Below are 54,724 nucleotides of genomic sequence, written 5' to 3'. Positions count from 1 at the left end.
GGCGCGGGGGATCAGCCGTGAGCCGATCTCGGCGACGCGCCCGCCCTCTTTGCCGCCGATGGTGTCGATGAGCAGGTCGGTGGCACGGGTGGCCACCTCGTCGGCCGAGATCCTGATCGTGGTGAGCGACGGGGTGGAGGTGGCGGCGAGCAACGTGTCGTCTATGCCGATCACGCTCACCTGGCCGGGCACGCCGACCCCGAGCTTGGCGAGTTGGTGCAGCACCCCGAGCGCGACGAGGTCGTTGTGCGCCAGCACCGCCGTCGCCTGGGCGGCCGCGACCAGGGTCGCCGCGTGCACCCCGGTCTCGAAGCGGGGCTCGTACGGGCCGAGCTCGGTCAGGGACAGGTCGTGGGCCTCGAAAACCTCCCTGATGGACTTGCCGCGGCCGTGCTCGCCGTGCTCCGCGTTGACGAAGACGCAGCGCGTGTGCCCGTACGCCTTGAGGTGCTCGGCGGCCTGCGCGATGCCCGCCGACAGCGAGACGCGCAGCTCGGACATGCCCTCGACCTGCCGGTTGACCAGCACGGTCGGCATCTCGGCGCCGAGTTCCCGCAGGCGTTCCTCGGGGAGCGTGGAGGCCCACAGGATCAGGCCGTCGACCTGCTTGGACACCGCGGTGATGGTCTCGAGCTCGTCGTACTCGCGCTCGTCGGTGTCGGCGGCCAGCACGGTGTAGCCCAGCCGCCTGGCGCGGGCCTGCATCGCCTTGAAGATCGGCGGGAAGAACGGGTTGGCGATGTCGGGGATGATCAGGCCGAGCGACCCGGTCCGGCCGCCGCGCAGGGATCGTGCGGCCGGGTTGGGCGAGTAGCCGAGTTCGGCCGCCACCTCGCGGACGCGCCGCAGCGTCTGCGGCTGCACCTGCTCCGGTGCGGTGAATGCGCGGGAAACCGTCGAAACGGACACGCCCGCCGCACTCGCCACCTGCCTGATCGTCACCGCCACGTCGAGTCCTCTCGTCTGTCTGGTACGGAGGATGCTTGCAAACGTTCCCGGAAGGCGTCAAGAGTGTTACTCCCATGAAAAATATCCGCGCTGTCCTCCACCGCAGTGATCTGCCATGATGAAGCGCTGAATGAGTTGCGGGATCGTTTTCATAAAGGAGCAGGATGAAGATCACCGGCTGGGAACTGCTCACCCTGCCCGACCACGGCGACAGCATGATGCTGCTGGTCATCGACACCGACGAAGGGGTGCACGGCATCGGCGAGGTCGGCATCAGATCCCGGCAGAAGGCGGTGGCCGGCGGCATCGAGCACCTCGGGGAACTGCTGATCGGCGCGGACCCGGCCCGGATCGAGCACCTGTGGCAGGTGATGTTCCGGCGTGGCTTCTTCCCCGCCGACCGGTTCCTGTCCGCCGCGATCGCCGCCGTGGACGTGGCGCTGTGGGACATCCGCGGCAAGGTGCTCGGCGTGCCCGTCCACGACCTCTTCGGGGGGCGGGTGCGCGACCACGTCCAGGCGTACACCCATCTGGGGGACGACTACCACGACGTGGACGCCTTCCTCGACCGCGCCCGCGCGCTCGTCGCCGAAGGCTGGAGCCACCTGCGCTTCGCCGTGCCGCACACCCCGGACGGCGTGCTCGACCAGCGGGCCTCGATGCGCGCGGGGATCGAGTTGTTCCACCGGATGCGCGAGGCGGTGGGCGAGTCCGTGGAGCTGATCCTCGACGTGCACACGCGGCTGGACCCGCCCGAGGCCGTCACCCTGTGCAGGGAGATCGAGCCCGCCCGGCCGTACTTCGTGGAGGATCCGCTGCGCAGCGAGGGCCTGGACGCGTACCGCATGCTCAGGGCCCGCACCGCGGTGCCGCTGGCGGCCGGGGAGCAGTTCGGCTCGAAGTGGGAGTTCCAGCGCCTCGTGGAGCCGGACCTGATCGACTACGCCCGCGTGGACGTGGGCGTGGCCGCCGGTCTCACGGAGGCCAGGAAGATCGCGGCCATGTGCGAGGCCCACTACATCAAGCTCGCCACCCACAACCCGCTCGGCCCGGTGACCGCGGCCTCCTCCCTCCACCTCAACCTGGCCAGCCCGAACGTCTCCGTCCAGGAGCACCAGGCGCAGCCGGAGCCCGCGATCGACGCCCTGTTCACCGCGCGTCCCGAGATCAGGGCGGGCCGGATCGAGCCCAACGGCCTGCCGGGGCTCGGCGTGGACCTCGACCGCGCCGAGGCCCGCCGCTACCAGGCGGTGGCCGCCGAGCGTCCGCACCTGCGCACCCCGGACGGCGCCTTCACCAACTGGTGAGCGCGACGGCGGCCGGGACGCCCCGCGCTACCCGTCGCGCGGCGGGGTGCGACCGGCCAGCCAGCCGCGGTAGCGCCGCAGCAGCCGGGCGCGGCGGCGCGCGTCCAGGCGCAGCGCGGCGTCGGGGTCGGTGCTCTCGGGAGCGGCCCCCCGGGCGGCGGTGCGCCGCAGGATCCAGCGGACCGCGGCCTGCTTCGCGGCGGAGACCGTGGCCTTGTCGGACGCCGCCGAGGCGGGCAGCGGCCCGGGACCGGGACGCCCGAGGGACCACTCGCGCGGCAGGGTGGGGCACTGCGCGAGGGCGGTGGCGACCCCGACGACGGCCACCCCGGCGCGCAGGACCTCGCGGGCCCCTGCCGCGGTCCTGATGCCGCCGGTCAGCATGATCGGGATCGGCGAGGCCGCGACGACGTCACGGGCGAGGTCGAGGAAGTACGCCTCCCGCGCCCGGGTCCGGTCGTCCGCGCCGTCCAGGACGCCGTGCATGGCCGGTCGTTCGGCGCTGCCGCCCGACAGTTCCACCAGGTCCACCGGGTGTTCGGCCAGCAGTTCGACCACCCGGAGCGCGTCCTCCTGCCGGAAGCCGCCGCGCTGGAAGTCCGCCGTGTTGAGCTTGACGCCGAGCGCGGCGCCGGCGGGCATGGCCGCCCGTACGGCCCGCACGACCTCGATCAGCAGCCGGGCCCGCCGCTCGATGGGGCCGCCCCAGCGGTCGGTACGCCGGTTGGCCAGCGGGGACAGGAACTGCGAGAGCAGGTAACCGTGCGCGGCGTGGATCTGCACGCCGGTGAAGCCGGCCTCGATCGCGCGGGCCGCGCCGGAGGCGAACATCGCGGTCACGGCCCGGATGTCGGCCTCGTCCATGGCGACCGGCCGGGCGAAACCGCCGGCTCCGGAGATCGGGACGGCCGACGGCGACCAGGCGACGCCGCCGAGGTCGGCACGTACCTGACGGCCGGGGTGGTTGAGCTGCATCCACGCGGCGGCCCCGCCGGAGCGCGCGGCGGCGGCCCAGGCCGCGAACGGTTCGAGCGGCGCCCGCGCGTCGAGGACGACCCCGGCCGGACCGGTCATCGCGCGGGCGTCCACCATGACGTTGCCGGTGATGAGCAGGCCCGCGCCGCCGGCGCCCCAGATGCGGTAGAGCCTGCGCAGGCGATGGTCGGGAATCTGGCCCTCCGCCGCGAGGTTCTCCTCCATCGAGGCTTTGGCGATCCGGTTGCGTAGCACCGCGCCGCCGGGAAGGGACAATGGGGAGAACAGCACTTCAGCCTGGTCCGAGCCTTGCACGTGTTGCATCCTAAGCAACCGATTGGGCAGTATGCAATACATGGAAAAGCAGGGGATCACTCCGGCCACCGGCGCCGAACCCGCTCCGATCGTGCTCGGCGGCAACGTGTTCGGCTGGACCGCCGACCGCGACGCCTCGTTCGCGGTCCTGGACGCCTTCGTGGCGGCGGGCGGCACGCTCATCGACACCGCCGACTCCTACTCACAATGGGCCCCGGGCAATTCCGGCGGCGAGTCGGAGACGATCATCGGCGCCTGGCTCGCCGGACGCGGCGACGGCCCGCCGGTGTCGATCGCCGGCAAGGTGGGCCAGTCGAAGCACCGCCCGGGGCTCGCCGCCGGCAACATCCGCGCCGCGGTCGCCGACTCCCTCGACCGGCTCGGCCGTTCGTCCATCGACCTCTACTACGCCCATTTCGACGACGAGGACCGTCCCATCGAGGAGATCGCGCGGGCCTTCTCCCGGCTGCGGGACGAGAAGCTGATCACCGAGATCGGCGTGTCGAACTTCAGCGTGGCCCGGATCACCGCGTGGCTCGACGTGGCGGAGCGCGAGGGGCTGCACGGCCCGACCGTGATCCAGAAGCAGTACAGCCTCATGGAGCGGGGCATCGAGGACGACGTCCTCCCCCTGGCGCGCGAGCGCGGCCTGACCGTCATGACGTACTACTCGCTGGCCCACGGCTTCCTCACCGGCAAATACCGGGACGGCGCGACGGTGGACAGCCCCCGGGCCCGGTCCGCGGCGGCCTACCTGAACGAGCGCGGCCACGCGGTGCTCGGCGCGCTCGACGAGGTCGCCGCCCGCCACCGGGCCGCCCCGGCGGCGGTCGCCCTGGCGTGGCTGGCCGTCCGGCCCGCGGTCAGCGGCGTCATCGCCTCGGCCCGTGACACCGCCCAGTTGCGCGACCTGCTCGACGCCGCGCGGGTGCGGCTCGGCGAGCAGGACGTCGCGCGGCTCGACGCCGCCTCGGCGGGCCGATGACCCGACCCGACGGACGACCGCGAACCGCCGCACCGGCGTGCCAGAGCGCGATCGCGGCCGACTAGGATCGGGCCATGGGCGATGGGACCCCACCAGCCGCCGGAGGAGACCGGCAATCCGGGCAGAGCGTGATCGTCGCGCTCCGTCGCGGCCTGGGCATCCTCGACATGTTCAGCGTCGAGCGGCGGGTGGTCGGCATCACCGACATCGCCCTCGAACTCGGCATCCACAAGTCCAGCGCGTCCCGGCTGGCGGCGACCCTGGCCTCGGCCGGCTACCTCGTGGCGGCCTCGGCCGGCAACTACACGCTCGGGCCGCGGCTGGCCGTGCTCGGCTCGCTGCTGGCCGCCCGGCAGGATCTCGCCTCGGTGGTCGCGCCGTTCCTGCGCGAGCTGGTCGAGCGCACCGGCGAGACCGGGCACCTGGCCGTGCTCGACGGCACCGTGGCCAAGACCGTGCAGGTGGTCGACGGCTGGCACACCGTGCGCATGCACTCGTGGGCCGGCAAGCTGTCGCCGGCGCACTGCAGCTCGATGGGCAAGGCGCTGCTGGCGGGCCTGCCCGACGCCGAGATCGGCAAGCGCTACCCCGACACGGAGCTGCCGGTCCGGACCGTGCACACCGTCGGCACGGTCGAGCGGCTGCACACCGAACTGGCGCGCATCCGCCGCACCGGCTACAGCCTCGACAACGAGGAGCTGGAGGCGGGGCTGCGCTGCGTGGCCGCGCCGATCTTCTCGCCCGAAGGGGTCGTGGACGCCAGCATCAGCATCTCCGGCCCCACCCAGCGGCTGACCCGCGACCGCATGGCGGTGCTGGCCCGGCTGGTCCGCTGGTACGCGTGGCGGGCGAGCATGGCGCGCGGCGTGCTCACCGTGCCGCCGGGCTGGCCGTCGGCGCCTGCGGACGAGCCACCGGCCCCCGACTGGATCGACCGGCCGGGAGCGGCCGGCCACTCCGGCGCCTGAACGATCAGGCCCGAGGCAGCCGATCACCCCGGCACCTGAGCTGGCCCGAAGCGGCCGGCCACCCCGGACGAACCGGCCCGAAGCGGCCGGCCACCCCGAACGAACCGGCCCGAAGCGGCCGGCCACCCCGGACGAACCGGCCCGAAGCGGCCGGCCACCCTGAACGTAAGGCCCGGGGTTCGTCGCCCCCGGGCCTTGGTCGTTCAGCGGGCGGCGTCCAGGCCCGCGAGGTAGGCGAAGGTCATGCCCACGGCGAGGGTCGCCCCGGGCCCCGGGTAGCCGTCGCCGGTCCAGAAGGCCGCGGCGTTGCCGACCGCGTACAGGCCGGGCAGGGGTGAGCCGTCGCGGGTGAGGGCGTGCCCGGCGGTGTCGGTGACGGGCCCGCCCTTCGACCCGATCACCCCGGAGTACACGCGCATCGCGTAGTACGGCGCCCGGTCGATCGGGCCGAGGCAGCGGTTGCCCGCCTGCCCGGGGTCGCCGTAGTAGGCGTCGTAGGCGTCGCCGCCACGCCGGAAGTCGTGGTCCACGCCCTCGGCGCAGAAGCCGTTCCAGCGCTCGACGGTCGCGGCGAGCCCGTCCGGGTCCACGCCGATGCGGCCGGCGAGCGTGGCCAGGTCCTCACCGGCGACGATGTGGGCCGGCAGCGGGCCGTCCGGCGTCAGGCCGGGCAGCGGGTAGCGCGCGCGGAAACCCTCGTCGAAGATCAGGTGGGCCTCGTCGCCGGGTTCGAGCCGGTGCATGGCCTTGCCGAACTCGTTGTACGGCACCGCCTCGTCCACGAAGCGCCGGCCCTGCCGGTTGACCACGATCTGCCGGGGCACCCCGCGCTCGCGCACCAGCCCGCGCGGGTACGGCACGCCGTCCACGACGTCGCCCTCGGGCCGCGCCATCGGCATCCACCAGCCTTCGGGCAGGTTGTCGACGGGCAGGCCGAGGTCGTCGGCGACGGTGAGGGCGATCCCGGTGTCGCTGGGCGCGGAGGCGGACACGCCGAGCCCGGCCGGCAGCAGCCGGTGGCGCAACTCGTCCGTCGCGTCGAACGCGCCGGTGGCCAGCACGACCGCGGACGCCTGGATGGTCCGCTCGCCGTCGCCGGTGCGCACCCGCACGCCGGTGACGCCGGCGTCGCCGGTGCGCACGCCGGTCAGCGCGGTGCCCGTCCGGACCGTGACGCCGGCCCGGACGGCCCCGTCGAGCAGCGCGGCGACCAGGCCGAGGCCGCCGGTGCGGATCCCCCGGGCCATCCGGTCGGCGAGCAGGTCGTGGTCGATCTCGGCCGGGTAGCGCCACTTCTCCCACTCGGCGTGGGTGATCGGGCTGTAGCCCGGCGGCTGCCGGATCGAGCGCGCCTGGGGGACGAGTTCGCCGAGGTCGACCGGGGCCACGTCGAAGCAGCGCCCGCCGCGGGTCGCCCCGGCGTGGTCCTGGTGGTAGTCGGGGTAGTTCGGGCAGACGACGAACCGGTGCGGGGAGTGCTTCTCCACGAAGGCGGCCATCACGCGGGCCTCCCGCACGAAGGTGCGGATCATCGCCTCGTAGCGGGTGTCGAAGATCTGGTCGAGGTAGCGGTTCGCCAGTTCGTCGGAGTCGCCCGCGTTCTCGGGCGTGCCGTTGGCGGGCAGCCACACCCGTCCGCCCGACAGCGCGCTGGTGCCGCCGATCTCGCTCGCCGACTCGATCACCAGGGTGCGCGCGCCGTTCACGGCCGCGGCCAGGGCGGCCGTGAGGCCCGCCGCGCCGCTCCCGGCCACGACGACGTCGTACGTCTCGCTCATGGATTCGCCTCTCATTCCGGCCGGCGCAGGTTCAGCACGACGATCCGCGGATCGGTCATGTCGTGGACCGCGTACCGGGGCCCCTCGACGCCGTGCCCGCTGTCCTTGACCCCGCCGTACGGCATGGCGTCGGCGTGGTAGCTGGAGGTGTCGTTGATCATGACGCCGCCGACGCGCAGGGTGCGGGCGGCGTGGAAGGCGCGGTCGAGGTCCTGGGTGAAGACGCCGGCCTGCAACCCGTACGGGCCCGCGTTGACCCGGGCGATCGCGTCGTCGAGGTCGCGCACCGGGACGACGGAGACGACCGGCGCGAAGATCTCCTCGGTCAGCACCTGGCTCTCCTCGGGCGGCCCGGCCAGCAGCGCCGGGGTGAGCACGCTGCCGGAGCGTTCGCCTCCGACCCGCAGCCGCGCGGCCCGGCCGGCCGTCTCGACCCAGGTCGCGGCGCGCCGGGAGGCGGCCTCGGAGATGAGCGGGCCCACGTCGGTGCCCGCCGCGCGCGGGTCTCCGGCCTTGAGCCCGGCGACCCGGTCGGCCAGTGCGGCGGTCAGCTCGTCGAACCGGGTCTGCTCGACCAGGATCCGCTGCACGCTGGTGCACACCTGGCCGGCCTTGCGGAAGCCCGCCGTGGCCACCAGCCGCACCACGTCGTCGAGCCGGGCGTCGCGGTCGACGATCGAGACGCTGTTGGAGCCCAGTTCGAGATGGGTCCTGGCCAGGCCGGCGCCGGCCGAGATGAGGCGCCCGACCGCGGTCGAGCCGGTGAAGGTGTAGAAGCGCACGCGGTCGTCGCCGAGCAGCGCGGGGCCGATCACGTCGCCCGGCGCGCACACCAGTTGCAGCAGGCCGGGCGGCAGTCCGGCGTCGATGAAGGCCCGTACGACGTTGATCGCGCTCAGCGGCGTCTTCTCGGCGGGCTTGAGCACGACCGCGTTGCCCGCCGCGATGGCCGGGCCGACCTTGTGCGCGACCGTGGACAGGGGGGCGTTGAACGGTGAGATCGCGACGACCACGCCGACGGGCACGCGCGTGGTGAAGGCCAGGCGGTTCGCGCTCCCGGGGGTCGCGGCGAGCGGGACCTGCTCGCCCGCGACGCGCAGCGCCTCCTCGGCGCTCAGCCGGTAGATGCCCACGGCCCGCCGCAGTTCGCCCCGCGCGTCGGCCTCCAGGAAGCCGGTCTCGCCCACGTAGTCGTCGACGAGCCGATCCGCCCGTTCCTCCATCAGGTCGGCGACCCGGAGCAGGATGCGGGCGCGCTCGCCCTCGTCCAGCGGGTGCTCCGAGACGCGGTACGCGCCGGCGATCGCGTCCTCGGCGTCGGCCGGGGTGGCCTCGGCGACGTCGGCGAGCACGTCGCCGGAGTACTTGTCCAGAACGTCGATCCGGCGGGCCGCATCCCGCCACTCACCGTCGATGTAGAGGCCGCTCTCGCGTGCCGCTGTACTCATTCAGGTCTCCTTCACCTGCACGACCCGTTGACGTGCGAGTCAGACACTACCTACGATCTCACATCATGCAAGGCGTTGTGTGTGATGCAACGCAACAGAGATCGCTGTGCTCCTACCAGCGGAATCAATAATGGAGGTCGCCCTGTGAGCCTCACCGGCGCACAGATCATCACCGAATACCTGATCCGCGAGAACGTGCCCTACGCCGTCGGTCTCTGCGGCCACGGGGACCTCGGTCTGCTGGACGCGCTCGTGGAACGGCAGGACGACATCGCGACGATCTCGGTCCACCACGAGTCGCTGGCGGGGTTCATCGCGGACGCCTACTACCGGATCAGGCACCAGCCGCTGGCGACCTTCACCTCGTGTGGTCCCGGGTCGGCCAACCTGCCCATCGCCCTCGGCTCCGCGCTGATGGACGACTCCGCCTTCCTGGCGATCACCGGCAACGTGGCGACGAGCCAGTTCAACCGCGGACCGTTCCAGGAGACGGGCCGGCACTTCCAGGCCGACTTCCCCAGCGTGCTCCGGCCGTACGTGAAGCGCAGCTACCAGGCCACCCGCGCCGAGCAGCTCCCGCTCATGCTGCGGCAGGCGTTCGCGCAGATGCGCGGCGGACGCCCCGGACCGGTCCACCTGGACGTCCCGCTGGACGTGTTCGTCGACCGCACGGACGAGCCGGTCCCCGACCCCGCGGCCTGGGGCACCGGCCGGGTCTGCGCCCCTGGCGCCGGGCGCGCCGAACTCGACGCGGCCTGCGCGCTCATCCGCGACGCCGCGCGCGTCGTGATCGTGGCCGGGTCCGGGGTCGAGGGCGCGCAGGCCGAGGCGGAGCTGCTGGCCTTCGCCAGGGCCAACGGCTTCCCGGTCGCGACCTCGCCGCTGGGCAAGTCGGGCTTCCCGAGCAGCGACCCGCTGGCCCTGGGCGCGACCGGCCGCAACGGCACCTACCAGGCCAACCACGCGACCAGGAACGCCGACCTGGTGCTCGCGTTCGGCACCCGCTTCGACGACCGGTCGACCAGTTCGTGGCTGCCGGGCTACACCTACTCCTTCCCGCCCGCCAAGCTCGTCCACGTCCACGTGGACGCGCAGGAGCTGGGCCGCAACTTCCCGGCCGAGCTGGGCATCTGCGCCTCGCCGCGCGAGGTCCTCGCCCAGTTGGGCGAGCGCCTGCCCGGCTTCCCGCCGGACGACGCGGTCACCGAGGGACGCCGCCGCTGGCTGGACGAACTCGGCCGGGTGGCGGCGGAGTGGGCCGCGCACACCGAGCCGCACGACCGCTCCGACGCCTCCCCCATCCGTCCCGAGCGGGTGCTCGCCGAACTGCGCGGCGCGCTGCCCGCGGACGGCATCCTGCTCAGCGACGTGGGCGTGCACCACAACTGGATCGTGCAGAACTGGCGCACCGACGCGCCCCGGACCCTGCTGCAGAGCTGGGGTTACGCCTCGATGGGCTTCGGCGTCGGCGGCGTGCTCGGCGCGCACCTCGCCGCTCCGGACCGGACCTCCGTCGCGGTCGTCGGCGACGGCGGGTTCCTGATGTTCCCCGGCGCCGTGGCGACCGCCGTCGAGTACGACATCCCCGCCGTCTGGGTCGTCTGGAACAACGGCGGCTACATCTCCATCCGCGACCAGCAGAAGCTCTACTTCGGCGCGGACCGGCAGCTCGCCACGAGCTTCGAGCACGTCGCCAGCCGCACGCCGTACTCGGCGGACTTCGCCGCGCTCGCCCGCTCGATGGGCGGCGCGGGCCTCACCGTCACCGACGCGTCCGACCTCGGGTCGGCGTTCAAGACGGCGATCGACATGCGCCGTCCCGTCGTGGTGGACGTCCGCGTGGACGACGCGGTCGGCCTGCCGGCCGCGGCCACCTGGGAGCTGCCGCCGCTCCCCCACCCCGAGCCGTCCTTCGGCTGGCCGCCGGCCCAGGAGGGAACGCGATGAAGGCGCTGCTCAAAACCGCCCCCGGTCCGGGCGGGCTGGAGTGGGCCGACGTCCCCGAGCCCCGGCCGGCCGAGGGGGAGGTGCTCCTCGAACTGGTGGGCGCCGGTCTGTGCCACACCGACCTCGGCATGATCCACGGCGACTACGGCCCCGGCAGCGGGTACGCCCCGAGCTTCCCCCTCGTGCTCGGCCACGAGTACACCGGCCGCGTGGTGGAAGCCGGCCCCGGCACCGCCGTCCCCGTCGGCAGCCGCGTCGTCGGCAGCGCGCACCTCACGTGCGGCGCCTGCGTCTGGTGCCGCCGGGGCCGGTCCATGCTGTGCGAGAGCCGCAAGGTCCTCGGGCTCGACGTGGACGGGGTGTTCGCCGAGCGCTTCGCCGTGCCGGAGCGCAACCTCGCGATCCTGCCCCCGGAGCTGCCCGACCGGCTGGCCGTCCTGGCCGAGCCCTTCGCCGTCGCGGCGCACGCCGTGGACGCCGCCCGCCTCGACCCCGCCGACGACGTCTGCGTCATCGGCCCCGGGACCATCGGCCTGCTCACCCTCGGAGCCCTCACCGGCAGGCGGGTCACCGTGGTCGGCAGAGCCGAGGACACCCCACAGGTGGCGCGGGCGAAGGAGCTGGGCGCGACCGAGATCGCCACCACCCCGGAGGAGGTCGAGGACCTGCACGGGCGCTTCGACGTGGTGTTCGAGACGGCCGGCAGCGCCGCCGCGGTGACCACCGCGGCCAGGCTGCTCGGCCGCGGCGGGCGGCTGGTCTGCGTCGGGCTGCCGGCCGAGCAGGCCCGCTTCTCCTCCGCCCAGCTCTCCTGGAACGAGCAGACGATCATCGGCTCCCGCGCCTACGACGTCTCCACCTGGGCCTCCGTGCCCGCCCGGCTCGGGGCCGCCCCCGGGCTGGAATCCATCGTCACGCACACCGTGCACCTGTCCGACCACCGGCGCGCGCTGGAGCTGGTCGAGTCCCGGCAGGCCACCAAGGTGCTGCTGCATCCCTGAACCCCACGCGAAAGGTGGAGACGTTGAGCGGACAATCGCCCGGCCGGGCGGACGTCGTCGTCGTAGGCGGCGGCAACGCCGGTTTCTCCGCGGCCCACGCGGCCGCCGAACGCGGACGCCAGGTGGTCCTGCTGGAACGCGCCCCGCGCGAGCTGGCGGGCGGAAACAGCTACTACACGGCGGGCGCGACCCGCATCGTGCACGGCGGCCTGGACGACCTGCTGGACTTCGTCGAACCCGACGAGCGGCACCCGCGCACCGTGGTGCCCGCCTACTCGGCGGACGAGTTCGCCGCCGACCTGGTCAAGGTGACCGGCGGGCGCAACGACGCCCGGATGACCGAACTGCTGATCGGCGACAGCGCGGACACGATCCGCTGGCTGGCCGCCAAGGGCGTCCGGTACCGGCTCATGTACGAGCGCCAGGCGTACGAGCGCGAGGACGGCGGCTTCCTGTTCTGGGGCGGCCTGCACGTCGGCAACGTCGGCGGCGGCGTCGGCCTCGTGGCCGACCACACCCGCGTCGCCGAGGCCGAGGGCGTCGCCGTCCGCTACGGCCACCGGGTGACGGGCTTCCTCACCGGCGACGACGGGAGCGTGCACGGCGTCCGGTACGAGAGCGCCGACGGCGCCACCGGCGAACTGCGGGCCGACTCGGTGATCGTGACCTCCGGCGGGTTCGAGGCCAGCCCCGAGCTGCGCGAGGAGCACCTCGGGGCCGGCTGGGCGCGGGCGAAGGTGCGCGGCACGCCGTACAACACCGGCGAGCTGCTGCTGCGCGCGCTCGAACTCGGGGCCGCCCGCGGCGGCGACTGGACGACCTGCCACAGCGTGGCGTGGGACGCCCTCGCCGAGCACAACGAGAGCAACCGCGAGCTGACCAACCGCCTCACCCGGCAGAGCTATCCGCTCGGCATCGTCGTGAACGCCGAAGGCCGGCGCTTCCTCGACGAGGGCGCCGACTTCCGCAACTACACCTACGCCAAGTACGGCCGGGAGATCCTGCGCCAGCCCGGCTCGATCGCCTACCAGATCTACGACGCCAGGCTCCGGCCGCTGCTCCGCACCGAGGAGTACGACATGCCGGGCATCAGCGTCGTGGCGGCCGGCAGCATCGAGGAACTCGCCGGCGGCCTCGGCATCGACGCCGCGGCGCTCGGCGCCACGGTCAAGGAGTTCAACGCGTCGATCGAGACGGAGCACCCGTTCGACCCCACCGTCAAGGACGGCCGGCGCGCCCGCACGACGCCGCCGAAGAGCAACTGGGCCGCGCGGATCGACGCCCCGCCCTTCTACGCCTACCCGGTGACCTGCGGCATCACCTTCACCTTCGGCGGTCTGAAGGGTGACGACCACGGGCGCGTGCTGCGCGAGGACGGCACCGCCGTCCCCGGGCTGTTCGCGGCGGGCGAGGCCCTGGGCGGCCTGTTCAGCGGCAATTACCCCGGCGGCACGGGCCTGACCGCCGGAATGGTGTTCGGCCGGCGGGCCGGCTCCGTGGCCTGACCATCCCCGGCGGCTCACCGGAACCGCCGGCTCTTCGACCCCCCTGTGAACCGGAGACCATCATGACCACCGATCCAACTCCGACCGAGACAGCACCCGACCCCAAAGACGTCCGCACCGCCGTCAGCTCCGGCGTCATCGGCACCGCCGTGGAGTACTACGACTTCTTCGTGTACGGCACGGCGGCGGCGCTCGTCCTCAACGAACTGTTCTTCCCGACCTTCTCCCCCGCGCTGGGCACGCTCGCGGCGTTCGCGACCTTCGCCGTGGGCTTCGTGGTCCGGCCGATCGGGGCGATCGTCCTCGGGCACATCGGTGACCGGGTCGGGCGCAAGAAGGCCCTGGTCTTCTCGCTCGTGCTGATGGGCGTGGCCACGTTCGCCATCGGCCTGCTGCCGACCTACTCCACCGCGGGCGTCCTCGCGCCGATCCTGCTGGTGGTGCTGCGGCTGGTCCAGGGGCTGGCCCTCGGCGGCGAGTGGGGCGGCGCCACGGTGCTCGCCTCCGAGTACGCCGGGCGGGGCAACCGCGGGTTCCTCGCCTCCTTCGTGCAGCTCGGCTCCCCGCTCGGGCTGCTCATGTCCAGCGGCGCGTTCGCCCTGGTCGGCCTCGGGTCGGACGAGTTCGTCCAGAGCTGGGGCTGGCGGATCCCGTTCCTCGCCAGCGCGCTCCTGGTCGGGATCGGCCTGTACATCCGGGTCCGGATCATGGAGTCCCCCGAGTTCAGGCGGGCCACCGCGGCCGGCGAGATGTCCACCCGCATCCCGGTCGTCGAGGTGTTCCGGTACTCGTGGCGGCAGGTGCTGATCGCCATCGGCATCCGCTTCGTGCCCGACATCGGGTTCTACATGGCCGCGACCTTCCTGGTCAGCTACGCGACGACGACGATGGACTATCCACGCGGAGCCATCCTGACCTGCGTGATGATCGCCGCGGCCATCGAGCTGTTCACCATCCCGCTGTTCGGCCGGCTGTCCGACCGGATCGGCCGCAAGAAGGTCTACCTCTTCGGGGTCGTGTTCCTCACCCTGCTCGCCTTCCCGCTGTTCGCCCTGGTCTCCAGCGGCTCGATCGTGCTGACCGGGATCGGCGTGGTGCTGGCCCTGGCCGTCGGGCACGCCGCCACCTGGGGGCTGAGCGCGGCGATCAACTCGGAGCTGTTCCCGACCCGGTACCGGACGACGGGCGCCGGCCTCGGCCTCAACGTCTCCAACATCGTCGGTGGCGGCCCCGCGCCGCTCATCGCGTCCTCCCTGGTGATCGCCGCCGGCGGCGGGTCGTGGCTGGTGTCGCTGTACATCGTCGCGGCCGGTGTGCTCAGCCTGATCGCGATCCTGGCCATGGCCGAGACCTCCGGCCGGGACCTGGCCGTGGACTACAGCCGGCGCACGGCCCCCTCCGCCGAGGTGGGAGGGCAGGCCCGGTGACCGTGCTCGTCACCGGCGGCGCGGGATTCCTCGGCCACCCGCTCGTGCGCAGGCTCGCCGGTCTCGGCGAGCGGGTGGTCAGCTTCGACCGGCTCACCCGGGGATCGCTGCCGCCGTCCGTGACGGAGGTCGTCGGCGACATCACCGACGGCGCCCGGCTCGAACACGTGCTGCGGACGTACGGGGTGACGGAGGTGGTGCACGCCGCGGCGGTCGTCGGCGTCACCGCCAGCGTGGCCGGCCTGCCCACCGCCGTGCACGTCAACGTGGACGGCGCGGTCGCCCTGTTCGAGGCGGTCTGCCGCGTCGGCGGGGTGCGCCGCGTCGTCGATCTCTCCTCCGAGGAGACCTACGGCCACTTCGCCGGGGATCCGATCGGGGAGGACGACCCGGCCCTGCCCGTCTCCCCCTACGGCATCACGAAGTACGCGGTCGAGCGGCTCGGCGCGTACTACGCCGACCAGCACGGGCTGCCCTACGCCGCCGTCCGGCTGTGCTGGGTGTACGGGCCGGGCTTCCCCCGCCGGCGGCTGCCCCACCCCTGGCTCCAGGACGCCGCGGCCGGCCGCGCGAGCCGGCTCGCCCAGGGCGGCGACCAGCGCATCGACTTCACCTACGTGGACGACGCCATCGACGGCATCCTCCTCGTGGCGCAGGCGGAGCGGCTCGGCCACCGCGCCTACAACGTCGCCACCGGCCACGCCGTCGACATGCGCGAACTCGCCGCCGAGATCACGAAGCTCCGCCCGGACTGGCGGGTGGACCTCGGCGACGGGCCGATCGAGATGGCCCCGGGCGTCGCCGCGGCCCGCAAGGGCGCGCTCGACATCACGCGGGCCCGTGCGCTCGGTTACACCCCCCGCGTCCCGCTGTCCGAGGGGCTCGCCCGCATCCTGGCCGACCTCGAAGCCCGCCACCCGCTCACGCAAGGAAGCAACCCGTGACCTCATCCGCTCTCGCCCTCGGCGGCACCACCTATAGCTGGCTGCACCAGGCCCCGTTCCACGACGCGCTGCGCGGCCTGGCCGCGACCGGGTTCCGGCAGATCGAGATCACCACGGCGGCGCCCCATCTGCAGGCGAGCGGCTTCGGCGCGTACGAACGCCACGAGTTGCGCCGCGAGCTCGCCGCCCTCGGGCTGAGCGTCACCTCCGTCAACCCCGGCTTCCTGGACATCAACCTGATCAGCCCGAGCAACGACTTCCGGCGGGTCAGCCTCGACGCCGTCCTCGGCGAGATCGAGCTCGCCCACGACCTCGAGGCCCCGATCGTCATCCTGATCCCGGGCCGCCGGCACGCGCTGTCCCCCGCGCCCGCCGACGCCTGCCGCTGGTGGCTCGACCAGGCGCTGCGCGTCCTGCTGGACCGGGCCGAGAAGCTGGGGGTGACGATCGCCCTGGAGACCAGCCCGTACGGCTACCTCGGCGACGCCCGCCAGCTCTCGGACGTCGTGGACGAGATCGCCGCCCCGAACCTCGGCATCGCCTACGACGTCGCCAACACCATCAACCAGGAGGACCCGCTGGACGGCGTCCGCACGGCCGGGCACCGGATCCGGATCGCCCACATGAGCGACACCTGGCGCGGCCGGTGGGCCCACACCTCACCGGGACGCGGCGAGGTCGACTTCGCCCGCTACGCCGAAGCCCTGCGCTCCATCGGCTTCGACGGCGTCACCGTCTACGAGCTCATCGACCTCGAACCGCCGCTGCCCCGCCTGCACGACGACCTGGCCGCCTTCGAGGCGCTGGGCTGGAGCCGGGAACGGACCGGCACGGTGCCGTGGCGACCGGCCGGGACGTCCCCGTCGCGGGCCTGAGCCCTCCGACGGGGACGCCCGACCGTCAGGAGATGCGGCGCAGCCGGACGGCGTCGGCGACGACGTACCCGTCCGCCGCGTTGCTCAGGCCGATCGTGGTCAGGCCCGCGCTCATGCGGTACCTGCCGAGCGGCACCCAGGAGCCGCCGCGTGGCTCCGTCACCCCGGCCTTGCGCTGGTCGACCCGCACCACCTTGGTCCCGCCCACGTAGGTGACGGTGAAGGGCGCGTCGCTCGCGCGGTTCTCGTGCGCGGTGTGCGAGACCTGCACCTCGTAGACCCCGTCGCACGGCACCGGCAGACGCCACCGGACGGCACTCCCGCCCGTGCCGGCGGGCGCCGTGCGGTAGTTGCCGCCCCGGTAGCCGGCCACGCCCGTCGCCGCCGACCAGGTGCCGGTGACGACCTGGTAGCCGAGTTCGTCGTTGTCGACCACCACGTCGCCGGGCACGTCGGCCCGCGACGGGGCGTCGATCAGGCTCAGCGTGTCCAGCGAGACCAGCCGGCCGCCCCCGCGACCGGTCCCGGAGGCGGTGCAGCGGAGCCGGTGCGGGCCGGCCGTCAGGTGGACCTCGCCGAGGTGGGCGACGTCGTAGCCGTCGGCCCGGTCCGCCGTGGTGTCCAGCACCGCCGTCGTCGGGGGGCGCTTGCCGTCCACGGTGACGGTGACCAGGCCGCCGTCGGCGGAGCGGAAGTAGCGCAGCAGCAGCTCGTAGCTCCCCGTCGCCGCGACGTCCACGGTGTACTCGAGGAAGGCCCCGGTCTGGGACGAGGTGAACAGCGCCCTGTTCCCCCCGCGGGCCACCGGGTCGGCGACGGTGGACAGGGTGCCCTGGTCCGCCTGCGCGCCGGTGGACAGGTCGATCACGTGTTCGCGGTAGCCGGGGCCGCCCTGCGGGCTGTCCCTGCCGTCGGTCAGCCATTGGAGGGAGAAGCGGCAGGCGACCACCCGGCGCGGGAAGCTCGGGTTGTCCCCGTCGCGGCCGTACACCAGCACGATCGTGCCGTCGGAGAGCCTGGCCAGCTCGGAGTAGTACGAGCGGCCGGTGTTGATCACCCGGCTGTAGCGGAAGGAGTAGGCGTCGTCGTAGCTCACTGAGACGGTCATGTTGGTACGCACCGGCGAGTCGGGCCGGCTGAACAGCACCCGGCTGACCTCCGGCGTGCCCGGGCGGCCGCTGTAGCGCAACAGACTGGCGTCCACGGCGTTGAACGTGCCGGTGGACCCGTCCAGCCGCGGCGGCGACCAGGTGAGCCCGCGGTCGGAGCTGACCGACACGATCCGCTGCCGGTTCCCGCCCGCCGCGGCGCGGCCGTTGAGCAGCACCGTGCCGTCCGTGCGCTGGATCAGCCTGGCCTCGTTGATCGGGTAGGCGACGGAGACCGGCACCTCGGCGGTGGCCTGCCAGCTCTGGCCGTGGTCGTCGCTGTAGATCGACGCCACGCCGTAGAAGCGCTGTTCGACGGTGTTGCCGACGATCACCCGGCGGTGGGAGCAGTTGAGCAGCAGCCGGCCGTTGTCGAGCTGGATGCCGTGGCCGGGCCCCGGGCCGTGCAACGCCCAGTCGTACGGGAAGTGGTCGAACAGACCGGACATCTCGCGCGGCTCGCTCCAGGTGCGGCCGCCGTCCGCGCTGGAGATCAGGTAGAGGTCGCCCTTGTCGCCGGAGCAACCGGTGTTCTCCGGCAGCCGCACGGAGAGCATGTAGAACAGGAAGACGCCGCCCGTGCTCCGGTCGACGACGAACGCCGGGTTGCCCCACGACCGGCCCTCGACCGAGGTGACCAGCGTCTGCGTCGCCTCCCAGCTCTCGCCGCCGCGCGGGCCGCGGCGCAGCACCAGGTCCCGGGGGCCGGCGTCGCACACCTCGTGCCGGCCCTCGGTGACGACGAGGACGGTGTCGTCCGGCAGCACCGTCAGGCCGTGCACGTGGTAGCTCTCCAGGGGGTCCACGGTGTTGTCCCACAGCGTGGTCTCGTCGAAGGAGACCGGCGCCCGCCGGGACGGCGTCGCGCTCGCGGGTAAGGCGGGGCCGAGCGCGGCGGCCAGCGACGCCGCGGCCAGGCCCTTGCCGAACGTCCTGCGGCCGATGCCGGTGTGCCAGGAATGTGACGGTGCCACGTGCTACCTCCGGAGTAAGAGATGGGCTTCTTCGTCGGCGAGCAGGGCGATCAGGTCGCGCCGCTCGGCCTGGCTGCACGGCATGAGCGGCGCGGCCACGTGTGGGGGGCACAGCCCGCGGTCGTCGAGCACCGCCTTGATCGCGGGCACTCCCGGCCGTACGGAGTGCACGGCGAGCAGCCTGGTGAGCAGGCTCTGCGCGTCCTCCGCGGCGCCGTCCCGGCCGGCCTCGTGGGCCGCGACGAGTTCGGCGGCCGGCCCGGGGGCCAGGTTCGCGATGCCGGGGACGATGCCGTCCGCGCCGAGGCGCAGCGCCGCGAGCAGGTGGGTCTCCGCGCCCTGGCTCACGCCGAAGTCCGGTCGGCGCCGGGCGGCCGAGACGATGTGCCGCAGCAGGTCCAGGTCGCCCGAGCTGTCCTTGACGCCCACCACGTGCGGCATGGCCACCAGCCGGTCGATCAGGTCGGGGCCGAGCGGGTTGCTGTAGCGGGGCGCGTTGTAGGCGACCAGCGGCATGCCGAGGTCGGCCAGGGCCTCGTAGTGGGCGGCGATCTCGTCGTCGCGGTGCCGGAAGTAGATGGGCGGGCTGAGCACGAGCGCGTCGGGCCGGGCCGCCGCGACCGCCGCCGCGCGCCGGCGCGCCTCCGCGGTCCCGGCCGCCGTGACGTTGCACAACACCGGCCCGCCGGTGAGCCGGCGCCACTGCCCGGCCACGTGGACGGCGAACTCCGTGAGCGCGTCGACCGGCAGCAGCGGGCCCTCGCCGTTGCTGCCGAACAGCATCAGGCTGCGCGCGCCCGCCGCGGCGAGCCCTTCGAGCAGCGCCCGCGCCGCCTGCCCCGAGGGCACGCCCGGCTCGCTCATCGGCGTGACGAGCGGGATCATCAGACCGCCGAGCAGCCGGCGGCCGTCCGTCGGCATCAGTACCCCCTGATCTCGGGCCAGGCGAGCTCCACGCCGTCGGCGACCAGTTCGCTCTGGAAGGCCCGCAGCCGGTCGCCGTCGGCGTGCACCTGCTCGGGTTCCAGCCCGTGGTCGAGGCAGTGCGCGGCCAGCGCCCCGGCCGCCTCGCCGATGTTCCACTCCACCGGGTGCAGGCGGTAGCAGCCGTTGGTGATGTGCGTGGTGCCGATGTTCTTGCCCGCGGGGAGCAGGTTGCGCAGCCGGACCGGGAGGAGCGCGCCGAGCGGGATCTGGAACGGCGAGCTGGCGACGTCGACGTAGGTGTCGCCGCCGGTCGAGGGGTGCAGGTCGATGCGGTACATGCCGATCCCGACGGAGTCGGGGTAGACGACCGCGCCGGCGGCACCGCGGACGGCCAGCGACAGGTCCTGTTCGACGATCCGGTAGCGGGCGGCGATCCGCCGGGCCTCGCGGATGTAGGGGGCCTTGGCCAGCCCGTCGGCGGTGCCCATCACGTCGCCGCGCAGCCGCAGGCCGGGCCATCCGGTGCCGCCGTCGGCGCGCGGCGCCTCGGTCTGGAGCCAGTAGAGCATGCTCATGCTCAGCTCGCGGGCGCCGGCCAGGTGCTTGTCGCGCTCCTCGTCGCTGACGCCGATCAGCGGGCCCGGCAGGTAGTCGATCATCGGCCAGTTGACGATGGTGACGTCGCTGAGGGCGAATCCCGGCCGGTACAGGTTGCGCGACAGCACCCGGCGGAACGCCCACAGCTCCTTGTCGCCCGGGTCGGTGCGCTGGTCGGCGACCACCGGGGACGGTTCCGGGTTCGGCACGAAGGCGCGACGCACCGTCTCCAGCGTCCTCGGGTCGGGCGCGCTCAGGCTGAGCAGCGGGTTCGGCCACTTCGGCGGCTGGTAGCGCACCCAGTCCGCGTAGCCGGCGGGCCGGTCGATGGTGTGGTCCTGACCGGCCCGGTGCTCGATCGCGAACACCCAGGAGAACGCCTGCATGTTCGCCGGCTGGGCCTCGTCGGGGGCGCTCGGCTCCCCGGTGTCGTGCCGGGACTCGAAGCCGGTGACGTGCTCGGCGCCGGTGAGCGGCAGCAGGTCGCCGAGTTCCGTGGCGTCCAGCACGTACGGGGCCGTCACCTCCAGCCGGTGCCCGTCGGCCGCCTCGACGGTGACGGCGTGCACCCGGTCGCCGTCCACGGTGGCGGCGACGACCTTGTGGCCGTACAGGATGCGCAGCCGGCCCGCCGACACGTACGGCGCCACCATGGCGTCGAGCACGGCGGCGGCTGCTTTGGGCTCGTGGCACAGCCGCGAGACCCGCCCCTCGCCGGGGTTGAGGTCGGGACGGGCGCGGGCCTCGGCGGTCAGCGGGTACCAGGTCCGGTAGTACTCCCGGATCGCGTCGCGCAGCCCGCGGTAGCTGCGGGTGCAGCCGAACTGCTCGATCCAGGTGTGCTCGTCCGGTGGCACGCCCTGGCTGGTGAGCTGCCCGCCGATCCAGTCGGTCTCCTCGACGAGAAGCACGGACCGGCCCCTGCGCAGTGCGGCCAGCGCGGCGGCGACGCCACCGAGCCCGCCGCCGGCCACGAGGATGTCGGCCGTTGTCTCGGATTCCCTTGTCACGCGGGCATTCCCCCATCGTTGTCGTGGTGATCGTTTCGAGTCATCCGGAAGGGCACCGGCTGCGCGGAGACCGTCAGCCGGATCGGGGCGCCCGGTCCCGGCGGGGTGACGTGCAGGTCGCCGCTGCCGTGGGCGATCCCGGCCACCTCGGCGGCGCTGCGCCGGTAGGCGGTGATGACGACGCCCGGTGCGGCGTCGAGCAGCGGGCGTCCGTCGAGCGTCACGGTGAGCCGGTCGCCGGCGGTCACGGTGAGCCGGCCGTCGCCGAGCGGCAGGCCGGCCAGTTCCGCGGGCTCGCCGGGGTGCGCGAAGCGCCAGCCGTCCTCGCGGGCGTCGGCGAGTTCGCCGTAGGCGAGGTAGGCGAGCAGGCCGCCCCAGGCCATCAGCCCGTCGGAGCGGGCCTTGAACGCCCGCACGTCCTCGCCGTGGGTGGCCGGGTAGTTCTCGCGGACGTGGCTGTGCTGCTCCCATTCGGCCTGGAACAGCCGCAGCAGCGCGGCGACCAGCGGGCGGGCGGTCTCGGTCAGGTCGTAGCGGCGCAGGCCCTCGATCGCGAGGTAGGCCATGGGCGCCCAGACGCGTCCGCGCCAGTAGGTGGCCGCGTAGCCGGGGTCGTCGCGGGCGACGCTGGGCAGCGGCGGGTCGCCGCCGAGCGTCTGCGGTCGCAGCAGCCGCGCGGCCAGATCGGCGGCCCGCCCGGCGTCCGGCAGGCCGGCCAGCAGCGGGTAGAGCAGGGTCGGCGAGACGTGCGGGTCGTGGGTGCCGTCGGCCCGCAGGTTCCGGTAGCCGCCGCGCTCGTCGTCCCACAGCAGGGGGTCGGCGAGCGCCCGCGCCCGCTCGGCCTCGTCCCGGAGCCGCTGCGCGACGCCGCTCTCGCCCAGCGTGCCGGCGATCGCGGCGAGCGCCTCGGCGTCGGCGATGTGCAGCGCGACCAGCCCGGCGTCGGCCAGGTTCATCGTGTGCGTGTCCGGGTCGTAGGCGACCTCGTCGTACATGGGCGAGTCGTCCAGGCCGGACTCCCGTTTGGTCCGGTCGAGGGTGGCCGAGCCGGGGTCGCCGTCCACCGGGTCCGAGCCCCAGGCGAGCAGGCCGTACGGGCCGCGCCGGGCGCGGGGCCACCAGTCGTGCCAGGCCAGCAGGGCCGGGAACGTTCCGGTGAGCAGCGCCCGGTCGCGGGTCTCGTCCGACAGCCCGCCGGCCAGGTACGCCTTGCGCACGGTCAGCCCGCCCACCGGGGGCTGCGAGCGGTCGGCGGTGACGCCCTTGTCGTCGGACACCCGGTTGGGGATCATGCCCGAGGCGTCGGCGAAGGGCAGGATCTGGCCGAAGATCTCCCGGGCGTGGTCGCGGTCGACGGTGGAGGCGACCAGGCCGGTGAAGAACGTGTCCCACGCGTGCAGCGCCCAGGTGCCGTAGAAGCCCCTGCGCCGCTCGGAGACGAAGTCCCGCGAGGTCGGCGTGAGCACGCGGCCGAGGTCGGGGGCGTAGATCCGGTTCCAGGTGACGGCCCGGGTCGCGGCGTCGGCGGCGTCGCCGAGCCAGCCTCCCGAACGGGGGGCGGCGCGCTCGGCGTCGGCTCGGCGGCCGGCCAGCACGGCTTCGACCAGCGGGCGCACGCCGTCCGGGCCGCCGGGCGTGCCGCGCGGAGCCACGTGCAGGTCGACCCGGCCACCGAACTCCAGCAGGCAGCCGCCGGCCGGGCAGAGTTCCGTGCCCTGGCGGTCCGGCTCGCCGGTGGCGTGCCAGTCGGCCCGCCAGGCGGTGACGTCGGTGTCGGGGCCGCCGTCCACCGCCACGAGCACGCCCGCGCTGCCCTCGGCCCGTACGTACAGGTCGTCCGCGGGCCCGCCGGCCATCACCAGGTGCAGCCGGCCGCCGCCCGCCTCGACGACGACCTCCGCGTACTCGCCGCCCACGGTGTGGTGGCCGAGCCGGACCAGGCCGTCGCGCCAGGTGAACCCGTCGAGGGGGGCGCCGGGCACGCCGAAGCGGATCCGCAGCCCCGACGGCAGGTGCGTCATGCCGGTGTGGGTGGTGACGTCCCACGTGTTCCATCCGCGGGTCATTCGTCAACTCCGAGGTCCAGGGCCGCGTCGAGCAGGGCTTGGGTGTATTCGTGCCGGGGCGCGCCGAGCACCTCGCCGGCCGGTCCTTCCTCGACGACGGCGCCGCCGCGCATCACCGCCACCCGGTCGGCGATCTGGTGGACCACGCCCAGGTCGTGCGTGATGAACAGCAGTGCGAGCCGGTGGGTGCGCCGCAGGTCCACGAGCAGCCGCAGGATCTGCGCCTGCACGGACACGTCGAGGGCCGAGACCGCCTCGTCGCACACCAGCAGCCGGGGCCCGACCGCCAGCGCGCGGGCGATGCTGACCCGCTGGCACTGGCCGCCGGACAGGTCGCCGGCGCGCCGGCCGGTCACGTCGGCGTCGAGACCGACGTCGGCCAGCAGCCGGTGCAGCGCCTCGGTCCGGTCACCCGGCGGCGCCGCGGCCGGATGCGTCCGCCATGCCTCGCCGATGAGATCGGCGACCGGCATCCGCGGGTTGAGCGACGAGCGCGGATCCTGGAACACCATCTGGATGGCGCGCTGCAACTCCGGCGGGCGGCGGCCGACCGGGCCGAGCGGCTGCCCGTCGAAGGTCAGCGTCCCGGAGTCGGGTCGTTGCAGCCCGACCACGCAGCGGGCGACGGTGGTCTTGCCGGAGCCCGACTCCCCCACGACGGCGAGCGTCTCCTCGGGCGCGACCCGCAGGCTGACACCGTCGGCCGCGACCAGCCCGCCCCGGAAGGTGACGCGCAGGTCGGTCACCTCGAGCGTGTCGTTCACGGGGTGAGCACCTCCTCGGCGAAGTGGCAGGCGCTCCACCGGCCCGGCGCGACCTCGCGCGCCGGCGGCACCTCGGCGCGGCACCGGTCCCGGGCCAGCGGGCACCTCGGGTGGAACGCGCATCCGGACGGCCGGTGCGCCGGCGTCGCGGGCGTCCCGGGCAGCGGGTCGGCCAGCGCCGTCCTGGTCCGCACCGCGGGCACGCTCGCCACCAGGGCCCTGGTGTAGGGGTGCGCGGGACGGCGCAGCACCTCGGCGGCGGGGCCGCGTTCGGCGACGCGTCCCGCGTACATGACCACGACCTGGTCGGCGACGTGGGCGATCACCCGCAGGTCGTGGCTGACCAGCAGCATCGACAGTCCCTCCTGCTGGATCGAGCGGAGCAGCCGCAGGATCCTGGCCTGGACGGTGACGTCGAGCGCGGTGGTCGGCTCGTCCGCGAGCAGCAGCGCCGGGTTGCCGGCCAGGGCCAGGGCGATCATGGCGCGCTGGCGCAGCCCGCCGGAGAACTCGTAGGGATAGTCGCCCATCCGCCGTTCCGGGTCCGGCACCCCGGCCCGGTCGAGCAGGTCGATCACCGCGCGCCGGACCTCGGCCCGCGGCCGTCCGGCCCGCCGCAGGATCTCGCCCACCTGCCTGCCGATGGTCAGGCTCGGGTTCAGCGCGGCGAGCGGATCCTGGAAGATCATCGAGATCTGGTGGCCCCGGACGCGCCGCCAGTCGGTCTCCGGCCGCAGGAGGTCCGCCCCGCGCCAGAGCAGCCGGCCGCCGGTGGCCGCGCGGTCGGGCAGCAGGCCGATGACCGCGAGCGCGGTCATCGTCTTGCCGCTGCCCGACTCGCCGATCAGGCCGACCGTGGTGCCCGCGGGCACGTCGAACGACACCCCGTCGACCACGCGGACGACGTCCCCCTGCGGGTCGGGCAGGTCGATGACGAGGTCCTCGACCTGCAGCAGAGGCGTGCCGGGCGGCGGGTTCACCGCTCCCGTTCCGTCCGGACGCTGCGCTGTCACCCGGCCGCCCATCACGCGCCCGCGAGCCGGACGCGGGAGAAGTCGGGCAGTCCGCTCGGATCCGGGGTGAATCCGGTGACGCGCGCCCGCCAGGAGTAGGCCAGTTGCACCGTCATCGGGTACATGCCGACCGCGTCGTCCCAGATGATCTTCCCGGCCTGGCCGTAGAGGTCGGCGCGCTCGGCCTCGTCCGTGCTCGCGCCGGCCTCGGCCAGCAGCTTGTCCAGATCCTTGTCGCAGTAGCCGGTACGGCCCGCCGCGCACGTGTAGAGCCGGCCCAGGTTGCTCGCCGCGTCGTAGGTGGGCGTGGCGAGCTGCTGGAAGTTGACGTCCCAGTTGAGCGCGAGCAGGTCCTCGGTGAAGACCGCCTTCTCCTTCTCCAGCACGTCCACCTTGACGCCGATCTCGGCCAGGTCGGAGGCCACGGCCTGCACGAACGGGCGGAACTCGGCGTCGGAGAACTGCAGCCGCAGCTTCTTGCCGAAGTCGAAGCCGGCGGCCTCCAGCGCGGCCTTGGCGGCGGCCGGATCGTGGGCGACCGGGCTCTGCTTGGCGTAGCCGAGCACCGCGGGCGCCACCAGGCCGTCGGCCAGGGCGCCGGTCTGCGGGTAGAGCTGCTTGATGATGGTGTCGAAACCGACTCCCTGCCACAGGGCGCGGCGCACCTCGGGCTTCTTGAGTCCCGGGGTCGAGGAGTTGAACCACATGGTGAACACCGCGGTGCTCGGCACGGTCTTGACGGTCAGGCCGTCCGATCCGTTCAGGGTGGGCAACTGGTCGTCGGGGATGCCCCAGAGCACGTCGAGCTCGCCGGTCCGTAGCGCGGTCAGCCGCGCCGACAGGTCCGGGATGGTACGGATGTCCAGGTGGCCGAGCTGCGGCGGGCCGCCCCAGTGCTTCGCGTTCGCGCTCAGCGCCAGCACCTCGCCGGGCGCGAACCGGTCCACGGCGAACGGTCCGGAGCCGACGGGACGCTCGAAGAACGCGGTGTCCTGGGCCGTGACCGTGCGCGGCAGGACGTAGAACAGGCCGAGCTTGCGCGGGATCGACGCGTCCGGGGCCGGGGCCGTCAGCTTGACCTCGGTGTCGGCGGGGGCGGTCATCTTGTAGTCGGGGAAGTTGGCGGCGTTCGGGCCGTCCAGGGTCATCATCCGCTCGAAGGAGGCGACCACGTCGGCGGCGGCCAGCGGCTTGCCGTCGGAGAAGGTGACGCCGTTCCTGAGGTGGAACGTCCACTCCGCCGCGGTGGCGCCGGGCTCCCACGTCTCGGCCAGGTCGCCGACGACCTTGCCGTCGGCGCCGGGGCGCACGAGCCTGCTGAAGATCGCCTGGGCGGCCAGTTGGGTGCCGGTCGAGGCGCCCTGGGCCCCGTGCGGGTCGAGGCTCTCGATCGGGTACGTGCCCGCGGCCGTCAGCTTCTCGCCGGCCGGATCGCCGCCGCCCCCGCCACCGCTGGTCGTGGAGCAGCCGGCGAGCAGCAGGACGGCCGCCGCCACGATCGCCGTTGTCTTGCAGAACCCAGTCATCGAGTTCTCCTGTCAGGAAGGAAGGGGGGTCAGGAACGGGGACGGCGCTGCCCGTGGCGCGCGGTGAGCTGGTCGCCGAGGATGCCGATGTTGATGATCAGCAGGGACAGGGCGATGCCGGGCAACGTGGAGATCCACCAGGCGGTCTCCAGATACTGCTGGCCGTTCGCGATGGTCTGCCCCCACGACACGGCCCCGGTCGGCAGCCCGATGCCGAGGAAGCTCAGGCCCGCCTCGGCCAGCACGACGAGGGCGAACTCCAGCGTGGCCAGCGCGACGACCGGCCCCACGGTGAAGGGCACCACGTGCCGGACGATGATCGACCTGACGGGCACGCCCATCACCCGGGCCGCGTCCACCCAGGCCCGCTCGCGCAGGGACAGCGCGACGCCCCGGGTGACCCTGGCGAAGGAGATCCAGGCCGTCACCGACAGCGAGAGCACCACCACGGGGACGCTGCGGGCGAACACGCCGGCGATCACGATCGCGAGCAGGATCGCCGGGAACGCCTGCAGCACGTCGGTGATCCGGGCCAGCACCGCGTCCAGCCGGCCGCGGCTGTAGCCGGCCACGACGCCGATCGTGACGCCGACCACGCACGCCACCAGCACGGTCGCCAGCCCGATGCCGAGCGAGGTGCGCGCACCGTAGACGATCTGGGCGAGGATGTCCCGGCCGAGCGCGTCGGTGCCGAGCCAGGCGATCTCGCCGGAGGCGATCCGCGACCCGGGGGCGAGCAGCCGGTCGGGCAGCGGGGTGCGCACCGGGTCGTAGTCGATGACCAGCGGCCCGATCAGGGCCACCAGCACGTACAGCGCGATCACCGCGTACGGCACGCGGGCCAGCGCGCCGCTGCGCCACCGGCGCGTGGCCACCTGCTGGGGCAGCACCGCGGCCTGGCTCATGACGCGACCTCCGTCCGGATGCGCGGGTCCAGCCGGACGTAGAGCACGTCGGCGACGATGTTGAGCACCATCACCACGCCGGCGATCAGCAGCGTCACCGCCTGCACGACCGCGTAGTCGCGGTTGGCGACCGCGTCCACGACCAGGGAACCGAGGCCGGGCCAGGCGAAGACGTTCTCCACGATCACCGCGCCTCCCATGAGGGCCCCCATCTGCAGGCCGACGATGGTCACGACCGGGATGAGCGAGTTGCGCAGCGCGTGTCCCAGCAGGACCTGCCGCTCGCTGAGCCCCTTGGAGCGCGCCGTCTGCACGTACGGCTCGCGCATCGCCTCCGCGACGCTGCTCCTGGTGAGCCGGGCGACGATCGCGGTGAACGGGAAGGCCAGCGTCACCGCGGGCAGCACCAGGTGCGCGGGCGTGCCGACCCCGGCGCTGGGCAGCAGCCGCAGGCCGAGCGCGAAGGTCAGGACCAGCATGATCCCCACCCAGAACGTCGGGAAGGACTGCAGGGCGATCGTCACCGCGGACACCACCCGGTCCACCGCGCCGCCGGGCCGGCTGCCCGCGACGAGCCCGAGTGCCAGGCCGACGGCGACGGCGACGGCCGTCGCGGTGAGGGTGAGGTCGATCGTGGCGGGCAGCCGTTCGAACACCGCCTCCATGGCCGGGCGGCCGAGCCGGTACGACTCGCCGAAGTCCAGCCTGAGCACGTCGCCGAGGTAGCGGACGTACTGCTCGAACAGCGGTTTGTCGAGACCGAGCGCGGCGGTGAGCCGGGCGATCTGCTCCTTGTCGGCGTCCGGGCCGAGGAAGACGGCCGCCGGGTCGCCGGGGGCGGCGCGGACGATGACGAAGATGACCGAGGCCGCGCCCCACATCACGAACACGCCGATCAGCAGCCGGCGCACCACCATGCGGGTCACCGCGACCACGTCCGTTCCGGGGCGGGGCCGATGGAGTCGCCGGGCACGAAGCTGCACGGCACGGTGAGCTGCGGGGCCGCGCCGTCGGGGCCGTCCAGCAGGCTGATGAGGAGTTGCACGGCCGTGCGGGCCATCTCGGCCCGGGGCAGCGAGTAGCGGGTCCAGTTGCGCAGTTCGGGCGTCCACGACGGCGGGTCGCCGAGCAGCGCGATCGAGCAGTCGGCGGGGAAGCGCACCCCGCCGTCCGCGCTGGTCACGTCCAGCGCGGTGGTCAGCCGGTTGTCCTCGCTCGGCTCGACGAGGATCGCGGTGACGCCGGCCGTGTCCGTCCAGTGCCTGATGAACGCGGGGGTCAGGTCGGCGGGGTCGGCCAGGGTGCGGATCAGCGACTCGTCCACGGCGATCCCGGCCGCGGCCAGTCCCCGCCGGTAGCCGCTCTCGCGATCGCGGGTCGGCTCGCTGTCCCCGGTCGCGCGCAGGTGCAGGATCCGGCGATGCCCTCGCCGGACCAGTTCCCCGACGAGGTCGCTCGTGGCGTTGACGTAGTCGGCCGCGACGTACGACAGCTCCGCGCCGTCGAGTTCGCGGCGGCCGATGAAGACGATCGGGAAGTCCTCCCGGACCAGCTCCGCCAGCTCCTCGCGACGCACGTTGCGGCCCAGCAGCACGCAGCCGTCCGCGAGCTTGAGCCGGTTCACCCCTCCGGTGTAGATCTCCCGCTCCCCGGAGCCGATCGAGGTGAACAGCAGCAGGTCGTAGCCCTGCCGCGCGGCCTCCTCCTCCACGCCCATCAGGAAGGGGTAGTAGAAGTCGCGCTGGTCGGTCGGGAAGACGGGCTCGAACGTGTACAGACCCAGCAGGTACGTGCGGCCGCCCTTGAGGCTCTTGGCGGCGATGTTGGCCGAGTAGCCCAGCTCCCCCGCCGCCGCGAGGACCGCTTGCCGGGTGGGCTCGGCGATCTGGGTGCTGGCCGGGCCGCCGCTGAGGACGAGCGACACGGTCGCCTGTGACACACCGGCGCGTCTGGCGATGTCGAGCTGGGTCGCTCGCCGCTGCCGTGGAGGGGCCATGCCGACTCCCATCGAGGCGGTTAATACGTATTAGAAGTGGCTCGGATGTTAATAGGACATTTCCGGACACGTCAATAGGTGACATTTTTCGCCATCCGGATGCATCATCGGTCCATGGCTGCCGGCACACCCCCATGGCGATGATGGGGCGATGACGAACTCCGACCTGAAGACCTCGTTCGAGCGCGACGGCTTCCTCGTCCTCGACCACGCCCTCACCCCCGGCGAGGTCGCCAAGCTGCTCGAAGAGGCCGTCGGCATCTGCCGGGGCGAGCTCGGCGACATCCGCGGCGCGCTGCCCGCCGAGGCCGCCGACACCGACGACGACGTGCTGCGCAGGTTCCTGTGCGTGCACTACCCGCACAAGCTCTCCGCCCTGCTGCTCGCCACGATGCGCCATCCGGCGATTGTTTCGGCGCTCACCTCGCTGATCGGCCCGAACGTCAAGGCGATGCAGTCGATGCTGTTCATCAAGTCCGAGGGCGAACCGGGTCAGGCCTGGCACCAGGACGAGCTGTTCATCCCGACCCGCGACCGCTCCCTCACGGCGGCCTGGATCGCGCTCGACGACGCCACCGTGGCGAACGGCTGCCTCTGGGTGCTGCCGGGATCGCACCGGCGCGGCGTGCTCTACCCGAACCGCGAGCACGACGACCCCCGCTACGACTGCACGGTGGAGTCCTACGGTTTCCCCTTCGAGGACTCCGACGCCGTGCCCGTCGAGGTCGAGGCGGGCAGCGTGGTGCTGTTCAACGGCTACCTGCTGCACAGGTCGCTGCCCAACACCGCCCGGCACGGCTACCGGCGGGCGCTGGTCAACCACTACATGAGCGCCGAGTCCCTGCTGCCCTGGGCCGTCCCGGCGCAGGGCGTGGGCATGGCGCAGGCGGACTTCCGGGACATCGTCCTGGTCGCCGGCTCCGACCCGTACGCGTACAAGGGGCTCGACGACGTGCGTGAGCCCCGGGTCCGCCCCAACCGCGACGGCGGCTGTGACAGATGACGATCTCCGTCGACCTGGTCGCCCGGCTCGGGCCGAGCGTGGCGGACTATCCCCCCGGCTCGGCCTTCGGCCCGCGGGTGGCCAGGTCGTACCAGTTCGTCTGGCTCCTCGAAGGCAGCGCGACCTGGCTGTGGGACGACCTCGCCCTCCCGCTGGCCCCGGGTGAGCTGCTGCTCATCCGGCCGGGCATGCGCGACACGTTCCGCTGGGACCCCCGTACGCCCACCCGGCACGCGTACGTGCACTTCACGCTCACCGGCCAGGCGCCGGCCGGCTGGCCGCTGACCCGGGGCCTGACCGGACGGCACGACCCGATGGGCGCCCTGTGCCAATACCTGCTCTGGCTGGGCGCCGAGTGCCCGCCGGGCTGGCGGGCCCAGGCGGGCGAGACGCTGCGCCTGCTGGTGCTGACGTTCCTGGCCCATCCCCCGCCGGCGCACCGCGCGCCGGCGACCCTGCCCGCACCCCTGGCGGCGATGATGGGCGCGGTGCGCGCGTACTGGTCCGACGGGGTGGCCCGGCCGATCCCGATGCGGGAGCTCGCCTCGGCCGCCCGCGTCTCGCCGAGCACGCTGTACCGGACGTTCCGCCGCACGTTCGGCGTCGGCCCGGTCGCCGCCATCGAGTTGCTCCGGCTGACCAGGGCCGAGCCGCTCCTGTGGCAGAGCAACCTGTCCATGCAGGCGGTCGCCGTGCAGTGCGGCTTCACGGACGCGTACCACTTCTCCCGCCGGTTCCGCGCGATCTACGGGATGGCGCCGACCACGTTCCGCACCACCCCGCCGGAGGCCGCCCCGCCCTCACCGGCCGAGTCCCACGGCCTCACCCTGCTGCGGCCCCTCCTCCAGCCCCGCTGACGAAACGATCAGGACCCACGCTGCCGTCGCGGCACACGACCCTGGAGTTGCCGCCGGGTACGGTTCCGCGCGTCGTCGAAGTGGGGAGTCGTCGCGACGTACGTCCCCCACTCCCAGGGAATCCAGGGCTGGCAGGCGGCCTCGGCAGGCGTGCGGCTCCCGTCCCACCGATCGGATCCGGCCAGGTCGAGGGGGCGACGGAGGTGGGGTTCAGCCGGCGCAGGCCGTGCGGACCTCGGCGATCAGCCCGGACGCCGCGTCGATGGTGCGGCCGATCTCCCGGGGAGTCGTCCCGACCGCGGCGAGCAGCGCCTGTGCCCGTTCCCGGAAGCCCTCGGGGGCCGACGGCAGCCGGGCGGCCGAGGCGACCATACCCTTCTCGTTGATCAGCCACGCCCCGTCGGCGGCGTGCAGCGCGTGGCAGGCCACGCCGATCGCCCGGAACAGCGCCCCGGCCGCGTACGCCGGGTCGTTCCCGGCGGCCCCGTAGCGGGCGGTCGTCAGGGCGAAGTCGCACTCCCACAACCCGGCGACGAGAGCCTCGCGCAGGGCCGGAGGGTAGTGCGCGGTCCGCTCCCGCAGGGCGGTGAGCTCGCCGGACGGGTCGTCGAGCACCTGGCACAGCGCGACCTCGCCGGCGTAGGCGTGGGAGTAGAAGCCCAGCGGGTGGCCGGGCTGCGCGCCGATCTCGTAGTGTCCGGCCTGGCAGTCTCGCCAGATCCGGTGCACGCGGTCGAGGTCGCGGTAGATCCAGTCCACCCGCCGGCCGCCGACGGTGAGCCAGCCGCCGCCGTCCACCCATGGCCCCCAGCCGCCGGGCTCGGTGACGGCGGTGTCCTCGCCCGTCAGCTCGCGTGCGAGCGCGCGCAGTTCCGCGACGCCGGGCCGTCCCCGGTAGTAGAGGCCGAGGTCGATGTCGCTGTCCGGGCGGTGGGTGCCGCGCGCGCGGCTGCCGCCCAGCGCGACGGCCACCACGCCCGGCACCGCGGCCAGCCGCCCGGCGATGGCAGGAAGATCCGGATCGCGCACGGCACGAGCCTAGCGCCGCGCGACGGGGTCCACGCGCCGGGTGGACGTGGTCCGTCCGGCGCCGATCACGGCTTGACAATGATTTTTTTCGGTGCCATCGTTTCCCCATGTACGAAGTGGCGGTGATCGAGGACGCCGCGGCAGCCGAGGCGTCGCTCGACCCCATGCGGTCGAAACTGCTGGCCGAGCTGGTGGAACCCGGCTCGGCGACGTCCCTGGCGGCCAAGGTGGGCCTGGCCAGGCAGAAGGTCAACTACCACCTGCGCACCCTCGAACGCCACGGCCTGGTGGAGCTGGTCGAGGAGCGCAGGAAGGGCAACGTCACCGAGCGGGTGATGCAGGCCACGGCGGCCTCGTTCGTGATCTCCCCCACCGCGCTGTCCTCCGTGCAGCCCGACCCCGCGAGGTCGCCCGACCGGCTGTCGGCCCGCTGGTTGCTGGCGCTGGCGGCGCAGCTCGTACGGGATGTCGGCACCCTGGTCACCGGGGCGGCCAAGGCGCAGAAGCGGGTGGCGACGTTCGCCGTGGACGGCGAGGTGCGCTTCGCGTCGGCGGCCGACCGGGCGGCGTTCGCGGAGGAGCTGACGCAGTGCGTGACCTCGCTGATCAGCAAATATCATGACGAGTCCGCCGAGGGCGGGCGCGAGCACCGGCTGATCGTGGCGGTCCACCCCTCCGTGACCGCCGCGCAGCAGGAGCACTGAGGTGGGCCAGGATTTCGAGGTGCCGCTGGAGGCCACGGTCGGGGCCGCCCCGGAGGAGGTCTGGGAGGCCATCTCGACCGGGCCCGGCATCGACTCGTGGTTCCTGGGGCGCAGCGAGGTGGCCGACGGCGTCGTGCGCACCGCGTTCGGCCCGTTCGACATGCCGCCCTCCCACGTCACCGCCGCCGAGCCGGGGCGGCACCTGGCCCACTCCAGCGACAAGGCCGACGACGGCCGTTTCGTCGCCTACGAGTTCATGATCGAGGGCCGCGACCGGGGCAGCACCCTCGTCCGCATGGTGACCAGCGGTTTCCTGCCCGGCGACGACTGGCAGGACGAGTTCGAGGCCATGTCCAGGGGCCTGGAGCTGTACTTCGCGACGCTGGTGGAGTACCTCGGGCACTTCGCGGGCCGGGTGGCGACACCGCTCACGGAGTTCGGGCCGCCGGTCGCGGACTGGGCGCCGGCGTGGGACCGCCTGTACGCGACGCTCGGCGGCGAGCCCGCCGTGGGCGACCGGGTCGCCGTCAACGGCGTCGAGGGGGTCGTCTACTTCCGCAACGCCCAGACGCTCGGCATCCGCTCCGGCGCGGCCATGTACCGCCTCATGCAGGGCTTCGGCGGGTCGCTGATCGCCTCGCACCTGCTGTTCGAGGGCGGGGACGACCAGGGGCCGCGATGGCGGTCCTGGCTGGCGGAACTACCCGCCGGCTGATCGCGCCCGGGATGTCACCTCGGCACCTCGTCGTACGTCGGCACCTGGTTGGCGTCGATCGAGGCCCGCTCGTCCGCCGCCAGACCGGCCGCGGCGAGGATCTCCTGCACCATCGCGTTCTTGCCCCGCCCGTAGGCGAAGATGTCGGCGGCGCTCGCGCCGACGCGCTTCTTCACGGCGGCGTACCGCTCGCGCAGGACGGGGTCGGCCCGCAGGACGTCCCGGACGGCGAGGTGGTTGCGCAGCGACAGCGAGCCCTCGACGATGACGTAGGTGTTGGTGCCGGCCAGCCGCTCGGGCTCCTTGAAGGCCCACCGCTGGGGGATGCCCAGCTCGCCGACCGGGGAGAAGCCCAGCCCGGCCAGGACGTCCGAGGCGGCCTCGACGTGCCGGGCGGCCACCACGATGTCGCAGTCGATGACCGGCTTGGCGGCCAGGCCGGGGACCGACGTGCTGCCGACGTGCTCGATCGAGATCACCGGCACCTCGGCGGCGGCCAGCGCCCCGGCGTACTCCGCACGGAGTACGTCGAAGCGGGCGGGCCACGCGGGGTCGTAGTCGACAACCGTGATCATTGACGCAGCCTACAGCCCAGGTCGATCCCGTCACTCCTTGACGACGTCGGCGCGCGACCTGCCCAGCTCGGCCACGAGTTCCTCCATGACCTCGGCGTAACCGAGGTAGCTGTAGCGTTCGGCCGCGTGCCAGGGGTAGAGCTGGCCGGCTCTGACGGCGGGCAGCCTGGCCCAGGTCGGCTTCGCGGCCGTCTCCTCGATCTTCATCGACTGGGAGCGGGCGTCCACGAGGATCACGCCGGCCTGGTACCTGTCGGCGTTCTCCCAGCTCAGCACCTCCCAGAAACCGCCTTCGCGCTCCGTCGGCCGTTCGGGCGAGACGATGTTCAGGCCCAGTTCGCCTCAGTACGCGATGTCGGGGTGGTCCGGCAGGTAGGCGACGTACAGCGACTCCGGCGTGCCGGTGACGATCATGACGCTGAGGTCGGGACGCTCGGCGGCGAGCTTCCGGAGCGCGGCCCCGGCGGCCTCGAAGCGGGCCTCGGCCTCGGGCCGCTTGGGCAGGGAGACGTTCTTGCCACGGTCGTCGGTCCAGGTCCAGGGGCAGTGCGCGGTCGCCTGCCCGGCGGGGAGGCGGCGGGCGCGGACGTCCCGCCACAGGCGCTGACGCCGAGCAGGGCGACGACGAGGGCGACGACGGCGCGTCGCGGGGCATGGCTTCTCCCCAGGGGGACCGGCACTACCGTCGGCTTAGCCTTACCTGACATAGAACCCCTCTTGGGGTAGTACCCACCCCCTCCCGTACGACCGGCGGCGTAGCCGAGACGGCGACGGACGTCCGACGCCCGCCCGCCCCGGCGGCAAGATCCTGGGTGCTTAAGGGCGCCGGTAAGGCGATGGGAATCCGACCGTAAGCGCCCGCGAGCACAGTGATCTCGGATCACAGGAGCACAGAAGGGGCCGACGGAGATGAGCCAGCCGCACACCATTCAGGACGAGATCCGCCTGCCCGGCTTCACCGGGCGGACGCACCTGCCGGGCGAGACGGACTACGACGAGGCACGCCGCTCGCACAACCCGGCCGTGGACTCCCGCCCGGCGCTGATCGCCGAGGCGTACGGGGTCGGCGACCTGCGGGCCGCGCTGCTGACGGCGCGCTCCACCGGGCGTCCGTTCGCGGTGCAGGCCACGGGGCACGGCACGCACGCCGCGTGCGACGGCGGCATCCTGGTCAGGACCGGCTCGATGGCGTCGGTGCTGGTGGACCCGGCCCGCCGGATCGCCCGCGTGGGGCCGGGGGCGCGCTGGAGCCAGGTGCTCGCCGCCGCCGCGCGGTTCGGCCTGGCACCGCTGTCGGGCTCGGCGCCGTCGGTCGGCGTCACCGGCTACACGCTCGGCGGCGGGCTCGGGTGGCTGGCCCGCCGGCACGGGTTCGCGGCCGACAGCGTGGTGCGCGCCGAGGTGCTGCTGGCCGACGGCCGGCACGTGACCGCGAGCCCCACCGAGCATCCCGAGCTGTTCTGGGCGCTGCGGGGCGGCGGCCCCGGCTTCGGCGTGGTGACCGCGCTGGAGTTCCGGCTCCACCCGGTGCACGAGGTGTACGCGGGGTTCGTGTCCTTCCCGATCGAGGCGGCGGCGCGGACGCTGGAGGCGTACCGGACGTGGATCGACGGCGCCCCCGACGACCTCAGCACCGCACTCATGCTCAGGCGGATGCCGGACGACGAGCAGACGCCGGCGGCGCTGCGCGGCCGGCGCGTCGCGCAACTGAAGGTGCTGCACGCCGGGACGGCCGCGCAGGCCCGCCGGCAACTCGCGCCGCTGCTGCGCGCGGCGGGCCCGGCACTGCTGGACGAGACCGGCACCACCACGTACGGGGCCGCGTCCATGGGCGGCACGCCGAACCGGCACATGGACATGTTCGACACCGTCCCCGACGAGGTGATCGGCGCGCTGCTGCGGGCCTCCGAGCAGGCGCGGACGATCGAGATCCGGCACTGGGGCGGCGCCATGAGCCGTCCCGGGACGGACGCCGGGCCGGTCAGCCACCGCTCCACCAGGCTGACCGTGATCCTGGACACCGTGGTGCCGGGCCTGGCGGAGGAACTGCGCCCGCACGCGAACGGCGGCACGTTCCTGAACTTCCTGGCCGACCCGTCGCGGACGGCGGCGGCCTGGACGGGAGCCGACCTCGGGCGGCTGCGCGCGGTCCGGCGCGCCTACGACCCGGACGGGTTCTTCCGCGTCGGCCATGTCGTCCCGGCGTGAGCCCGGGGAACGGGCGGGCGCGCCCGTTCCCCAGGCCGTGCGGATCAGCCGGCGACGCCGCTCAGCTCGTTCGGCGGCTGCGGCAGCGACGTGCTCCCGGTGACCTTCCCGGAGGCGAGGTCCACCGCGTGCAGCCGCCTGCCGTCCGGGTCGCTCACGTACCCGACCTGGCCGCGGACGAAGAGGTTCGGCCGGGGCCGCTGCCAGTCCAGGGGCTCCTTCCACGCGCCGAGCACCTCGACGGTCCTGACGACCTTGCCCGCCACCGGGTCGATGACGTGCACGGCCCCGTCGGTGCCGAGGACGAGCGCCTCACCCCGCGGCCCGCGCGCCAGCGACCGGAAGGTGTAGCTGGTGCCGAGGTCCACCAGCTTGAGCGTGCCCTTCGCGGTGTCGATGAGGGAGACCTGGGTGGGACGTTCCAGTTCGGCGTCCGGGTCCTTCTTGTAGTCGCCGAGCACGACCGGGGACAGGTCCGAGCCGGCCTGGTTGCCGATCCGGCCGTACTCGTCCGGGCTGTCGATCTTGCTGATCTCGCCGTCCTTGTAGAGGATGACGCCGTCCTCGCAGCCGAGTACGACGGCCTCGCCCTGAGCGGCGGCCTCCCCGTGCACGCCGGGGCACTGCTCGCTGCGGGTGATCTCCTTGCGCTCCTTGTCCAGGACGGCGATGCCGGTGCGCTTCTCCTCGGTGCCGAGGGTGATGACGAGTTCGCCGTCCGCCAGCTCGATCGCGACGCCGTGGTGGGCGGTGGCGGCCCGGTACACCTCGCCCTCGGGCAGGCCGGCGGCCAACTCGCGGGGGTCGAAGAGGGTGACCTCGCCGGTCCCGTCGGCGAACAGCACCGTCCGGCCGGCGTGCCGGACCACGTGGCCCGGTTTGACGCCCTTGAACTCGTCGTCCTTCAGCGTGGCGGAGGCGGCGTCGAGGACGCGGAAGCCGGTCGAGGTGGACACGAGGACGTGCCGGTCGTCCCCGGCCGGGTTGACGCGGTTGTACCCCGCGAGGGGGATGTCCTCGACCAGCTTGAGGCTCCGGCCGTCGACGACGTACAGGCCGCCGTCGTAGGTGAGCACGAGGGGATCGGTCACCGCCGGCCGGGAGGCGGTCGCGGCGGGCTGGGCGGCGGCGTTCGTCGCGGGCTCCGGCGCGGTCCCGCAGGCGGTGAGCAGGAGTGCTCCGGCGAGCAGCGCCGCCGGGGCGGCGGCCTGGATGGTGGGCCGGGTCATGGAGGTGGTGCACCTTTCTCTCTGAGGGGACGTCAGCGGCCGTTGAGGCCGTCGACCATGGCTTTCGTGTTGCTGCGGACCATTTCGAGGTACGTGGCGGCCCCCGGCGACCGGCGGCTCAGCGACTCCGAGAACAGGGGGACGACCTTGACGTCCACGCCGGCCTCGGAGGCGAGCACCCGGGCGAGCCGGTCGGGCTGCGCGGAGTCGGCGAAGATCGCCTTGACGCCGGTCCTGCGGATCGCGTCGCTGAGCGACTTCAGGTCCGAGGCGCTGGGCGAGGCCAGCGTGGTGCCGCTGGGGATCACCGCGCCGACGACCTCGAAGCCGTACCGCCGGGCGAAGTAGCCGAAGACGTGGTGGTTGGTCACCAGGCGCCGGGCCTCGGGCGGGACGGTGGCGACCTGCCCGCCGACCCAGGCGTCCAGCCGCTCGACCTCCCGGCGGTAGGCGGCGGCCGAGGCGCGGACGGCGGCGGCGTCCACGCCGTCCACGTGCGCGACGACCTGCTCGGCGATGAGGTCCACGGCCGTGGCCACGCGCCGCGGGTCGGTCCAGAAGTGCGGGTCGGGCCGCCCGGCCGTCTCGTCGGCGGTGAACGTGATCGGGTCGGTCCGCTCCGCCACCGCCAGCACGGGCACCCCGGCCCGCCGGGCGGCCTCCACGTTGCGCAGCACGCCCTCCTCCAGGCCGAGCCCGTTGCCGACGATCAGCCCGGCGCTCTCGATCAGCGCGGCCTCCTGGGCGGAGACGCCGAACGAGTGCGGGTCGGAGTCCGGCTTCATCAGCACGCTCACCTCGGCCTGGTCGCCGACGACGGCCCGCGTGACGTCCCCGAGGATGTCGGTGGTGACGACCACCCTGGGCGGCGAGCCGCCGGTCCCGGCGCAGCCGGCCGCCGTCACGAGCGCGAGGGCGGCCAGGAGCCGCAGCAGCGCGCTCATCGCCCGGTCTCCGTCATGTAGGCGGGCGCGAGGCCGGGCCTGAGGGTGCGGGCGCGGCGCAGGCCGTCGTTGTAGTCGATCTCGTGGACGGCCCGGCCCGCCGGGTCGTTGACGTAGGCGCGGGCGGTGTCCACCTCGATGCTCACCGCGCCCGCGGCCGGGCCGTCGAGGAGTTTCGTCCCGGCCGTCTGCCTGCCGGTGGCCGGGTCGTGCGCGCGCAGCACGCCGTCGCCGGTCAGCGACAGCACGGGGGTGTCGTCGCCGGTGGCGTTCACCGCGACGACGGGGCCGGTCCGCACCAGCCGCCAGGTCCTGGCCGTCACGTCGAGCACCCAGAGGCCCTGCTGCCCGGCGCGGGCGGCGAGCGTCGAACTGCCGGGGCGGTGCCGGAAGGCGCGGGCGCGCTCGCCGGCCGCCGTCCCGCGCGGGTAGCGGATCTTCACGCTGTCGAACGTCCCGTCCTTCTCGGTGACCAGCAGGGCCCCGTCGGCGCAGCCGAAGACCACGCCGCGCCGGGTGAGCGCGGTGCCCTCCGGGTCCGCGCAGGCTCCGACGGCGGCGCCGGGCTCGCCCGTCCTGGGCCTGACCTGGACGGCGCCGGAGTGCGCGACCAGCAGCCGCTGCCCGTGGGGCACGACGGCGTCGGCCGTCAGCCGGCCCGTCCCGGCCAGTTCGCCCCGGTCCATGCGGGCGCGGTCGTACAGCGTGACCGTGCCGTCCCCGGACCGGACGGCGGTGAGCGCCGTGTCGCCGGTCACCGTGTAGGGCGGGCGTCCGGCGATGGTGCCGAGGTCGCGGGTGACGGCCCGGTAGTAGTGCGCGTGGTCGCCGTGGTCGACGGTCCAGCCGCCGCCGTCGATCACGCGCAGCCCGCCGTCGGCCGTGGTGAGGAAGGCGTAGCGGCCGTCCCCGGTGATCGCGCGTGCACCGGGGCGCGCCGCCGGGGCGATCTCGGTGCTCCGCTCCGTGAGCAGGTCGAGCACGTGCGCCGGGCCGCCGCGGCCGTCGTGCAGGACGAGGCGGAGCTGCGGTTCCGCCGCCTCCTGCGCGCCCTCGACGTACCCGTGCGGGATCTGTTCCCGCGGGCCGGGGCCGGCGGCGCAGCCCGCGAGCAGGGTGGCGCCGGCGAGGATCGCGATCGTCCTGGTCACAGCGGCTGCCCCGCCGTCCGTACGGGCCGGCGGCGCAGCAGGTCGCCCAGTGCCGACAGGAAGAACAGGCCCACGGCCACGGCGGCGATCGTGGCGCCGGCGGCTGTGCCGGCGTGCCAGGACACGACCAGCCCGGTCACGGTCGAGACGACGCCGAGCAGTGCCGCCCCGAGCATGATGGCCGGGATGCGGCGGGCCCACAGCGCGGCGGCGGCGGGCGGCCCGATCAGCAGGCCGAACACGAGCAGCGTTCCGACGATGTGGAACGACGCCACGATCGCCACCGTGACCAGCCCGAGCAGCACGACGTGCGCCGGTCGGGGGCGCAGGCCGAGCGTGTGGGCCTTGCGCGGGTCGAAGGCGAGCGCGACGAACGTCCGGTGGCCGAGCACCGCCACCGCGGCCGTGAGGACGAGCGCCGCGCCCAGCCCGGCCAGGTCGTCCCCGGTGACCGCCAGCACGTCGCCGAACAGGAACGCGGTCAGGTCCACCGCGAAGGACCGGGAGTGGGAGACGACGATCACGCCCAGCGACAACATGCCCGCGAAGAGCAGGCCGATGCCGGTGTCCTGGGACAGGCGCGCGTGCCGGCCGAGCGCGCTCACCCCGGCCGCCATGCCGCCCGCGCTGAGCAGCGCGCCGATCAGCACGTTCACTCCGGTCATCGAGGCGAGCGCGACTCCGAGCAGCATCCCGTGGGACATCGCGTCGCCCAGGAAGGCCATGCCGCGCAGCACCACCCACGTCCCGGCGAGCGCGCAGAGCAGCGACACGAGGATGCCCGCCCAGAGCGCCTGCCGGACGAATGACACCTGAAAGGGATCAACCAACCAGTCCATGAGCCAAGACTCTATAATGAAAACCATTGTCATTCTCAACTGGAGGTCTCATGGAGGGCAGTGACGGGGTCGTGCTCAGGGACGTCACGGCGGGCTACGGGCGCACCACGGTGCTGCGCGGGCTGTCGGCCCGGTTGCCCCGCGCGGGCGTCACCGCCGTCGTCGGCCCGAACGGCTCAGGGAAGTCCACCCTGCTCGGAGTGCTGGCCGGCACGATCCGGCCGGCGCGCGGCACCGTCGAGCGCCCCGGCCCCGAGCGGCCCGGTCTCGTGGTGCAGCGCGACGCGGTCTCCGACACGCTGCCGATCACCGTGCGCGAGACGGTGGCGATGGGCCGGTGGGCGGCGCGCGGCCCGTGGCGGCGGCTGACGGCGCACGACTGGTCGATCGTGGCGTCGTGCATGGCCGCGCTGGAGGTGTCGTCGCTGGCCGCGCGCCGGTTGAGCACCCTGTCAGGCGGGCAGCGGCAGCGGGTGCTCCTCGCTCAGGGGCTGGCGCAGCAGCCGTCCCTGCTCCTGCTGGACGAGCCCACGACGGGCCTGGACGCGGACGCGCGGCGGCACATCGCCGCGGTGCTCGACCGGGAGCGGGCCCGTGGGGTCACGATCGTCCACGTCACGCACGATCCGGACGAGGCCGGGCGCGCCGACCACTGCCTGCTCCTCCACGAGGGCCGCCTGGTCGCGCAGGGCCCGCCCGCCTCCGTGCTGCGGCCTGCCGCGGCGGCGGAACTCCGAGCGCCCGGGTGACGACGCCCACCGGGAGACGACCGGCTCCGCGCACGGCCACAAGCCGCGGGAACCGGCCAAAGGGTGTGACACGGCTGTCGTGACGGCAGCCGTGTCACCTCAGGACCTCACCCCGGCCGGCGGCCGGAGCCCGGCGCGATTACGGCCGGGGGGTACGGTGCGGGACGTGTTCGGCGGTTCCGACCGTGTTGCGCTGCTTGCGCATGCCGGCCAGGCCCAGCAGTCCGAGCAGACCCAGCAGGCCCCACAGCCCGGCCTTACCGCCGCCGTCGTCCCTGTGCATGTTCTCGTTCGGTGCGGGTGTCACCTGGCTCTGGGCGACGGGCGCGACCGGTGTGTCGGCCGTCGCGGCAGCGGCCGGGACTAGCGTCAAGAAGAACGCCAGGCCCAGCCCGGTGAGCATCTTGCGCATCTTGGGTTCCCCCGATCCAGCGGTCTCAATAACCGCGGAGACCGCCTGTCACGCCTTCTTTCCGTGGGAAGGCTTCCTATAGCGGGGCGATCTCCATATCCCCTGCTAAATAGCCCCTACCATCGTCGTGGCCACATCAAACGCCCGCGCCCAGCTCAGGGGGCGTGGCAGAGCGGCACATCCGCGCGTACACGGGCCTCCACGATTTCCGCCAATTCCGCCCGCGCCCACCGTCCGCGCGCCGCGGGCGGGGGTGGTTCGGGGGCCAGCAGCGTCACCTCCACGGCCAGATCCCGGGTGGCGGTGACCCGCAGGAGCGAGGCCAGCAGCGAGTCGTCGCCCACGAAACAGGCCCTGGTGGAGGCCGCGCCCCCTTCCCGGTAGCGCAGGACGACCGGCCTGACCGGGGCTCCCGCGTCGATCGCCGCCTGGAAGACGGCCGGACGGAAGCCGCCCATCGCCCGTCCGCACCACGTGGTGCCCTCTGGGAAGGCCACCACCGTGTCGCCCGCCCGCAGCGCGCCGGCCACGTCCGCCACCGCCGACGGCAGCGTCAGGAGCCGTTCCCGGTCGATGAACAGCGCCCCCGCGCCCGCCACCAGGATCCGGACGACCGGCCAGCCGGCCACCTCCCGCTTGGCCAGCGGACGCGACGGCACCGTGGCGGCGATGACCAGCGGGTCCAGCCAGGACGTGTGGTTGGCCACGAGCAGTTCGCCGGCCGGGGCCGTCCCGTGGACGTCCAGGCCGATGCCGAGCACCCGCAGCATCAGCCGGGCCCACGACCGGGTGAGCCGGGCCCGGTCGTGGTCCGTCCGGCAGAGGCGGGCCGCGATGGCGACGGGCACGCCCGCCAGCACGACCGCCAGGGCCCCGAGCAGCCGGGCGGCGCGCCGGGCCCGTCCCACTGCGGCGAGCGGGTCCCGCACGCAGGCGGCCGGCGTGCAGGTCCCCAGCGGACGCCAGGGGTTGACCTGCGGCAGTGCCGTGCTCACAGCGGCTCTCCGAGGAAGTAACGCAGGTAGCGGGTGTTGACCTGGGCCATCGACAGCAGCATGAAGAAGTCGGCGGTGCCGAAGTCCCGGTCGTGGGCGGGCTCCCCGCACACCCACGAGCCCAGCCGCAGGTAACCGCGCAGCAGCGGCGGCGCGGCGAACCGGCCGGGCGGCGGCGCCGCGTCCGAGCGCCACGGGTCGCGCGGCCACACGCGGTGCTCCCGCGGGCCGAGCGGCACCCGGTCCACCACGGCGGCGGCCAGCGCGCCCCCGTCGCCGAGCGGCACCGAGCAGCAGCCCGCCAGCCACCGGTGGCCGCCCGACACCATGTACCTGGCGATCCCGGCCCACATCAGCGCGACCACCGTGCCGCCCCGGTGGTCGGGGTGCACGCACGTCCGGCCGGCCTCCACCAGGCCCTTCCTGATCGGCGCGAGGCCGCTGAGGTCGAACTCGCCGTCGGAGTAGAGCCGCTCGGCCCGCCCCGGCGGCAGCAGCCGGTACGTGCCCACCACCTGCGCGCCGTCGCGGACGAGCAGGTGGTCGCAGTAGGCGTCGAACCGGTCGGCGTCGAGACCGGAGACCGGGCTGTCGAGCCGCGCCCCCATCTCCTCGGCGAAGACCGCGTACCGCAGTCGCTGGGCCGCCCGCAGGTCGGCGGCGCCGGTGGCCATGCCGACCGTGTACCTGCCGGTGTCAAGAGAGATCGTCATGGACGTGCGTCCTTCCCTGAAGGGTCCTCGCGACTATGTCGACACGCCGAAATGACGGGCACGTCTCGCGCCGGGGGCAGCCAGGCGACCGAGAGAAAAATCGTTTCCCCGCGCGCCCCGGGCCTCACTACACTCGCCATCCGACGCCCAAGACGTGACGAGGGAAGGGAGCCGGCCGTGCGCCACGCCAGCGGCACCGCCGTGGTCTCCCTGTCGCGTTTCGAGGTGATCCTGGTGTCTTCGTCGCTCCGGTGACGGCTGCGCGGCCGTCACCGGCCGCTGCCTGACGAAGACCGTTCGCGGGCCGCTCGATCGCGCCGTCCTGTCCGAAATGAGTCCCGAAAGGGGCATGGGCTGTGCGTGCTCACGTTTTCGATCCCCTGCCAACCATCCGCAACCTCGGCATCCTCGCCCACGTGGACGCCGGCAAGACCACCGTCACCGAGCGGATGCTCTACCTGACCGGCGCCACCTACAAGCGCGGCGAGGTGCACGACGGCACGACCGTCACCGACTTCGACCCCCAGGAACGCGACCGCGGCATCACGATCTTCGCCGCCGCGGTGAGCTGCGAGTGGGACGGCCACCGCATCAACCTGATCGACACCCCCGGCCACGTCGACTTCTCCGACGAGGTCGAGCGGGCACTGCGGGTGCTCGACGGCGCGATCGCGGTGTTCGACGGCGTGGCCGGGGTGGAGCCGCAGAGCGAGTCGGTGTGGCGGCGGGCCGACCGGCACGGCGTCCCGCGCATCGCGTTCGTCAACAAGCTGGACCGGGCGGGGGCCGACCTCGACGCGGCGGTGGAGTCGATCCGCCGCAGGCTGCACCCCGCGCCGCTGGTCACGCAGTTGCCGATCGGACGCGAGGACGGCTTCGCCGGCGTGGTCGATCTGCTCGCCATGCGGGCCCTGCGGTGGACCGGCGGCGCGTACGAGGCCGGCCCGGTGCCGGCGAACCTCCTGGAGGAGGCGCTGCGGCGGCGCAGGCTGCTGGAGGAGGCGGTGGCCGAGCTGCATCCGGGCGCGCTGGAGGAGTTCTGCGCCGAGCCGTCGATCTCCGAGGCGACGCTGATCGCCGCGCTGCGCGAGCTGACCGCCTCCGGTGCGGGCGTGGTCGTGCTGTGCGGCTCGGCCTACCGGGATCGCGGGATCGAACCGCTGCTGGACGCCGTCGTCCGGTATCTGCCCTCGCCGCTGGACGTGCCCGCCGTGCGCGGGCAGGACGGCGCGCGGCGGGCGGCCGATCCGCTCGCACCGCTGGCGGCGCTGGTGTTCAAGGTGAGCGCGACCGCGACCGGGCGGCTGACGTACCTGCGGATCTACTCGGGCACGATGCGGAAGGGGGACACGGTGCTGAACGCGGGCACGGGCCGGACCGAGCGGATCGGCCGGATCCTGCGGGTGCAGGCCGACCGGCACGCCGAGACGGACATGGCGACGGCCGGCGACATCGTCGCCGTCGTCGGGCCGAAGGCGGTCCGCACCGGGGCGACGCTGTGCGCCGCCGACGCGCCGCTGCTGCTGGAGCCGCCTCAGGCGACCGAGCCGGTCGTGTCGGTGGCCGTCGAGGCGCGCGGGAGCCTCGACGGCGACCGGCTGGCGGCGGCGCTGGCCCGGCTGGCGGAGGAGGACCCCTCGCTGGCCGTCCGCACCGACGCCGAGACCGGGCAGATCGTGCTGTCCGGGATGGGCGAACTGCACCTGGAGGTGGCGGCGGAGAAGCTCCGGCGCGACCACCGGCTGACGGTCGCCGTCGGCCGCCCGCAGGTGGCGCTGCGGGAGACGGTCGCGCGCGGCGTGTCGGGGCTGCTGTACCGGCACGTCAAGCAGGACGGCGGGGCCGGGCAGTTCGCGCACGTGACGATCGACGTCGAGCCGGCGGACGACGGTTTCGCGTTCGCCTCGACGGTGACCGGCGGGCGGGTGCCGCGCGAGTACGTGCGGGCGGTCGAGGCCGGCTGCCGGGACGCGCTGTCCGCCGGCCCGCTCGGCGGTCATCCGGTGACCGGACTGCGGGTGACGCTGACCGACGGCGCCACCCACGTGAAGGACTCCTCCGAGGCGGCCTTCCGGATGGCCGGGTGGCTGGCGCTGCGCGAGGCGCTGCGCGGGTGCGCGATGGTGCTGCTGGAACCGGTGGTGGAGGTGACGGTGACCGTGCCGGACGACATGGCCGGCGGCGTGCTGGGCGACCTGTCGGCGCGGCGCGGGCGCATCTCGGACTCACGGGCGCTGCCCGGCGCGGTGGTGATCACCGCGGTGGTGCCGCTGGCCGAGGTGTTCGGGTACGCCACCCGGCTGCGCGGCCGGACGCAGGGGCGGGGCACGTTCACCACGCGCCCCGCCGGTTACGCTCCCGCGTGATCCTCCGGGTCAGGCGGTGGTGAAGGAGATCCACACGTCCGGGGGGACGTCGGGCCGGTGCGGCACGGACCGGCGTTCCTCCGTCCACGCCGCACCGGCGACCTCCGTGGCCACCCGCCGCCAGAACGCGACGGCCGCCGTGTTCGAGTCCTGGAAGGCGATCTCCCAGGGGCCGGGGTGGCGGGCGATCACCTCGCGCACGGCGGTCAGCCCGAGGCCCGAGCGGCGGGCGCCGCGGACCACGAAAAAGCTGTTCAGCACGCGGGCCGGGCCGGACAGCGCGCGCACGAACGCGAACCCGACGGGTGACTCGCCGCTGGTGAACAGGTAGGGCGCCCAGCCGTCGTCCTCGAACGCGGCGCGCAGGCGGTCGCTGTGGTAGGTGGCGCCGGGGCTGGGCAGGCCGCCCTGGAAGTCCGCCATGTCGTGGCGGAACATCAGCCACAGGCGCTCGATGGTGGGACGGTCGGCGGCCGTCGCGGGGCGGACGTCCGCGTGTGATGTCACATGAGATGTGGTCATAGAAACAGCTTCCGGCCGGGATCAAACCCGACCGGAAGGTAAAATCTAGCACCATCCTGGCCCGGTCCGGCCCGGTGGGCGGCACCGGGCCGGGGAAGCGGCCGGAGGTGGTTACGGTTCTCGGTAGTCGGCGGCGACTCCGATCAGGGCGATCAGGCCCGCGGCGAACTCCATCGCCTCCGCGTGCCCCTCCTCGAACGGCGGCTGGAAGCCCACGCCCTCCCACCTGCGGGTCGCCGGGTTCCACAGGTCGGCGCCGACCTCGAAGTCCCAGCCGTAGACGCCGTGGTCGTACCAGAGCTGGTCGGCGGAGTTCCCGGCCGCCGAGTAGAGCACGTCCGTCACGGGGCCGGTCTGCTGCGGCCAGATGACGGTGCCCCGCTCGGCGGTGATGGCCTGCTCGATCGTACGGGCCGAGCTGAGGAAGTACGCCTCCTCCCGAGGCGTGGGCCTGGGCAGGGTGACGCGGCCGTCCTGCCGGTAGGCGCCGGGAGGCCACATGAAGTAGCCGCCGTAGCTGTGCACGTTCATGGCGAACCGGATGTTGCGGTAGCGCTGCGCCAGCCACATCACGTTGCGGCTCTCGGGCTCGGACAGCTCGCCGGGCCCGGCGTAGGTGCCGCTCTGGCAGTTGGCGGAGGCGCCGAAGTAGCCGTCGGACAGCGAGCCGACGGCGTAGTTGCGGTTGACGTCCACGCCCCAGGCGTTGCGCAGGGCCGGGTCGGACTGCTGGGCCGGGCAGTGGTTGGTCATGTTCTTCCGCTGGGAGGCGAAGTCGTAGAAGCTGTAGTTCGCGCCGTCGGGGTTGACGGTCGGCACGATGAAGATGTCGGTGCGCTCCAGCAGCCGGCGGGTGGCCTTGTCGGTGGCGTGGTTGCGCAGCAGCCGCTCGGCCGCCTCGATCGTGACCAGCGGCGTCACCCATTCCCGGGCGTGCTCCTGCGCGTAGGCGAGCACGCCGGTGCGCGAGCCGTCGCGGCGCGCGCCGATGCGCAGGGCGAGCACCTGCGCGGGCGCGCGGGAGACGTCGGCCGGGGCGTTGAGGAAGTCGTCGAGCCGGACGGGCGGCGCGGCGGCCATGACGCCCGCCCCGGGATCGCTCCGGTACAGGGCGGCCCGGACAGGACCGCCGGATACGGCGTTGACCGCCGCGACGACCTGGGCGGCGGTGCTGACCGGCGCGCCGGAACCGTCGGTGGCCAGGCTGACCGTGACGAGCTTGCCGTCCACGCCGACCCGGAGCGGCCGGTCGGGCGCGCCGGGGGCGGCCAGCTCGACGGACACGTCCTCGCCGCCCTCGGAGCCGTAGGCGGCCGAGGTGACGACGACGGCCGCGCCGGGCGGCGTGCCGATCAGTGCCTGGGCGTGCCTGCGGTAGCCGTTCGTCCGGTACGGCAGCGTGATCAGGTCGGTGAGGGCGGGGTAGCGCCGGTGCAGCGCCTTGATGCGCTCGTTGAGCTGGCCGGGCGGCATGTACTGGGTGATGAAGTCCTTCTGGTAGCCGGGGCCGGCGCGGTCGGGCCGGCGGCCGTCGGGCCACTCCCCCACGCGGGCCTCGGCCGTGCCGCCGCCCGTCGAGGCGACGGTGATCCGCTGCGGCTGGTCGTCCGCCGGGACGGGGGTGCTGAACTGGTGTCCCAGGTACGTGCCCGCGTCCACGTACGCGACCATCTGCGCCTGGCCGGTCGTGCCGTGCCGGCCCCGCCAGGTGACGGTGAGGGTGGCGGCCTGGGCGGCGCTGCTGCTCGCCTCGACGGACAGGAAGTACCCGTCGCGTGAGCGGTACCAGACCGCCCGTTCGACGACGATCCGGTCCTGCTCCGCCGCGCTCGCCCGCGGCGCGGCCGGCGCGGCCGGGGCCGGGGCGCCGCGCGGGGCCACGGTCACGCCGTCGGGCAGGGCGGCGAGCCCGGTGGGGGTGAGGACCGCGTCGACCTGGACGCTGCCGTCCGCCTGCGGGCGGACGCGTTCGGTGAGGTCGGCCCCGGAGGCGACGAGGCTCTCCATGGCGGCCCGGTCCCGCACCGACAGCGTGACCAGGGAGACCGGTTCGGGGTCGGCCGGCCCGGCCACCGCCGGCACCGATGGCGCGGGTCCGAGTAACGAGGTGAGGACGATCATCGAAACGACAGCGGACGCCCGTAAGCCGCGCATGTGTCCCTCCAGGAAGATCCCGTATGGGGCACATTCAAAGCCGCCTGCCCGAAACCGGCAAGACCCAGGAACTCGCCGGCTTCCCGGACGGAACGCTCACCCGGTGCGCGATCAGGACGCGGTCACGTGCGGCACCGCCTCGTACGCCGCCCAGTCCGCGCTGATCGCGCCGGCCGTCTGCAGCAGCCGCGGCAGGTGCTCCTCGGTGAGCTTGCCGACGGAGGTCTCGGCGGCGTGCGCGTTGACGTTCACCGCCGCGATGACGTTGCCGAGCCCGTCGCGCAACGGCGCGGCCACCGATCTGATGCCCGGCGCGAGCTGCTCGTCGGTCACCGCCCAGCCCTTGGCCCGCACCGCGCGCAGCGCCGCCTCGCGCTCCTTGGCGTCCGGCCGCCAGCGGGGTTCGATGCCCGAGCGGCTCGGCTCGGCCAGCACCCGCTCCACCTCGGCGGGCGGCAGCGCGGCCAGCAGCACCTTGCCCAGGGACGTCTGCAGCGCCGGGAACCGGGTGCCGATCTGCACCGACAGCGTGACGATCTTCGGCACGGCGACCCTGGCCACGTACACGATGTCGGAGCCGTCGAGCTGGGCGATCGACGACGACTCGCGCGTCTGCGTGACCAGCCGTTCCAGGTGCGGGCGGGCCACCTCCCACAGGCCCATCGAGCGCACGTACGTCACCCCCAGCTCCAGCACCCTGGGCGTGAGCGCGAACCCGCCCCGCTCCTGCCTGGCGTAACCGAGTTCCTGGAGGGTGAGCAGGATGCGGCGGGCCGTGGGGCGGGCCAGGCCGGCGGCCGTGGCCACCTCGGTCAGCGACATGACCGGGCGGCCCGGCTGGAAGGCCCTGATCACGTCGAGGCCGCGGGCCAGCGCCTCGATGAAGTCAGGTCCGGTCTCACCACGTGCCATGGACGCCCTCGCTTGCCTCGGATTGGCTTGGTCCGACTTTACGGGTTGCCGCGACCGCCGATCTCCTGGTGACGGGCCCGGTCAGCGGCGGTGGGTGGAGTCGCTGCGGTAGTCGGTGTACGTGTACGGATTGTCGAGGATCTTCGTAGCGGGGATGTCCGGGTTCATGCCCTTCTCCCAGGCTTCCTCTCCCATGGCCGCCCTGAGGTACTCGACGGTGCGCCCGGCCTCGGCGCGGGCGGCGGCCAGGTCCACGCCGACCAGCCGGTGGGCGTGCTTGACCACCCGGCCGTTCACCAGCACGGTGTGCACGTCGCCGCGCTGCGCCTGGAAGGCGATCTGGCCGTACGGGTGGAGCAGCGGGAACGACACGGGCGAGGCGTCGTTCTTGACGAGCACGAGATCGGCCTTGCGGCCCGGGGCGACGGCGCCCAGGTCGTCGCGGCCGATGGCGGCGGCGCCGCCCCGGGTGGCCCAGTCCACGACCTGCTCGGCGCGTAACGCGCAGTGCGTGACCGTCTCGCCCCTGGCGTGCGCCTCCAGGTGCTCGCGGGAGCGGTCGGCGCCGAGGGTGGCGCGCATGGCGGAGAACAGGTCACCGCTCCACCAGACGCTGGTGTCCATCGACAGCGACACCGGGATCCCGTGCGCGCGGATGGCCCACGTGGGCGGGTAGCCCTGCCCGGCGCTCTGCTCGCTCTCCGTGGAGACCGAGATCGAGCCGCCGGTGGCCGCGATGCGCTGGTAGGAGTCGGCCGACAGCGACGCGGCGTGCACGTAGACGGTGCCGGGCGTCATGAAGCCGTGCTCGTGCATCAGCCGGATCCCGTCGTCGCCGGTGGCGCCCCACACCCCGGCGTGCGTGGTGACGGTGACGCCGAGGTCGCGGGCCACCTCGAAGGCGGCCCGCTCGGGGAAGGACGGGTCGCCGAGCACATCGAAGGCGAGCTGGAAGCCGAGCCGGTCGTCGCCGGTGATCCTCCTGCGGACGAAGTCGCGGAACCCGGGGGCCGTCGCCCACTCGGCGGGCGGGCGCTGGAGGTCGCCGTAGGCGAGCACGTACCGGCCGGGCACCGCGAGCAGCGCGTCGGCGGCGGCGTCGGCGTGGTCGGGGGTGCGCAGGCCGTGCGACCAGTCGACGACGGTCGTGACGCCCGCGTCGAGGGCCTCGACGGCGGCGAGGGTGTTGCCCGCGTGCACGTCCTCGGGCCGGAACAGCTTGCCGTGTTCGAGGTAGAACCAGACGAAGTACTGGGTGAGGGTCCAGTCGGCGCCGTAGCCGCGCAGCGCGGTCTGCCACATGTGCCGGTGCGTGTCGATCATGCCGGGCATGACGATGCCGCCGGAGGCGTCGATCTCGGCGGTGCCTCCTGGGACCTCCAGGCCGGGGCCGACGGCGGCGATCCGGTCGCCGACGACCAGCACGTCCGCGCCGGGCAGCACGCGGCGGCCCGTGGCGGGCCCGTCCATGGTCAGCACGGTGCCGCCGCGCAGCACCAGGGGGCGTCCGTCCTCGAAGTCGTTCATGGCACGCTCCTCGCTAGCGAACAAACGTCCGCCGTACGGTCACCGTCACTGTGATGAGCCGGGAATGTCCTGTCAAGACGGTTGACGGGCACGCGGCCGGGTGCTGGGATCACGAGAGCGGACATACGTCCGTTGAGCGGACACGAGAGGAGGCCGGATGGCCGACGGGCCTTTGGCCGGGGTGCTGGTGGCCGACTTCTCCAGGGTCCTGGCCGGACCGTACGCGACGATGCTGCTGGCCGATCTCGGCGCCGACGTCGTCAAGGTGGAAGGCCCGCGAGGTGACGACACACGGTCGTGGACGCCGCCCGCGCGGGGCGAGACGTCCACGTACTACCTCGGGGTCAACCGGGGCAAACGGTCGATCGCCCTCGACCTGCGGGACGAGCGGGACGCACGGCTGGCCAGGGAGCTGGCCCGGCGCGCCGACGTGCTGGTGGAGAACTTCCGGCCGGGCGGCCTGGACCGGTACGGGCTCGGCTACGCGGCCGTCAGCGCCGCCAACCCGGGCCTGGTGTACGCCTCGATCAGCGGGTTCGGGTCGGGGGCCGGGGCGCGGGTGCCGGGCTACGACCTGATGGTGCAGGCCATGTCGGGGCTGATGAGCCTGACCGGGGAGCCCGGCGGGCCGCCGTACCGGGCCGGGATCTCGGTGTTCGACGTGATGGCGGGCAACCATGCGGTGATCGGCGTGCTGGCCGCCCTGCGGCACCGCGACGCGACCGGGCGGGGCCAGCACGTCGAGGTGAACCTCATGTCGTCGGCGCTGACCGGCCTGGTGAACCAGAGTTCCGCCTACGTGGCGGGGGGCGTGGTGCCGTTCCGGATGGGCAACGCGCACCCGAGCGTGTTCCCGTACGAGCCGCTGCCCACCGCCGATCACGACCTGATCGTGGCGGCGGCCAACGACGGGCAGTTCAGGAAGTTGTGCGAGGTGCTCGGCATCCCCGAGGTGGCCGACGACCCGCGCTTCGCCCGTAACGCCGACCGGACGCAGCGGCGCGACGAACTGCGGCCGCTGCTCGTCGCGCGGCTGGTCACCCGGCCGGCGGAGGAGTGGTTCGCGCTGCTGGTGGCGGCGGGGGTGCCGAGCGGGCCGATCAACACGATCGACGGCGGTTTCGCGGCGGCCGAGCGGTTCGGGCTGGAGCCGGTCGTGGTGGTGGGCGAGGGCGAGCGGGCGGTGCCGACGACCCGGCACCCGATCCGCTTCTCCGAGACCCCGGCCGGGTACGCCCTGCCGCCCCCCGAACTGGACGAGCACGGCGCCGAACTACGCGCCTGGCTGGAGGACTCCCATGAGTGAGCACCGGCCGACGAGCGGGCCCGCCCGAGCAACCGCGGCCGGACAGCCCGAGCAGGTGGGCGGCGAGCGGCCCGCGCAGGTAGACGGGGGCAGGAGGCCCGAGCAGGCGCACGAGGGCGAGCAGCCCGAGCGAGCGGGCGGAGGCGAGCGGCCCGCGCAGACGGGCGGGGGCGGGTATCCGACGGCGCTCGGGGCGTCCACGCGTGAGTCGATCACCCTGCTCGGGCACGACCTGGCCGCCGACGTGATGGGCGAGGTCGGCTTCGGTGAGCTGGCGTTCTGGCTGGCCACGCAGCGCCGGCCCGCGCCGGGCGAGGTGCGGGTGTTCGAGGCGGTGCTGGCCGCGCTGGCCGATCACGGGTTCACGCCGACCGCGATCGTGACCCGGCTGACGTACCTGTCGGCGCCGGACTCCGTCCAGGGGGCGCTGGCGGCGGGGCTGCTCGGCGGCGGCTCGCGTTTCCTCGGCGTCACCGAGGACTGCGGCCGGTTCCTCGATGAGGTGGTCGCGCGGCACGACCCGCTGCCGTGCGACGACTCCGGCTGGGACGCGCTCGCCCTGGAGACGGTACGGGCCCGGCGCGCGTCCGGCCGGCTCGTCCCGGGGCTCGGCCACCACGTGCACAAGGACGGCGACCCGCGCACGGAGCGACTGTTCGAGATCGCGGCCGAGGAGGGGCTGTTCGGGCCGCACCTGTCGCTGTTCGCCGCCGTCGGACGGGTGCACCCGCGTGTGCTCGGCCGGACGCTGCCGCTCAACGGGGCCGGCGCGTGCGGGGCCGCGCTGGCCGACCTGGGGCTGCCGCTGGAGCTGCTGCGCGGCTTCGCGCTGCTGGCCAGGACCGCCGGGCTGATCGGGCAGCTCGCCGAGGAGCTGCGCCGCCCGGTGGCCGGCGAGATCTTCCTGTCCGTGGACCTGAACAACCGGTCCGTCCCGCCCGAGCCGTTCCCCGATGGAGGTCTGCATGGCTGAGCTCGTCGCGGTCGTCGCGTCCACCCACCATCCCTTCTACTATCGCGCCAGCACCGCGACCGGCGAGGAGCGCCCGCCGTTCGCCGACGAGTGGGTGCGCAAGGTGGAGGCGTTCCGGCAGACGCTCACCAGGGCCAGGCCGGACGTGCTGGTCATGGTCGGCTCCGACCACTTCCACCAGCTCTGGCTGGACAACATGCCGCAGTTCCTGGTCGGCAAGGCGCCCTGCTACGACGGGAACTTCTTCAACGAGGAACGCGAGTTCGGGCTCCCCCGGCTGGTGTGCGCGGGGCAGGAGGACCTGTCGGCGCACCTCCTGCGCGAGGGCCTGGACGCCGGGTTCGACCTGGCCTTCTCCAACGAGCTGCGGATCGACCACTCGATCACCTGCCCGATCATCACGCTGCGCCCGCAGAACGACCTGCCGATCGTGCCCGTCTACACCAACATCTTCGCCCCTCCGCTGCCGCGGCCGAAGCGGTTCGTGCAGCTCGGCAGGGCCATCAGGGAGATGGTGGAGTCGTGGCCGGCCAGGCGGCGGGTCGCGGTCATCGGCACCGGGCACCTGTCGCTCGAACTCGGCGGGCCGCGCCAGTTCGGACCGCACGGCCCCGACCCCGAGTTCGACCGCAAGGCCGTGGAGTGGATCTCCTCGGGGGACGTCGAGGGCTGCCTGGCCGAGGTCACCCTCGACAGCCTGCACCTGCCGGGGAACGCCACCCACGGGTTCATGGACTTCATGCTCATGATGGGGGTGGCGGGCGACGGCCGTAAGGCCGACTACGTGGACACCTATGACCTGTTCCACACCATGGAGGCGTACTTCACCTGGTACCCGGACGGAGGCGGCCGGTCGTGAGCAAGTACCTGCTGAACAAGTTCCTGTTCACCGTCGATCGTGACCCCGAGCTGGTCGAGCGCTACCGCGCCGAGCCCCGGGCGACCGTGGAGTGGTGGGAGTCGGCCCGCGCGAACCGCATCCTCGGCTGTCACGCGGACGAGTCGTCCACCTGGCTGTGCTTCGAGGACGCCGAGCGGGAGGCGCTGGCCGCGCACGACTACCCGCGGCTGTTCGAGCTGGGCGCGCATCCGTTCCTGACGTTGACGCTGTTCATCGCGATGTTCGAGCGGGATCATCCGCCGCTCGGCTTCCAGACCGAGTACGCGCGGCGGCTGGCGCACGTGCGGCTGCCGTACCCGGACATCGCCACCTGATGGACGGGCGCACCGGCCCCGGCGCGGACCGGACGACGCTGGCCGCGCGGATCGAGACCTGCGGGGAGCCGCCCGTCGTGTCCGGCCGCCCGCCGCCCGTGCCGGGCCCGGGATGGGAGCGGGTGGGCGTCCTGGCCGCCCCGATCACCCCGCTGGACCTGCTGTGCGCGAGCGGGACGTCGTACTTCGGCCCGCCCGCGCTCCCGTACGTGCCCGGCGTGCAGGGGGTGGGCTCGGCGGGCGGGCGGCTCGTCTGGTTCCCGACCTCGGCCGGGAT

The 54,724-nt window shown here is 73.6% G+C and carries 48 protein-coding genes and 1 pseudogene; 21 read left to right on the top strand and 28 right to left on the bottom strand.

What is annotated here, in order from left to right; translation table 11 throughout:
- A partial coding sequence (locus tag FAF44_RS17730; RefSeq protein WP_237104287.1) for a LacI family DNA-binding transcriptional regulator occupies positions 1-948 on the bottom strand: 948 nt, incomplete at its 3' end.
- A 164-nt stretch (positions 949-1,112) separates the two neighbouring features.
- Between FAF44_RS17730 and FAF44_RS17725 the strand changes: the two genes are divergently transcribed.
- On the top strand, positions 1,113-2,255 hold the full coding sequence (locus FAF44_RS17725) for a mandelate racemase/muconate lactonizing enzyme family protein (RefSeq protein ID WP_237104286.1): 1,143 nt from the start codon (positions 1,113-1,115) through the stop codon (positions 2,253-2,255).
- Between the two features lie 27 nt (positions 2,256-2,282).
- On the opposite strand, the gene FAF44_RS17720 is transcribed toward FAF44_RS17725, so the two are convergent.
- Positions 2,283-3,545 carry a 2,4-dienoyl-CoA reductase gene (locus tag FAF44_RS17720; protein WP_237104285.1) on the bottom strand — a complete coding sequence of 421 codons (1,263 nt, stop codon included), beginning with the start codon at positions 3,543-3,545 and terminating at the stop codon, positions 2,283-2,285.
- A gap of 40 nt (positions 3,546-3,585) precedes the next feature.
- Between FAF44_RS17720 and FAF44_RS17715 the strand changes: the two genes are divergently transcribed.
- Positions 3,586-4,530 carry an aldo/keto reductase gene (locus FAF44_RS17715; RefSeq protein ID WP_237104284.1) on the top strand — a complete coding sequence of 315 codons (945 nt, stop codon included), beginning with the start codon at positions 3,586-3,588 and terminating at the stop codon, positions 4,528-4,530.
- A gap of 74 nt (positions 4,531-4,604) precedes the next feature.
- Entirely contained in the window at positions 4,605-5,498 is an 894-nt protein-coding gene (locus tag FAF44_RS17710; protein ID WP_237104283.1) for an IclR family transcriptional regulator, read from the top strand.
- Positions 5,499-5,701: 203 nt separating this feature from the next.
- On the opposite strand, the gene FAF44_RS17705 is transcribed toward FAF44_RS17710, so the two are convergent.
- Positions 5,702-7,276 carry an FAD-dependent oxidoreductase gene (locus FAF44_RS17705; protein ID WP_237104282.1) on the bottom strand — a complete coding sequence of 525 codons (1,575 nt, stop codon included), beginning with the start codon at positions 7,274-7,276 and terminating at the stop codon, positions 5,702-5,704.
- An 11-nt stretch (positions 7,277-7,287) separates the two neighbouring features.
- Positions 7,288-8,724: an aldehyde dehydrogenase family protein gene (locus tag FAF44_RS17700; RefSeq protein ID WP_237104281.1), complete on the bottom strand. Its 1,437-nt coding sequence runs from the start codon at positions 8,722-8,724 to the stop codon at positions 7,288-7,290.
- A 144-nt stretch (positions 8,725-8,868) separates the two neighbouring features.
- Here FAF44_RS17700 and FAF44_RS17695 point away from each other — a divergent pair, with 144 nt between their 5' ends.
- The 6 genes from FAF44_RS17695 to FAF44_RS17670 all read left to right on the top strand — a co-directional run bounded on the left by FAF44_RS17695 (position 8,869) and on the right by FAF44_RS17670 (position 16,423).
- The gene (locus FAF44_RS17695) at positions 8,869-10,671 is read left to right on the top strand and encodes a thiamine pyrophosphate-binding protein (protein WP_237104280.1); all 1,803 of its coding nucleotides are present in this window, start codon (positions 8,869-8,871) and stop codon (positions 10,669-10,671) included.
- Positions 10,668-11,672, top strand: a complete 1,005-nt coding sequence (locus FAF44_RS17690; RefSeq protein WP_237104279.1) for a zinc-binding dehydrogenase — start codon at positions 10,668-10,670, stop codon at positions 11,670-11,672. Before FAF44_RS17695 ends, FAF44_RS17690 begins: the two co-directional genes overlap by 4 nt.
- 23 nt (positions 11,673-11,695) lie before the next feature.
- Positions 11,696-13,177, top strand: a complete 1,482-nt coding sequence (gene tcuA, locus FAF44_RS17685; protein ID WP_237104278.1) for an FAD-dependent tricarballylate dehydrogenase TcuA — start codon at positions 11,696-11,698, stop codon at positions 13,175-13,177.
- Positions 13,178-13,239: 62 nt separating this feature from the next.
- On the top strand, positions 13,240-14,604 hold the full coding sequence (locus FAF44_RS17680) for an MFS transporter (RefSeq protein ID WP_237104277.1): 1,365 nt from the start codon (positions 13,240-13,242) through the stop codon (positions 14,602-14,604).
- Positions 14,601-15,548: an NAD(P)-dependent oxidoreductase gene (locus tag FAF44_RS17675; RefSeq protein ID WP_237104276.1), complete on the top strand. Its 948-nt coding sequence runs from the start codon at positions 14,601-14,603 to the stop codon at positions 15,546-15,548. The genes FAF44_RS17680 and FAF44_RS17675 overlap by 4 nt, the downstream gene beginning before the upstream one ends.
- The gene (locus tag FAF44_RS17670; RefSeq protein ID WP_237104275.1) at positions 15,545-16,423 is read left to right on the top strand and encodes a sugar phosphate isomerase/epimerase; all 879 of its coding nucleotides are present in this window, start codon (positions 15,545-15,547) and stop codon (positions 16,421-16,423) included. Before FAF44_RS17675 ends, FAF44_RS17670 begins: the two co-directional genes overlap by 4 nt.
- 25 nt (positions 16,424-16,448) lie before the next feature.
- Here the strand turns inward: FAF44_RS17670 and FAF44_RS17665 are convergent, their stop codons facing one another.
- Genes FAF44_RS17665 through FAF44_RS17620 form a run of 10 tightly spaced genes read right to left on the bottom strand, consistent with a single transcriptional unit; the run spans position 16,449 to position 29,349 of the window.
- Positions 16,449-18,545 (bottom strand): exo-alpha-sialidase, encoded by a 2,097-nt coding sequence (locus tag FAF44_RS17665; protein ID WP_237104274.1) that lies wholly within the window; start codon positions 18,543-18,545, stop codon positions 16,449-16,451.
- A 3-nt stretch (positions 18,546-18,548) separates the two neighbouring features.
- Positions 18,549-19,466 carry a dihydrodipicolinate synthase family protein gene (locus FAF44_RS17660; RefSeq protein ID WP_237104273.1) on the bottom strand — a complete coding sequence of 306 codons (918 nt, stop codon included), beginning with the start codon at positions 19,464-19,466 and terminating at the stop codon, positions 18,549-18,551.
- Positions 19,466-21,079 (bottom strand): FAD-dependent oxidoreductase, encoded by a 1,614-nt coding sequence (locus FAF44_RS17655; protein ID WP_237104272.1) that lies wholly within the window; start codon positions 21,077-21,079, stop codon positions 19,466-19,468. Before FAF44_RS17655 ends, FAF44_RS17660 begins: the two co-directional genes overlap by 1 nt.
- The gene (locus FAF44_RS17650; protein ID WP_237104271.1) at positions 21,076-23,145 is read right to left on the bottom strand and encodes an alpha,alpha-trehalase; all 2,070 of its coding nucleotides are present in this window, start codon (positions 23,143-23,145) and stop codon (positions 21,076-21,078) included. Before FAF44_RS17650 ends, FAF44_RS17655 begins: the two co-directional genes overlap by 4 nt.
- Positions 23,142-23,909, bottom strand: a complete 768-nt coding sequence (locus tag FAF44_RS17645; RefSeq protein ID WP_237104270.1) for an ABC transporter ATP-binding protein — start codon at positions 23,907-23,909, stop codon at positions 23,142-23,144. Before FAF44_RS17645 ends, FAF44_RS17650 begins: the two co-directional genes overlap by 4 nt.
- Positions 23,906-24,922, bottom strand: a complete 1,017-nt coding sequence (locus tag FAF44_RS17640; RefSeq protein ID WP_237104269.1) for an ABC transporter ATP-binding protein — start codon at positions 24,920-24,922, stop codon at positions 23,906-23,908. Before FAF44_RS17640 ends, FAF44_RS17645 begins: the two co-directional genes overlap by 4 nt.
- A gap of 11 nt (positions 24,923-24,933) precedes the next feature.
- Positions 24,934-26,448: an ABC transporter substrate-binding protein gene (locus FAF44_RS17635; RefSeq protein ID WP_237104268.1), complete on the bottom strand. Its 1,515-nt coding sequence runs from the start codon at positions 26,446-26,448 to the stop codon at positions 24,934-24,936.
- Positions 26,449-26,477: 29 nt separating this feature from the next.
- Complete coding sequence (locus FAF44_RS17630) at positions 26,478-27,353, bottom strand: ABC transporter permease (RefSeq protein WP_237104267.1); 876 nt, start codon at positions 27,351-27,353, stop codon at positions 26,478-26,480.
- Positions 27,350-28,288 carry an ABC transporter permease gene (locus FAF44_RS17625; RefSeq protein WP_237104266.1) on the bottom strand — a complete coding sequence of 313 codons (939 nt, stop codon included), beginning with the start codon at positions 28,286-28,288 and terminating at the stop codon, positions 27,350-27,352. The genes FAF44_RS17630 and FAF44_RS17625 overlap by 4 nt, the downstream gene beginning before the upstream one ends.
- On the bottom strand, positions 28,276-29,349 hold the full coding sequence (locus FAF44_RS17620; RefSeq protein ID WP_237104265.1) for a LacI family DNA-binding transcriptional regulator: 1,074 nt from the start codon (positions 29,347-29,349) through the stop codon (positions 28,276-28,278). Before FAF44_RS17620 ends, FAF44_RS17625 begins: the two co-directional genes overlap by 13 nt.
- Before the next feature lie 151 nt (positions 29,350-29,500).
- Here FAF44_RS17620 and FAF44_RS17615 point away from each other — a divergent pair, with 151 nt between their 5' ends.
- Together FAF44_RS17615 and FAF44_RS17610 are read left to right on the top strand one after the other, a co-directional pair.
- Positions 29,501-30,352, top strand: coding sequence for a phytanoyl-CoA dioxygenase family protein (locus FAF44_RS17615; protein ID WP_237104264.1), 852 nt, complete (start codon positions 29,501-29,503; stop codon positions 30,350-30,352).
- Entirely contained in the window at positions 30,349-31,209 is an 861-nt protein-coding gene (locus tag FAF44_RS17610) for an AraC family transcriptional regulator (RefSeq protein ID WP_237104263.1), read from the top strand. The genes FAF44_RS17615 and FAF44_RS17610 overlap by 4 nt, the downstream gene beginning before the upstream one ends.
- Before the next feature lie 210 nt (positions 31,210-31,419).
- On the opposite strand, the gene FAF44_RS17605 is transcribed toward FAF44_RS17610, so the two are convergent.
- Entirely contained in the window at positions 31,420-32,238 is an 819-nt protein-coding gene (locus FAF44_RS17605; RefSeq protein ID WP_237104262.1) for a nucleotidyltransferase family protein, read from the bottom strand.
- 107 nt (positions 32,239-32,345) lie between these two features.
- On the opposite strand from FAF44_RS17605, the gene FAF44_RS17600 reads away from it, so the two are divergent.
- Both FAF44_RS17600 and FAF44_RS17595 read left to right on the top strand, forming a co-directional pair.
- Positions 32,346-32,942 carry a helix-turn-helix domain-containing protein gene (locus FAF44_RS17600; RefSeq protein ID WP_237104261.1) on the top strand — a complete coding sequence of 199 codons (597 nt, stop codon included), beginning with the start codon at positions 32,346-32,348 and terminating at the stop codon, positions 32,940-32,942.
- A gap of 1 nt (position 32,943) precedes the next feature.
- Positions 32,944-33,657, top strand: a complete 714-nt coding sequence (locus tag FAF44_RS17595) for an SRPBCC domain-containing protein (RefSeq protein ID WP_237104260.1) — start codon at positions 32,944-32,946, stop codon at positions 33,655-33,657.
- A 14-nt stretch (positions 33,658-33,671) separates the two neighbouring features.
- Here the strand turns inward: FAF44_RS17595 and FAF44_RS17590 are convergent, their stop codons facing one another.
- Together FAF44_RS17590 and FAF44_RS17585 are read right to left on the bottom strand one after the other, a co-directional pair.
- Entirely contained in the window at positions 33,672-34,232 is a 561-nt protein-coding gene (locus FAF44_RS17590) for a GrpB family protein (RefSeq protein WP_237104259.1), read from the bottom strand.
- Positions 34,233-34,262: 30 nt separating this feature from the next.
- Positions 34,263-34,556, bottom strand: coding sequence for an ABC transporter substrate-binding protein (locus FAF44_RS17585; RefSeq protein ID WP_308193336.1), 294 nt, complete (start codon positions 34,554-34,556; stop codon positions 34,263-34,265).
- Positions 34,557-35,141: 585 nt separating this feature from the next.
- Between FAF44_RS17585 and FAF44_RS17580 the strand changes: the two genes are divergently transcribed.
- Complete coding sequence (locus tag FAF44_RS17580; protein ID WP_237104257.1) at positions 35,142-36,440, top strand: FAD-binding oxidoreductase; 1,299 nt, start codon at positions 35,142-35,144, stop codon at positions 36,438-36,440.
- Between the two features lie 44 nt (positions 36,441-36,484).
- Here the strand turns inward: FAF44_RS17580 and aztD are convergent, their stop codons facing one another.
- The 4 genes from aztD to aztB are packed head-to-tail and all read right to left on the bottom strand — an operon-like array spanning position 36,485 to position 40,603.
- Positions 36,485-37,669 carry a zinc metallochaperone AztD gene (aztD, locus tag FAF44_RS17575; protein WP_237104256.1) on the bottom strand — a complete coding sequence of 395 codons (1,185 nt, stop codon included), beginning with the start codon at positions 37,667-37,669 and terminating at the stop codon, positions 36,485-36,487.
- A gap of 32 nt (positions 37,670-37,701) precedes the next feature.
- Positions 37,702-38,613 carry a zinc ABC transporter substrate-binding protein AztC gene (gene aztC, locus FAF44_RS17570; RefSeq protein WP_237104255.1) on the bottom strand — a complete coding sequence of 304 codons (912 nt, stop codon included), beginning with the start codon at positions 38,611-38,613 and terminating at the stop codon, positions 37,702-37,704.
- Entirely contained in the window at positions 38,610-39,764 is a 1,155-nt protein-coding gene (locus FAF44_RS17565; RefSeq protein ID WP_237104254.1) for an ABC transporter, read from the bottom strand. Before FAF44_RS17565 ends, aztC begins: the two co-directional genes overlap by 4 nt.
- Positions 39,761-40,603, bottom strand: coding sequence for a zinc ABC transporter permease AztB (aztB, locus tag FAF44_RS17560; protein ID WP_237104253.1), 843 nt, complete (start codon positions 40,601-40,603; stop codon positions 39,761-39,763). Before aztB ends, FAF44_RS17565 begins: the two co-directional genes overlap by 4 nt.
- Positions 40,604-40,653: 50 nt before the next feature.
- Between aztB and aztA the strand changes: the two genes are divergently transcribed.
- On the top strand, positions 40,654-41,352 hold the full coding sequence (gene aztA, locus FAF44_RS17555; RefSeq protein WP_237104252.1) for a zinc ABC transporter ATP-binding protein AztA: 699 nt from the start codon (positions 40,654-40,656) through the stop codon (positions 41,350-41,352).
- Between the two features lie 139 nt (positions 41,353-41,491).
- Here aztA and FAF44_RS17550 read toward each other — a convergent pair whose 3' ends face one another.
- The 3 genes from FAF44_RS17550 to FAF44_RS17540 all read right to left on the bottom strand — a co-directional run bounded on the left by FAF44_RS17550 (position 41,492) and on the right by FAF44_RS17540 (position 43,472).
- On the bottom strand, positions 41,492-41,764 hold the full coding sequence (locus FAF44_RS17550; RefSeq protein WP_237104251.1) for a WGxxGxxG family protein: 273 nt from the start codon (positions 41,762-41,764) through the stop codon (positions 41,492-41,494).
- A 155-nt stretch (positions 41,765-41,919) separates the two neighbouring features.
- Positions 41,920-42,759 (bottom strand): 1-acyl-sn-glycerol-3-phosphate acyltransferase, encoded by an 840-nt coding sequence (locus FAF44_RS17545; protein WP_237104250.1) that lies wholly within the window; start codon positions 42,757-42,759, stop codon positions 41,920-41,922.
- Positions 42,756-43,472, bottom strand: coding sequence for a GNAT family N-acetyltransferase (locus FAF44_RS17540; protein ID WP_237104249.1), 717 nt, complete (start codon positions 43,470-43,472; stop codon positions 42,756-42,758). The genes FAF44_RS17545 and FAF44_RS17540 overlap by 4 nt, the downstream gene beginning before the upstream one ends.
- Positions 43,473-43,828: 356 nt before the next feature.
- Between FAF44_RS17540 and fusA the strand changes: the two genes are divergently transcribed.
- Entirely contained in the window at positions 43,829-45,838 is a 2,010-nt protein-coding gene (gene fusA, locus FAF44_RS17535; RefSeq protein WP_237104248.1) for an elongation factor G, read from the top strand.
- Positions 45,839-45,847: 9 nt separating this feature from the next.
- On the opposite strand, the gene FAF44_RS17530 is transcribed toward fusA, so the two are convergent.
- The 4 genes from FAF44_RS17530 to FAF44_RS17515 form a co-directional block, all read right to left on the bottom strand.
- Complete coding sequence (locus FAF44_RS17530; protein ID WP_237104247.1) at positions 45,848-46,360, bottom strand: GNAT family N-acetyltransferase; 513 nt, start codon at positions 46,358-46,360, stop codon at positions 45,848-45,850.
- A 111-nt stretch (positions 46,361-46,471) separates the two neighbouring features.
- Entirely contained in the window at positions 46,472-48,481 is a 2,010-nt protein-coding gene (locus FAF44_RS17525) for a M14 family zinc carboxypeptidase (RefSeq protein ID WP_237104246.1), read from the bottom strand.
- A 144-nt stretch (positions 48,482-48,625) separates the two neighbouring features.
- Positions 48,626-49,426, bottom strand: coding sequence for an IclR family transcriptional regulator C-terminal domain-containing protein (locus FAF44_RS17520; protein ID WP_237104245.1), 801 nt, complete (start codon positions 49,424-49,426; stop codon positions 48,626-48,628).
- A gap of 81 nt (positions 49,427-49,507) precedes the next feature.
- The gene (locus FAF44_RS17515) at positions 49,508-50,953 is read right to left on the bottom strand and encodes an amidohydrolase family protein (RefSeq protein ID WP_237104244.1); all 1,446 of its coding nucleotides are present in this window, start codon (positions 50,951-50,953) and stop codon (positions 49,508-49,510) included.
- 157 nt (positions 50,954-51,110) lie between these two features.
- Here FAF44_RS17515 and FAF44_RS17510 point away from each other — a divergent pair, with 157 nt between their 5' ends.
- The 5 genes and pseudogenes from FAF44_RS17510 to FAF44_RS17490 all read left to right on the top strand — a co-directional run.
- Entirely contained in the window at positions 51,111-52,259 is a 1,149-nt protein-coding gene (locus FAF44_RS17510; protein WP_237104243.1) for a CaiB/BaiF CoA-transferase family protein, read from the top strand.
- Positions 52,252-53,232, top strand: coding sequence for a citryl-CoA lyase (locus FAF44_RS17505; protein ID WP_237104242.1), 981 nt, complete (start codon positions 52,252-52,254; stop codon positions 53,230-53,232). The genes FAF44_RS17510 and FAF44_RS17505 overlap by 8 nt, the downstream gene beginning before the upstream one ends.
- Positions 53,225-54,091: an extradiol ring-cleavage dioxygenase gene (locus FAF44_RS17500; protein WP_237104241.1), complete on the top strand. Its 867-nt coding sequence runs from the start codon at positions 53,225-53,227 to the stop codon at positions 54,089-54,091. The genes FAF44_RS17505 and FAF44_RS17500 overlap by 8 nt, the downstream gene beginning before the upstream one ends.
- A complete protein-coding gene (locus FAF44_RS17495; RefSeq protein WP_237104240.1) occupies positions 54,088-54,447 on the top strand; it encodes a hypothetical protein in 360 nt (119 codons plus the stop codon). Before FAF44_RS17500 ends, FAF44_RS17495 begins: the two co-directional genes overlap by 4 nt.
- A pseudogene (locus tag FAF44_RS17490) lies at positions 54,447-54,724 on the top strand (hypothetical protein); the annotation flags it as partial. The gene FAF44_RS17495 and the pseudogene FAF44_RS17490, both read left to right, overlap by 1 nt.

Source organism: Nonomuraea sp. MG754425 (assembly GCF_021699195.1).
GTDB lineage: Bacteria > Actinomycetota > Actinomycetes > Streptosporangiales > Streptosporangiaceae > Nonomuraea.
Note: the sequence above shows the minus strand (reverse complement) of the source record. Positions and strands in the feature narration are given on the sequence as shown.

What these genes read in the sequence shown, in the direction of transcription:
- FAF44_RS17725 (WP_237104286.1), top strand. Translation starts at nt 1,113, where the DNA reads ATGAAGATCACCGGCTGGGAACTGCTCACCCTGCCCGACCACGGCGAC.
- FAF44_RS17715 (WP_237104284.1), top strand. Translation starts at nt 3,586, where the DNA reads ATGGAAAAGCAGGGGATCACTCCGGCCACCGGCGCCGAACCCGCTCCG.
- FAF44_RS17710 (WP_237104283.1), top strand. Translation starts at nt 4,605, where the DNA reads ATGGGCGATGGGACCCCACCAGCCGCCGGAGGAGACCGGCAATCCGGG.
- FAF44_RS17705 (WP_237104282.1), bottom strand. Translation starts at nt 7,276, where the DNA reads ATGAGCGAGACGTACGACGTCGTCGTGGCCGGGAGCGGCGCGGCGGGC.
- FAF44_RS17700 (WP_237104281.1), bottom strand. Translation starts at nt 8,724, where the DNA reads ATGAGTACAGCGGCACGCGAGAGCGGCCTCTACATCGACGGTGAGTGG.
- FAF44_RS17690 (WP_237104279.1), top strand. Translation starts at nt 10,668, where the DNA reads ATGAAGGCGCTGCTCAAAACCGCCCCCGGTCCGGGCGGGCTGGAGTGG.
- FAF44_RS17680 (WP_237104277.1), top strand. Translation starts at nt 13,240, where the DNA reads ATGACCACCGATCCAACTCCGACCGAGACAGCACCCGACCCCAAAGAC.
- FAF44_RS17660 (WP_237104273.1), bottom strand. Translation starts at nt 19,466, where the DNA reads ATGCCGACGGACGGCCGCCGGCTGCTCGGCGGTCTGATGATCCCGCTC.
- FAF44_RS17650 (WP_237104271.1), bottom strand. Translation starts at nt 23,145, where the DNA reads ATGACCCGCGGATGGAACACGTGGGACGTCACCACCCACACCGGCATG.
- FAF44_RS17635 (WP_237104268.1), bottom strand. Translation starts at nt 26,448, where the DNA reads ATGACTGGGTTCTGCAAGACAACGGCGATCGTGGCGGCGGCCGTCCTG.
- FAF44_RS17630 (WP_237104267.1), bottom strand. Translation starts at nt 27,353, where the DNA reads ATGAGCCAGGCCGCGGTGCTGCCCCAGCAGGTGGCCACGCGCCGGTGG.
- FAF44_RS17620 (WP_237104265.1), bottom strand. Translation starts at nt 29,349, where the DNA reads ATGGCCCCTCCACGGCAGCGGCGAGCGACCCAGCTCGACATCGCCAGA.
- FAF44_RS17615 (WP_237104264.1), top strand. Translation starts at nt 29,501, where the DNA reads ATGACGAACTCCGACCTGAAGACCTCGTTCGAGCGCGACGGCTTCCTC.
- FAF44_RS17610 (WP_237104263.1), top strand. Translation starts at nt 30,349, where the DNA reads ATGACGATCTCCGTCGACCTGGTCGCCCGGCTCGGGCCGAGCGTGGCG.
- FAF44_RS17600 (WP_237104261.1), top strand. Translation starts at nt 32,346, where the DNA reads ATGTACGAAGTGGCGGTGATCGAGGACGCCGCGGCAGCCGAGGCGTCG.
- FAF44_RS17590 (WP_237104259.1), bottom strand. Translation starts at nt 34,232, where the DNA reads ATGATCACGGTTGTCGACTACGACCCCGCGTGGCCCGCCCGCTTCGAC.
- FAF44_RS17580 (WP_237104257.1), top strand. Translation starts at nt 35,142, where the DNA reads ATGAGCCAGCCGCACACCATTCAGGACGAGATCCGCCTGCCCGGCTTC.
- aztD (WP_237104256.1), bottom strand. Translation starts at nt 37,669, where the DNA reads ATGACCCGGCCCACCATCCAGGCCGCCGCCCCGGCGGCGCTGCTCGCC.
- aztC (WP_237104255.1), bottom strand. Translation starts at nt 38,613, where the DNA reads ATGAGCGCGCTGCTGCGGCTCCTGGCCGCCCTCGCGCTCGTGACGGCG.
- aztB (WP_237104253.1), bottom strand. Translation starts at nt 40,603, where the DNA reads ATGGACTGGTTGGTTGATCCCTTTCAGGTGTCATTCGTCCGGCAGGCG.
- aztA (WP_237104252.1), top strand. Translation starts at nt 40,654, where the DNA reads ATGGAGGGCAGTGACGGGGTCGTGCTCAGGGACGTCACGGCGGGCTAC.
- FAF44_RS17550 (WP_237104251.1), bottom strand. Translation starts at nt 41,764, where the DNA reads ATGCGCAAGATGCTCACCGGGCTGGGCCTGGCGTTCTTCTTGACGCTA.
- FAF44_RS17540 (WP_237104249.1), bottom strand. Translation starts at nt 43,472, where the DNA reads ATGACGATCTCTCTTGACACCGGCAGGTACACGGTCGGCATGGCCACC.
- FAF44_RS17530 (WP_237104247.1), bottom strand. Translation starts at nt 46,360, where the DNA reads ATGACCACATCTCATGTGACATCACACGCGGACGTCCGCCCCGCGACG.
- FAF44_RS17525 (WP_237104246.1), bottom strand. Translation starts at nt 48,481, where the DNA reads ATGATCGTCCTCACCTCGTTACTCGGACCCGCGCCATCGGTGCCGGCG.
- FAF44_RS17520 (WP_237104245.1), bottom strand. Translation starts at nt 49,426, where the DNA reads ATGGCACGTGGTGAGACCGGACCTGACTTCATCGAGGCGCTGGCCCGC.
- FAF44_RS17515 (WP_237104244.1), bottom strand. Translation starts at nt 50,953, where the DNA reads ATGAACGACTTCGAGGACGGACGCCCCCTGGTGCTGCGCGGCGGCACC.
- FAF44_RS17510 (WP_237104243.1), top strand. Translation starts at nt 51,111, where the DNA reads ATGGCCGACGGGCCTTTGGCCGGGGTGCTGGTGGCCGACTTCTCCAGG.
- FAF44_RS17505 (WP_237104242.1), top strand. Translation starts at nt 52,252, where the DNA reads ATGAGTGAGCACCGGCCGACGAGCGGGCCCGCCCGAGCAACCGCGGCC.
- FAF44_RS17500 (WP_237104241.1), top strand. Translation starts at nt 53,225, where the DNA reads ATGGCTGAGCTCGTCGCGGTCGTCGCGTCCACCCACCATCCCTTCTAC.